The following is a 57,671-nucleotide window of genomic DNA, read 5'->3' as shown; positions in this document are numbered from 1 at the left end:
CCCATACTATCTTCCGCTTTCGCACCTGTTTTTACCTTTTCCCGTTCAATCAGATCCTTGTAAAATACTGCCATGGAAACCTGCACCCATGGGCCCACTACAAACAGTCCGATTCCAAGTGTAAGGACACCAAGAAGCATCCACGGAATAAAAGAAAGGTACAGGGAGATCAGTCTTGTATAATTATTTTTCATCAAGTCTGTGCCCTGCCACACTGCCTTCTTTGCTTCCTTCTCTTCACCTTCCATCAACAAATATATTGCAGGGAAATAACGAAGTTCGACTATGATCACTGACAATATACCGGAGATAAGAAGTGCGATACTGCTGTCAGCATCAATGGCTGAAGTGAATATTCCGATGAAGAAGCCAAATATTGCTGCATACACCTGAATCATAATACATTTTCTGAGGATTACCCATAAAACTGCTCTCGCCTTTTTTCGGAATGCATAAAAAGCATCCTCTATTCCTGGCTTCATACCCATGGAACTCATGTAACATGCATAAGTACTGCCCGCAAAAAAAACATACATTATAAACATTTCTAAAATCTGTATCAAAAATGTCAATATCCAGGAACCAGTCAGTCTTTGGAATGCATTAGCCCACACTGTAATTCCCATGGTGATAAGCACAATAATGATCTGAATCAGTATTAGAACCTTCAGATTTACTTTTAATTTTTCTTTGGCAAATGCTTTTATATCCTTTGCCCTCATTCTCTCTCTCATAATCTCTCTCCTCGTTTTCTACCACTCATAATGATGCAGCTGGCCTTCTCTCTGAAAATGATCGAACCCCTGCTGCCTCAGCACCTCATAGGCGACAACAGCCACAGAGTTGGACAGATTCAGGGAACGGATCGCAGGAAGCATCGGAATCCTGACTGCGGTATCTTTATAATCCAGCAGGATTTCTTCCGGAATCCCGGCGCTCTCTTTTCCAAACATCAGATAGACGTCCTGGTCTGCCCCCTCATAAGCGACATCCGCATAAGTCTGTCTGGACTTTGTAGTTGCCATATAAATTTTCGGATATCCATTTTTCTCAAGGAAATCCTCAAAATTTACATAAGTCCTCACATCCAAATGCTCCCAGTAGTCCAATCCTGCCCGTTTGATCATCTTTTCATTCAGTTTAAATCCAAGCGGCTCGATCAGATGCAGGACTGCCCCGCAGGCAACGCATGTCCTTCCGATATTTCCAGTGTTGGCCGGCATCTCCGGCTCATGCAGAACAATATGCAGCATGATTATCTCCTTAGTTTCTCAATAAATGTACCAAGCCTGCTCAGGGCTTCCTTCAGCTCATCGATAGAATATGCATAGGATACCCTTAAATATCCTTCCCCGCACGCTCCGAATGCAGTGCCGGGCACGATGGCTACTTTCTGTTCCTTTAACAGCTCTTCAGCAAACTTCTCTGAACTCATTCCAAATTCCTTGATCGACGGAAATGCATAAAACGCACCCTCCGGCTCAAAGCACTCCAGTCCCAGTTCTTTGAAACGGTGCAGCAAATACCGCCTTCTCTGGTTATAGGAATTCTTCATTTCCTCTACCTCATCATCACAGGCACGCAGGGCTTCCACCGCGGCATACTGGCTGGTAGTCGGCGCCGCCATGATACCATACTGATGTATTTTCACCATCTGCTCCATAATGATTTCCGGAGCCGCCGCATAACCAAGTCTCCATCCGGTCATGGCAAACGCCTTTGAAAATCCGTTGATCACAATGGTCCGCTCCTTCATATCGGGAAGTGCACCGATACTGACATGCTTATGGCCATAAGTAAGCTCAGAATAAATCTCATCAGAGATTACCAGCAGATCGTGTTCCTTTGCAAAATCCGCAATCGGTTCCAGATCCTTTTTGGTCATAATTGCCCCTGTCGGGTTATTCGGAAATGACATGATGATGGCTTTTGTTTTATCCGTAACTGCAGCTTCCAGCTGTTCCCTTGTGAGCTTAAATTTATGTTCTTCCTTCAGCTCCACAGTAACGGGCACCCCGTCCGCCATAATAACGCACGGTACATAGCAGACAAAGGACGGCTGGGGTACGATAACCTCATCTCCCGGATTGATGATGGCTCTAAGCGCCACATCGATCCCCTCACTTCCGCCTACAGACACAAGAATCTCGTCGTTTGTATAATGCATATGGTATTTTCTTTTTAAATATCTGCAGATCTCATCCCGCAGCTCTTTCAGTCCCGCATTGGACGTATAGAAGGTTCTGCCCTTCTCCAGAGAATAGATGCCCTCTTCCCTGATCCTCCAGGGAGTATCAAAATCCGGCTCTCCCACACCCAGGGAAATCGCTTCCGGCATCTCGCTCACGATATCGAAAAACTTCCGTATGCCGGATGGTTCCAGCATAACGGCCTTTTTTGACAGCATATCTTTCATTATGGAGTCACCGCCTGTCTCTTATCTACTTTTTTTGCCTCTAATACAGTTCCGTGGTCCTTATACTTCTTAAGCACAAAATGAGTAGCTGTGCTTAACACTGCTTCCAGCGGAGCAAGCTTGGATGAAGTAAACATAGAAATCTCTTTCATTGTCTTTCCTTCCAGCATAACCATAAAATCATAGGCTCCGGACATAAGGTACAGCGCCTTAACCTCAGGGAAATTGTAGATGCGCTCAGCAATCTTATCAAAGCCCTCTCCCCTCTGAGGTGTAACCTTGACTTCGATCATCGCTGTCAGCTGTTCTCTGCTCGTATGATCCCAGTTGATGAGTGTGTGATATCCGCAGATAATGTGTTCTTTTTCCATCTCAGCCACTTCATTTGCAATCTCAGCTTCTGTGGAATCCAGGAGAACAGCCAGTTCTTTCAGATCCAGACGGCTGTTCTTTTCTAATAATTTTAAAATCGACTCTCTCAGCTCTTGATTCATGATCTTTCTCCAATCTTATACAATTCGTCTTGTTTCGGAGCTTCCAGGCTTGCCGCTTTGCCTTCCCTGTAAATGATCTTGTCCTTAGAATCTGTGGTGCGGCCAATGACTGAAGCTTTGATGCCTTCCTGTTCCAATGCCCTCACAAGGGCATTTCCATGGTCTGTTGTGATCAGCATGGAACCGCTGGAGATCAGCTGGTATGGGTTCAAGTTAAAAAACTCACATAATTCCACTGTATGCTGTTTGACCGGAATGTCCTCAATCGAAACTTCCAGCCCCACACCGGAGGCCTGGGCTACTTCCCAGAGCGCCCCGTAAATGCCTCCCTCTGTAATGTCATGCATTGCAGAAGCATAGGTTCCCGCAATCTTTCCTTCCGGAACAACAGAGATATATTCAAGACAGGCCTTTGCCTCGTCAAGAAAATCTTCGGAAAAGCGTTCTTTCAGCAGATCTTCCTGTTCACTGGCTATGATCCCGGTACCCTCCAGCCCGATATATTTTGTCACAACAATATCCTGTCCTGGCCTGGCCCCTTTTGTGGATAAAAGCCGGTCTTCCTTAACCTTCCCAACGCCGGTAACCGAAATCAGGGGCTTTCTGACCGCATCCGTCACCTCTGTGTGTCCTCCGATAACTGCAATGCCCAGCTTTACGCACTCTTCCTGCATCTCTGCGGCCAGCTGTTTTAATTCCTTTTCTTTTGTCTCCGGCGGAAGCAGGACTGTCAGCATCAGGCCGACCGGTTCTGCACCGGAGGAAACCAGGTCATTGGCGGTAACATGCACCGCCAGCCGCCCTGCTTCTTTGTCTGCGCCTGTAATCGGGTCAGTGGAAAGCACAAACACTTCCCCCTCCCCAAGCTTTAACGCTGCACAGTCTTCTCCGATCCCCGGACCGATTAAAACCTCATCCCGCTTTGTGCCCAGCTGTTCCAATATAACTTTTTTTAAAGTGGATTCTGGAATTTTACCTATCTTCATGATTTTACCCTAATTAATTTTCTTTGGATTTTTTGGTGCCCTCGGTGCTCTTCTTTTCAGTTGCTTTCTTCTTTTCTGTCGTCTTTTTCTTCTCTGTCGTCTTTTCCGCAGATTTCTCTGTGGACTTTTTATCTTTTTCTTTCTTGTCTTTCTCTTTTTTCTTGTCTTTCTCTTTCTTCTTTGTTCCAACCCTTACGGTATTCGGAGTTGCCATGTAGCTGGACGTATTAAACAAAATCTTCTGTGTTTTCTTGCCCTTTTCTTTTACAATCTTCCAGAGTCTTGCTTCATATCCTGTATGACCGACCTGCTCTACCACACGTTTTCCTTCTTCCAGTGTGGGATCCTTGATGACTTTCTCCCCGGAACTGTTTCTGACAGAAGTTGTCTCAGAGACAAACTCCACGTGACGGTCCGGATTTGTTTTCTGTCCATAGACGCTGAATGTGATATTGGAGCCATCGGCAATTCCTTCTATATAAATAGGAAAGTCAAACTGGTTCTGAAACTTTAAGTCCTTATAAGTTCCTGCGATGGCCGCATCAGCGGATCTCGGCACATAGGATACCGTCATGGAGTGCGGATGCCGCTCTTTGATCTTAAGTTCTGCCCTGATCACTGCATTATACAGTGTTGTGGAAACCTGACAGATACCGCCCCCGTAGGTTTGGACAGTCTGGCCATTTTCATAGGAGCCTGCCAGGTAATATCCATTTTCACTTGTAAACGGAGAAACCGCTTTATATACTGAAAATGTCTCACCCGGGTAGACCACACTTCCGTTGATCATCTTGGCACCGTTTGCAACGTTGCCTTTTCTCCCCGGTGCAGAAGAACCGTAATAAGTTGTCTTGGTGCCCAGCTTATCCTTGATTTTAGCCATATCTTCGCTGGTATACTCTGCTTTTTTCCTTGTGACCTTTAGCGGCACCTTAAAGCTCTCTGCCTCAACCTGCTTCTTATATGCCTGGAATGTGCTTTTTTTGTTCAGCGCATATCCGGTTTTCTCTTTAATAATGACAAACTTGCCGTTTTTCCTTTTTAAAGATGCATTTTTAGGCTCTGATACGATCTTTTTCGCAGCAGCCTCAAGTTTCTTGTCAAATGTCTCCTGATCGTAGCTGCGTTCAATCTTTACCTCAACCTGATCCTTTTTCACCTGGGAATAACGGTTGATAATACTGCCTGATCTTCCCACGCTGTAGGCATCCCTGACTGTTTTCTCCACATCCCATGAAACGCCGGTCTCAGAAAGCTTGATTACCGCTTTCTTATCATCCACATAAAATGTAATATCCTTTGCTTTTTCTTTGTCTATATAATTTTCAATCTCTTTTTTTGCTTCTTCTTTTGTCATCCCTCCAAGGGACTTACCTTCAAATACTACCCCCTGGACAATCTTATTGTCCCTGGTAGCTCCTTTTACTGTCTGGCTGATATAAACAAATACGCCAATACAGATCACTGCTAAAACTCCGGCAGCGATACCGATCTTGATTTTTTTAGACATGCCTATCCTTCCTAAGTTGTTTCTGTGTACAAATGTTGTCCGTTTTACACCAGTAAATAACCGGCAACGGTTGTGCCGACCATTATGACCGCTAAAAGGACCGCAATAATTCCGGCAATCATTCTCTTCTTTTTCATCGCATCACCCCATATTTTGAAATAATCTCATCTATAGTTCTGGAAGCTTCACTCATTGTAAGTCCGTCAATGCTGCCGTTATCCTCTATTTTATGATATTTCCGCAGTTCATTCAAGTATCGTTTTTGCTTTGCAGAGATCATCTGGGCCTTTTTGGGACGGTACATAAGCGGCTCCGGTTCAAAGACCTTCTGTTCCGGCCCGAATTCCCTCTTCATAGATTCAAACACAACTGCTGTGGCCAGTGCATCATCATAAGCCCTGTGGGCCGCCTGATTGACATAATGATAATGCTCACAAAGACTCCCCAGCTTCTTGCTCTCGAGCTGCCGAAGCAGCTGCCGTGCGGCCTTCAGAGTATCCACACCTTCCTTTTCAAAAGAATAGGAAAACTTTTTGGCCGCTGTCTTCATAAAGCGGTAGTCAAACATCAGATTATGCCCCAGCACCGGGAACCCCTCACTGAAGGAGAGAAATCCTTCCACACCGTCCCTAAGCGGAAGACCCCCATCCAGCATTTCCCTGGAGATCCCGGTCAGCTTGATAATAAATTCTGATACCTCCCTTTCGGGATAAATAATACAATTATACTTTCCGGCGATCCTGCCGTTTTTGATCTTGACAGCTCCGATCTCAATTACCTGGTCATCATCTACAGAAAGTCCTGTGGTCTCCAGATCAAACGCAACATATTCCTTCATAGGCTACACCTCGCAGGATGGGCAGACCGTCTGCAGAGTACATTCCCCGCATTTCGGCCGTCTGGCAATACAGACATTCCTCCCATGGGTGATGATCTGGATATTGTAAAGGATCCACTGTTCTTTTGGCAGAACCTTCATCAGGTCATGTTCGATCTTAACCGGATCGTCATTTTTTGTCAGATATAGTTTCTTAGAAATCCTTTTTACATGGGTATCTACCACAATACTGGGCTCATGAAAAATATTGCCCCGTATTACATTGGCCGTTTTTCTTCCCACTCCGTCCAGAGCAGTCAGTTCTTCAATACTTTCCGGCACTTCCCCTCCGTGCCGCTCAAGAATCTGGCCTGCAGCCCCGATAATGTTCTTTGCTTTATTTTTATAAAATCCAGTGGAATAAATATCTCTCTCCAGTTCTTTAATATCTGCTTCTGCAAATGCACTGAGGCTTGTATACTTTTTAAACAGCTTCTCTGTAACAATATTCACTCTGGCATCCGTACACTGTGCGCTGAGCATTGTTGCAATCAGAAGCTGCCACGCATTTTCATGATTTAAATAACACTTATATTCTGTAGTATAAGTTTCATTTAAAATATCGCAGATCTTTCTTACACGTTCTTTTGTTACTCTTTTGGATACTTTCGCCATAGGTTCTGCTCCTTATGAGTTTTTCTCTGTCGTTTCTTCCTTGCGGTAGCGGTCATGCAGTGTCAAAATGGTTTTTCTCAGTTCACTGTTCAGCTGCTCTTTTGTCACTCTCCACTCCCAGTTTTCCCCCACAGTAGAAGGTGTATTGATTCTTGCGCTGCTGCCTAGACCAAGGTAGTCCTGAAGCGGAATGATTACAGTATCCCCCTTGCTCTCAAGAGCTAGGGAGATTAAATCCAGATTCATATGCCCGGTCGGAACAATCGTGCTGTGTTTCAGATAATGATGCAGAAAGTTCCTGTCCTGCTCCGACATATCCTCGTACCACCCAAGAGCTGTGTCATTATCATGAGTCCCTGTATATACCACACAGTTTTCCTCATACTTATGCGGCAGATATGCGCTGTCGTCCCAGGCCCCAAAAGCAAACTCAAGGATCTTCATTCCCGGATAACCGATCTCTCTCTGCAGTTCCCTGACGGAATCAGTCAGAAATCCCAGGTCCTCAGCAATGATCTTTACGTCCCCAAGTTTCTCTTTTAATGTGAGAAAGAAATCTAATCCGGGCCCTTTTTCCCACTTGCCTCCGGCCGCTGTTTCAGCTTCCGCCGGGATCACAAAATACTCATCAAATCCCCGGAAATGATCCAGACGCAGCACATCATATAAAAGGAAGTTATGGCTTAATCTCTTCATCCACCAGTCATACCCTGTGTTTTTGTGATATTCCCAGTTATATACAGGATTCGACCAAAGCTGCCCGTTCTCAGCAAAGGCATCCGGCGGACATCCGCCCTGTACTCTGGGCTTCCCGTCTTCATCCAGCTGAAACATTTCCGGGTGGGCCCAAAAATCAGCCCCCTCTTTTGCTACATAAAACGGAAGATCTCCAATGATCTGAATGCCGTTTGTATTGGCATACTGCTTAAGTTTGAGCCATTGGCCCAGGAACTTATACTGGACAAAGCAAAAATACTCTCTTCCCTTTCCGGGCTGTTTCAGATCCATGTACTGGCAGAAATCATCCAGCCACTCTTTATGGGTTTTCTTGAAATCTTCGTAATCTTTTCCCCCGCGGAAACGGCTGTAAGCAATCCACAGCAAAATCTCCCTGGACATAAATACTTTATCGTAGTCCACTTTTTCTTCGCTGTCAGAAAATTCCCAGCCGTCACACTCCTCCGGAGTCAGCAGTCCCTCTGCCTGGAGCTGTTCTAAATCTATATATAATACGCTTCCCGCAAAACTTGAATAGGATAAATACGGAGAATTTCCTTCCCCGATGGTTCCAAGAGGAAGAATCTGCCAGTAGGACTGGCCGGTTGATTTCAGAAAGTCTACAAATTGGTAGGCTTCTTTTGAAAAGCATCCGATACCGTAAGAAGACGGCAGGCTAAAGATAGGCAGCAAAATACCACAAGATTTCATTCATTACTCCTTATAACTACTGATGAGAGGCTCATCATTCTGATTAACAGTTTTCGCATCCCTCATTATAGCATGATTTCCTGTGGTTGTTTGCTCAAAAAACCGTACATTGTACTATTTTTGATGATTTTTTATAATACTTCGGATTGTTTTATACAAGAATGGCTTCAGCTGTTCTAATGTCACCGGCTGTTCAAATAAAATAGCATTATAACAGCTGGAGGAAATCAGCTCCACAATCAGATAGATCATAGTCTCCGGCTCCTCAAATTCTATGCCGGACTCTTTCATGAGATTCATATAAACCTCATATATGTTCTCATGGTCCCCTTCCATAGGTTCATTCATTGCATTTTTGAAGATTCCCCAGCCCAAATGCTTGGAAATCAGTTTCAAAAGTGTGGGGTTTTTATACAGCTGATCAATGATATTGTCTGCGAGAAACACAATTTTATCTTCAAACAGCCGGATATTGGTCTTTTTAAGATCCCTGTAAGCCTTTTTAAAAATCAGGCCTGCCCGGTGTGCAATCAGTTTATAGCGGATATCTGTCTTATCCTTAAAATAGAGATAAAATGTGCCCTTGGCAACACCTGCCTGGCTGACAATATCAGAAATAGACGTCTTTTGATAGCCATTCTGCGTAAACAGATGATACGCCGTATCAAGCAATGCTGTCTTCTTTCTCTTTTTATTTTCTTCCACTTTACTCATAGGCGTACATCCCCCTTTTGGCCTTAGTTTACTATCATTATACCTAAAAATGACTGCAAGTCAATATTTAATAAAATTCTCCGGAAACAAACAGATAATTATTGACTTTTAGTCATTTTTATAGTATACCATTAGTAAGAAAAATGACTTTTAGTCATTCATTTAGGAGGACTGATTATGATTAAATTTGGGAAATGGATAGCAAAACACCGTAAACTGATTGTTCTGCTCTCCTTCCTTCTGGTAATTCCATCCCTGATCGGAATTTCAAAAACCCGGATCAACTATGATATCCTGAGCTATCTTCCAAATTCTCTGGAGACAGTAAAGGGCCAGGACATCATGGTGGATGAGTTTGGAACCGGAGCATTTTCCATGGTCGTGGTTGAAAATGCCAAGCTGAAGGATGTACAGGAAATCAAGCACAAAATCGAAAAAGTGGACCATGTTGAAAAGGTACTCTGGTATGATGACATCGCAGACACCACCTTCCCAAAAGAAATGCTGCCTGCAAAAATCCGGAACGTATTTTTTAACAAAAATGCCACTATGATGATTGCACTGTTTGACAACACCACCTCATCTGATGAGACAATGGATGCCGTCAGCCAGATGCGCCATGTGGTAGGCAAACAGTGTTTCATCAGCGGCATGTCCGGTATCGTAACTGACATTAAAAACCTGGCATTGGAAGAGATGCCGATTTATGTTGTAATTGCTGCTGCCATGTCCCTGCTTGTTTTATGTCTTACCATGGAATCTGTTCTGACTCCGGTTTTATTTCTGGCAAGCATCGGCATTGCCATTCTCTATAACCTTGGGAGCAATATTTTTTTGGGAGAGATCTCATACATAACAAAGGCTCTGACTGCGATCCTGCAGCTGGGAGTTACTATGGATTACTCCATCTTTCTGCTCCACAGCTACGAGGACAACAAGGTTCGGTTTGATAATGACAAACAAAGAGCCATGGCTCATGCGGTCTCCAATACGTTTAAGTCCGTTGCAGGAAGTTCCGTCACCACCATTGCAGGGTTTGCGGCTCTGTGCTTTATGACCTTTGCCTTAGGTATGAACATTGGAATCGTTATGGCAAAGGGAGTTGTCATCGGCGTTATCTGCTGTGTGACCCTGCTGCCGTCCCTGATCCTGATTTTTGATAAGTGGATTGATAAAACTACACACAAATCCATTATCCCGGATCTTTCCAATGCTTCCCACTTTATCACCAAGCATTATAAAGCCACTATTCTGGTCTTTTTGATTCTGCTGTTTCCTGCAGTTTACGGAAACAACCATACGCAGATTTACTATAATATTGATAAATCCCTGCCCCAGTCTCTGCCCAGCAACGTTGCCAACAAGAAGCTGAGCAAAGACTTCCATATGAGCAACATCCATATGGTAATGCTGAAATCGGGCATGTCATCCAAGGATAAATCAGAGATGCAGAAAAAGATTGAAAAAGTAGACGGCGTCAAATGGGTTTTGGGTATGGACTCCGTCGTAGGTTCCGCCGTACCTTCTGATATGATCCCCGGCACTCTGAGCAGCAGCCTGATCAGCCCAAACTACGAGATGGAATTCATCTGCTCCGACTACAAGACCGCCACCGACCAGGTCAACCGCCAAATCGCCCAGATCAACAAGATTGTGAAAAGCTACAGCGAAGAGTCCATGGTCATCGGTGAAGCTCCGCTGACGAAGGATCTGGCAGATGTAACCAATGTGGATCTGCGGAATGTAAATATAGCCTCAATAGCGGCAATCTTTATTATTATCATGATTGTATTTAAATCGGCTTCCCTGCCGGTCATTCTGGTAGCAGTCATCGAGTTTGCAATCTGTGTCAACATGGCTGTCCCCTATTATACGGGAGAAGAACTTCCGTTTGTGGCCAGTATTGTCATCGGAACCATACAGCTTGGTGCTACGGTGGATTACGCCATCCTGATGACAAGCCGCTACCAAAAAGAGCGGATCAAAGGCAATACCAAGTGGAAATCCATCCGCATCGCACATGAGACTTCCATGCTTTCTATCATCACCAGCGGACTCAGCTTCTTCGCCGCAACGTTCGGAGTAGCGCTTTACTCCAAGATTGATATGATCAGTTCCATCTGTACTCTGCTTGCCAGAGGGGCTGTCATCAGTACGGTCAGCGTTGTATTTATTCTGCCGGCGATGTTTATGATATTTGATAAATTAATCTGTAAAACAACATTTGGCATGGGCCATATTCAGGAAATAAAGGAGGACTAGACATGAGAAAAAAGAAAATAAGCAGGGCTTTGGCCATGGCAGCTTCATTGGTGCTGTGTGCTTCGATGGCGGCAGTTCCGGTATATGCAGCTGATTCCCAGGAAAAAGAAGAGACTGTCTATGTAAAGGCAGATGCAGAAGGCAATACACAGACTGTCATTGTAAGCGACTGGCTCAAAAATAAAACCAAATCGTCAAAGATCAAAGACGTCAGTGACTTAAATGATATAGAAAATGTAAAAGGTGATGAAACATATCAGAAAGGCAAAAAGGACAGCATCACCTGGAATTCCAACGGCAATGACATTTATTATCAGGGAAAAACTGACAAAGAGCTTCCGGTTTCCATGCAGGTCACTTACTATCTGGACGGCAAAGAGATCAGCCCCAAAAATTTGGTCGGCAAGAGCGGAAAGGTAAAGATCCGCTATGAATTTACAAACCATGAGGTACACAACGGCATCTACACTCCGTTTACCATGATTACCGCTGTTGTGCTGCCGACGGAACATTTTTCAAATGTCAAAATGAAAAATGCAAAAGACATTTCAGACGGCAGCAAGCATATTCTTATGGGTGTTGCTTTCCCGGGACTTTCTGACAGTCTGAAGCTAAAAGACAGCGCAATCGGCCAAAAGTTTGACATCCCTGATTCATTTGAATTCACTGCGGATGTGAAAGACTTCCAGATGACAGTGACTGCAACCGTAGCTTCTGCCGATACTCTCTCAGAGTTCGGCCTGGATAAAGCAGATACGATTGACGAGCTGAACGATTCACTGACCACTCTTTCCAATGCCTCCGAAAAGCTGGTAAACGGTTCCGGAGAGCTGCTCTCAGGAGTAAAGGAATTACAGAATGCATCCAAAACTTTGAAGAGCGGTACTGCTGTTCTTAACAAAAAGACCAAAGAGCTGTCCAAAGGACTGAATACTCTGGATAACAAAAAAGATGACTTGATTTCCGGGGCTAAAAAGCTGAAAAAAGGGACAAAGGATCTAAAGGCAGGAACCAGCCAGCTGGAAAAGAAAACAAAATCTCTTCCGTCTATGATGAAAGAGCTTGCTTATGGACTGGAGAACATGAAATCCCTGACCGGCAGTCTCCCAAGCCAGCAAAAACTGCAGGAACTTTCATCCGGCCTGGATTCCATCTCCTCTTCCTTTGAAATGGTCAAAAACGCCAATACTCAATACGGCAGTGCTCTTCAGGAACAGATTGACAGTCTGACAACATTGCTGGGCAGAGGTACTGTGACAGATTCAGCTGATATTCAGGATATAAAGACTGCCATTGGAACTATGCAGGCAATCCAGAGCAAAATGAAGGATGAAAATGATACCATTGACCAGCAGAGCCGGGCTTTATCTTCTTCTTTAGCTCCCGCAAAAGCGCTGATCCAGAAATTAAGCGATCCGTCCACCCAGGCATCTTTTAAAAAGCTAAACAGTCTGGACACCAGGGAACTGACGGATGCCGCATCCAGCCTCCGTTCGGCAGCAGTAAAATTAAATAAGGGCGCCGGAGACCTTGCATCCGGTCAGAGTGAACTGGCAGCCGGAACAAGCCAGCTGGGACAGGGAATTCACACCGCAGCATCCGGCGGTAAAAAACTAAGCCTGGCAACCGGTACACTGGCATCCGGCGGCAGCAAACTTTCCTCTGGCACAGATGCTCTCTATGCCGGTGCTGACACTCTGAATTCAGGCCTTATCCAGTTTAATCAGGATGGCATTCAGCGTCTGGTAAACATTATGGACAATGACGTTCAAAATACATTGGACCGGATCAATGACACAATAGAACAGGGTGATAAATACCAGACTTTCACAAAGAAAGCAAAGGGTACAAAGGGCAGTGTCAAATTTATGATTGAGACAGAAGAAATCGAGAAATAATTTTAGTTTGCATTTGTGCACATCCTTCTGTATAAATTTCTTATGTAATAAAAAATACTCCATGGGATCGGTATAAAAACCGTTCCATGGAGCCTTTTTTATGCTTCTGCATTCTTTAATTCTAATTCTTTTTCTCTTTCTTTTAATTCTTTTGCTATCTTTATAAACAGCAGGAATGAAACACCCAAGGATGCCAGATCCGCCACAGGCTGGGCGAATACAATTCCCTCAAGTCCGAACAAATAATTTGTAATCAGCAGAACAGGGAAGAATACAAGACCCTGCCGGCTCAAGGAAAGGATCAGGGATGGAACTGCTTTTCCCATTGCCTGGAATCCAAACATGAATACAAACATAATGCCGATGACCGGTCCGGAGATCATTAAGACTCTCAGCATCCTCACACCGTGGGCTACCACTGATCCGTCGTTAATAAACGCCTGAATGATTGGTTGTGTAAACAGCAGGTAAAGCAGAGACAATACCGTCCCCATGATCACATTGCACGCCATGGAAAACTTCATAGTCTTTTTCATCTTCTCCAGATTGCCTGATCCGTAGCAGTATCCGATCAAAGGGGCAACACCTGACCCCAGTCCGATCTGTACCAGGATCACAAGCATATTTGCCTTCATTGCCACACCCATGGCCGCCACCGGAATGTCGCCGTAGGATGCAAGGAAATTGTTCAGTATAATATTCGCTGTACTCATAAGGATATTGTTAATAGAGGCAGGAATACCGATGGCAAATACTCCGGACATAATCTTTTCTTTTGCCGTAAAATGTTTCGGTGAAATCGAAAGTCCTGTTTTCATCTTTGCAAAGAAAAATAAATAAAAGACAACCGTACAAATATTCCCTATAATTGTAGCAATTGCTGCTCCTGCAACTCCCATGTTCATTCCGAGGATCATAACCGGGTCCAGCACGATATTAACGATAGTCCCGATCATCATTCCGATCATGGAGATCTTGGCAGCTCCCTCTCCTCTGACCACATTGTTAAAGGCCATGGAGATGACTACAAATACAGATCCCAGGCCGATATAGGTCAGATAGCTTCTGGCATACCCCTCTGTGTTGGCACTGCAGCCGATCAGCTTCAGGATAACCGGCATGCCTCCTAAAAAGACGATCATCATGATAATTCCTGCTATAATGCTTCCGTAAAAACAAAAGCTGCTGATCTTCTTTACTTTTTCTGTCTCTCCCTCTCCAAGCATTCTGGAAATATAGGAGCATCCTCCAATCCCAAAGATATTGCCCACTGCCATAAGCAGCATAAACACCGGCGTTGTCAGTGATACGGCAGCAACCTGGTTTGGATCTCCTGTCTGACCCACAAAAAAAGTGTCAGCCATATTATAAAAAATTGTTACAAGCATACTAAGTACCGTAGGCAAAGCCAGAGTGGCCACTGCTTTCGGCACCGGATATGACTCAAATACTTTATTATCCATTCGTTTTTCCTCCTTTTATCGTATATGCAGCCAGCTGCACAGCGGAATAAAAATGAAAGCGCCGCCAGGCACTTTCATTGACTGTTAATTATATCTCTACTCCAGGCTTTCAAGCACCTTGCCAAGCAATTCATAGAGTTTTTGGGATTCTTCCTCAGATAACACCTGCCTGATGCGCATTTCTTCTTCTCTCCGGTGGGCCTCCATCTTACTCTTTAAGTCCAGCCCTTTCTGTGTGAGAATCACATTGCGGCATCTCTTATTCTCTTCGTCCACAACACAGTACAAAAATCCTTTCATTTCCAGCCGCCTTAAAATACCAATGACTGTGGAATGCTTCACTTTCATGAATTCGCCGATATCTTTCTGTGTTATCTTCCGGTTCTGATGTTCTGCCAGGTACAGGAGCAATTCCATCTGTGAATACGTCACATCCAGACAGCGTAAGTTTTGATTCATATGCTGCGTGAACTTATCGTGGATATGCTTAAACCTGGCTCCAATTTCCCGTTCCTGGTTCATAATCCGCCTCCATATGTAGTGCACTACATATTCTACAGGAATCCTGCCGAAATTTCAACAGCTAATTTATTTCCGGCTTTCTGCCTTAACCGCATCTGCAACTGCACTGCACACACGCTTATCAAAAACTCCGGGAATAATATAGTCCTCTTGAAGCTCGTCATCTGTTATGATACCTGCGATAGCTCTGGCAGCTGCCATTTTCATCTCCTCTGTAATCTGAGAAGCCCGGGCATCCATGGCCCCCCTGAAGATTCCGGGGAACACCAGCACATTATTGATCTGGTTCGGGAAATCCGAACGGCCGGTAGCCACCACTTTTGCACCGCCCTTTTTTGCCTCCTCCGGCATGATCTCAGGCACCGGATTTGCCATTGCAAATACCACCGGATCCTCCGCCATAGATGAAACCATTTCGGATGTAACAATATTCGGTGCTGAAACACCGATAAATACATCTTTCCCCTTCATAATCTCAGAAAGTCCTCCGGTCTGCCGGTCCTTATTCGTTTTTTCCGCCATATCTTTTTGTGCTTCGTTCATCCACGCTTCTCCCGGACACAGAGCACCTTTCTGGTCCACAAGTACAGCGTCTTTTATGCCGAACTGCAGCAGAAGCTTACAGATAGAGATTCCGGCAGAACCCGCTCCATTGATAACCACCTTTGCGTCTTCCATCTTCTTCCCGGCAAATTTAAGTGCATTGATGAGACCTGCTGCCACCACGATAGCTGTCCCGTGCTGGTCATCATGAAATACGGGTATATCCAGCTCTTCTTTCAGCCGGCGCTCTATTTCAAAACATCTCGGCGCAGAAATATCTTCCAGATTAATCCCTCCAAAAGTCGGCGCCAAATATTTTACTGTCTTTATAATCTCCTCTGTATCTTTTGTATCCAGGCAGATCGGAAATGCGTCAATATCCGCAAACTCTTTAAATAAAATAGCTTTCCCTTCCATAACCGGCATCGCTGCCTCCGGTCCGATATCTCCAAGGCCGAGAACCGCTGTCCCGTCAGATACGACGGCTACCAGATTACCTTTTGCGGTGTAACGGTACACTTCCTCTTTACAATCCCTGATTTTACGGCACGGCTCTGCCACTCCAGGAGTATAGGCTGTACTCAGGTCTTCTCTTGTCTCCACCGTAACTTTAGACCTGACTGCCACTTTTCCTCTGTTCTCTTCGTGCATCTTCAACGCCAATTCATTGTAATCCATGAGCTTCTCCTTTATGAATCTTTATCATCTATGGTTTTCTTTATTATGTCGTGGGCAAAAAGTATTTTAGCCCTGATATCATTATATTACAGAGTAATGTAAAATAAAATAATGTCTTCATAACTGCCGTCTCCTAAATGGTAGCCTCCCGGCACCGTACCCAGCCTCTGAAATCCAAGCCTGTCGTACAGCCTGACTGCCCCTTTATTTGAAGCCACCACGGCATTAAACTGCAGCACCTTAAATCCCAGCTCCCCTGCCTGTTTTATACAGTCCTTCACCAGCTGCTCACCAATATGCCGGCCTCTTGCACTCTTACTGACCGCATAGGAGGCATTGCATAAATGTCCGCATCTGCCTACATTATTCGGATGCAGAATGTAAAGCCCTATAATCTCTCCGTCTGCTTCTGCCACCGCTGTATAGGACTGGAGTTTAAAAAAGCTCTCGGCTTCTTCTGCCGTAAACGGTTTTTCCTGCGGAAAAGCATTGGCTTCTTCCACAACCTGATTCCATATGTCCGTCATATATTTTACATCTTCTTTTTTAAATTGTCTCACAGTAAGTTCCATATCAAATATACTCCTTTTAACCGAGTCCTTCACTCTTTGAGGGGCTTGTGCGCATCCTGAACGCAGTGCTTTTTATTTCATGGGACGCACTTTCCTATGAAATAAGAAAGAATCCCACTTGCGGGATTCTCCGCCTGCGGCGGGTCGCTTTGGCGACATGATTCCTTATCGCCGCAGTGCGATCCTCGCGGAGCGTTTTTTATTTCATAGGGCGCATTTCCTATGAAATAAGAAAAAAACCGCTTTAGAGATAACTCTAAAACGGCTTGCTAAGCGGGTGATGGGAATCGAACCCACGTGATCAGCTTGGAAGGCTGGAGTTCTACCATTGAACTACACCCGCATATATGACAGAGTCTTTTCAATTCTCTGTAATGCCCAGAGCCGGAATCGAACCAGCGACACGAGGATTTTCAGTCCTCTGCTCTACCGACTGAGCTATCTGGGCATGTCTCATTTCTGCGACTTCTATACTTTACCATAACACAAAGCCCAAATCAAGAACTTTTTTTAATTTTTTGTCAGCTTTCGCAAAATATTTTTTCAAGATAATAAATCCCTGTTTTAGTCTTAAATATTTTATCTCTGACGTACTCCGCAGTTTCTCTGCTGCTCTTTTGTTCTTCCAAGTTCACAAGAAAATCGGCTTCCACCAGAATCTGGTAATCCATGCCTTCTATACAGCTGTACGTATGGTGATGTCCGATTAAATAGCAGATTCTCTCCACAGATTCCCGGCTGAGTCCAAACTGTTTTAATAGTTTTAAAGCTTCCTTCGGTCCCTCTGTCTCCTGATATTTGCCCGCACTGCTCTGATACTTTTCCTCACTTACTTTAATACCGATATCATGGGTTACCGCTGCGATCTCCAGCAGCTCCTGCTGTTTAGAATCAAGACCTTCCTGCTCACCAATAGCCCCTGCATATGCATAAACTTTCATGAAATGCTGAATCCTTCTGGCATCCCCCTGATAATATTCTATCATTTTAGTAATCACATCACTGATCTTCATATACTTCATCTCCGATCGTTATCCAGCTTTTTTCTACTGTTAAAATTCCTTCTGTCTGAAGCTTCTTTAACTCTACCATCATACCGCTTCGGTCAACACACAGGTAATCAGCCAGGTCCTTCTTTGAAAACGGCAGCTTAATCTTAGAACTTCTCTGTCTCTGCTTCTCCTGGTTTACATAAGCAAGAAGCTTCTCCCTTGTCGTTCTTTTCTCCAGACACTCCAGCTTCTGATTTAACTGAACATTTTTTGAAGCCAGAAGGGCTGCCATATTTTCAATTAGCTTTTGATGAAATACACAGCTTGCATCACATGTTGTCAAAACTTTATGATAATTCAAAAACAGAACGGAACATTCTCTGACACATTCCACTGACACCGGGATCTCCATTCCCGGCAGACATCCATAAGCTTCTCCAAATACGCCTCCCGGACCAATATGGGCAAGGATCGATCTCCTTCCTTCAAAATCATCCCGGACAATCTGTACTTCCCCTTCTGTGATGATCCCTACTTCTTCAATGGTATCTCCGTTCACATAAATCATCTGCCTGGGGGCAAAGGTTTCTTTTCTTGCAGAAAGACATCCAAGCATCCTCTCCAGATCTTTTTCCCCGATTCCATAAAACAGGGGACATCCGCATAATATATGATTCAATATTTTATAACTCCTTCTTTTGTTGAATTTTCAACAGACAATTTAAGTGTATTATAGTATGATGCAAATATAAAAATCAAGGAGGATTCATAATGATCAGACAATTAATCAAAATAGATGAAGAAAAATGCAACGGATGCGGACTCTGTGCTTCTGCCTGTCACGAGGGTGCCATTCAAATGATAGACAAAAAAGCAAAGCTCATTCGGGACGATTACTGCGACGGCCTCGGCAACTGTCTTCCAATGTGCCCGACAGGCGCTATAACCTTTGAAAACAGAGAGGCCCCTGACTACGACAAAGAAGCAGTTTTAGACAACCAGAGAAAAAACAACCAGAGTGCCCTGCGACAATGGCCTGTCCAGATCCAGCTGGTTCCTGTAAACGCACCTTATTTTCATCATGCACATCTTTTGGTGGCAGCAGACTGTACAGCGTTTGCCCATGGGAACTTTCATGAACAGTTTATGAAACAGAAGATCACACTGGTAGGATGTCCAAAACTGGACCCAGTGGATTATTCAGAGAAGCTGGCCCAGATCATCCGCGAAAACGACTTAAAGAGCATCACCGTCACACGTATGGAAGTCCCATGCTGCGGAGGCCTGGAATATGCGGTCCGCACTGCCCTGGAACAAAGCAGGAAAACAATTCCTCTGAATGTCATCACAATCTCAACAGAAGGAATTATTCTTGAATAACTCACTGATTCAGGATATTTACCGCCCTCTGTGCAAGCGTTCGGTTTAATCCGCCTTCCATAAAATCTGTGCGGACCCAATGATCACCCAATCCGTACTCTATCCAATCATAATCTGTATCATCAAGGATCACAAAAGACTGGATGTGTTTTCCGCGCATCCAGTCTTTCACTTCCAGAGAGCGGTTTCCTTTATGAAGATGCTTCGTCTTTGATATAATCTTCATTCCATAGACAGCCATAGCCTGATCCAGCGACCTACCGATTTTTATCATCGGCCCCTTTTCATGCCACGCATGGCGCCAGCTGGAAGACAGCACGATCTTCGCCCCCGTCTGCTCCACAATATACTTCAGCTGTTCCAGATTTTCTTCATCCACAGCAATCCCCATAAACGGTTCTGTCTTTCTCTCTTCCATTTTGTCGAACAGATCCATTGAATTCAGCACACCGTCAATATCCAGAAAAATAATTTTATCCGGCTTCCTCCGAAACCATCTCTTTGTAAAGGCCATCTAAAACTCCCCCTTTATTCCGTTCTCTGTCTTTCCTCTATTATATCAGGCAGTCCCGGCACTTTCATTAACTTTTCACTGATATTGACAGAATACACAGAGCAGTATTACCTCACTTTCACTCTTTTCCTCTGGCTGTAGGCACCGAAGTATTTTTTTCCGCCTGTCGTTTTATAGGCCCTCACCTTGACATAGTAATTTCTTCCGGACTTTAAACCTTTCAGCAGGCAGGATGGGTTTTTGACCAATCTGGTTTTCGCTTTGGAGAACTTTTTATTGGCGGCCCAGCAGATTTGATATCCGGAAGGTTTACCCGGACTCTTTTTCGCAAATACCTTTATTTTTTTCTTCCCCGCCCGGAGTTTTTTTATTGCAGCCTTCTTTGGAACTATCATAAAGTATCGGACTGCTTTTCCCGTATATCCGCCTTTCCCCGAAATCTCCATTCTGGCCCTGCCGCAGTTTTTATTAGAAGTATATTTTACTTGATAGTCCCTGTTTATCTTTAAGATCCTGGCACCGCTTTTTACTCTCACCGGCCTGACCACAGGTTTTCCGGTATATACACTGCCGGATGGCTGTGATACGGAGCTGATTTTAGACTTCTTCCCGTAAGGTACTTTTTCATTTTTGGGCTCCTCTTTTTTTAAAATTTGGAAATATGAAAAATTCTGTCCATAACAGGATCCGATTCCAGTAAGACATATACATCCCAGGCCGACGCCTGTGTTTGCCATATATTCAGTACGGTAATCCCTTCCCTCTTTAAGTCTCCTGCCATTCAGATCCACCGTGAATCCTGGCACTACAGGTTTTCCTTCATAATGGTAAAACTTCTGGGAAAACATAACCTCTGCTCTGGAAATATCATTTTCTCTGATCCGGATATCAAACTCTTTCTCCAGACTTCCCCTAAAACATCCTGTTCCATCGATCAGGACTTTTGCTGTCCCTGAAACGAGATTATTCCAATATCTTACTGTGTAATCAGTTCCAGGTTTCAGCACATCTCCATTCGCATTTCTAACCGTAGGTTTAGGCCTTACTTCCTTTCCCGTATAAAACTGCATAGGAATAGGATCTACACTGCCCAAAGGCCCATAGACAATGATTCTGCACTCTTTTTTTACATTTCCGGTCTGAACTATAACAGAAGCAGTCCCAGGAGAAACTGCGGTTATTTCTCCGCGGCCAGTCACTTTTACCACCTTTGGGTCTGAAGACGACAGCACAAGCTTATCGGTAGATGCCGGAGGAACCATGGATACACCCAGCAAATCAGTCACTGCCTTCCCATTTGTTTTCATTTCAATTGAAATAGAGTTTTTGTCCAACACGATATCTTCGGCAGACTGCTGCTCCATGGTCGACACGCTGATCTCTGCATCTTGGTCTTGGCTGTCGATATATTGATATTTTTGATTCTCGTTCTTAAACTGCTCCTGCAAAGCGTCATTCTTTAGATAGACAGTGCTGCCGGATCCCAGATCTGCAAAAGACGCTTTTTTCATTTCAGGCAGGCTGTCACTGCATAAATAAATACGAATGGCATTCTCTGCCCTTCCCTCATTGCCATAATTAAATGCAGAACCCTGAATCTTCTTCACACTTGCCGGCAAAAAAACCTGTTCCAGCCTGCACATGTTAAAGGCACTGTAATCTATCCGGCTTATACCGGCCGGCACGGCATAACTCTGTTCCTCTTTTGCTGATGGATAACAGATTAAGGATTTTCCGTCATCTGACTGCCCGTAGAGAATTCCATTCTCTGACCACAGTTTAGGATTTCCTTCCTCCACTGTGATGTTCTTCAATGAACTGTTTTCATAAAACTGCTCCTTACCTAAAAGAGTCTCTTTTCCAAGTTTAATTTCTTTTAAATCATGACAGAACGCAAAAGTTCCTCTGCCCGCATTTTTAACAGAGGTAAGATCTAATGTCTGGATATGGGATCCTGAAAATGTCCATGGTTCTAATTCTGTCACTGAATCAGCAGCTGACAACTCTTTAAGATTTTGATTGGAAGCAAATGCCTCTTTTTTAATGGTCCTGACCTCAGAAGGAATGCGGTAAGTGGTTCTTTCATCTCCGCTTGGGAAAGCAATCAGGTCTGTACCGTCCTTATTAAATAAAGCATTATCCACCACTTTATAATGTTTATTACTGTCCGGCAGTTTTATAGACTTTAAATTGGTCATAGTGAAAGAAAAACCAGGGTTGATGTATTCGAGAGAGTCTGGGAGGATGATTTCCTGTAGATTAGGGAACTTATAATCTGAGACTCCGTCTGGATTTATAATAACCTTCTTTACTCCACTTGGTATTATAATTTTCTTAACAATTACATCTGAGTGATCATAGTAAAACTGGGTTACTCTGTAGTTCTTTCCCTGATATTCTACATTGGGCAACACCTCTAAAATACCAGGATCTTGATGATTATATTTATAAACTGATACTTCATTGTCTGAAATAATTTCATAAGAATACCCACCGCTCTGAAATATTTTACCTACTAAATCATCTGCTCCTGCTTGCGTAATATTTATTGAGAAATACATCAGCATTATAAAAAAAGATACCAACATGTAGTTCATCAAATTTTTCATAATTTCTCCACTCTTTTTAATGTATTTTCTCTCTCCTAATAGTATTATAACAATAAAGTTAATATATTCCATACTTTCAATTAACAAACTTACAGGGAATAGATAATTCCATTCCCTGTAACGTTATTTTTTACTTCTAAATTTATAACTTATTACGGCATCATTACCTGTTTTCTCCAGTTGTGTTACAAGTTTATTATTTAGTTCCGGATCCTTTTTCCATTTACTGTTTTGATCCAACGTATAAAGATATTCTTTGTTTATAAACCTGACCCGATAAAAGTAAGAGTCTATATATGGACTATTTTGTGCAATATACACTTCGGATTCAAGCTTTGTCTCTTTCCCTAATGAATCCACAGCACGGTAAATAATTTTATGCTTTCCTGCGGATTTTATCTTTTCAATTTCTAAAGGGACAGGTTCGACTATAGAAACAGGGATGTTAAGTCCTTGCTTATCATCTTCTAAATCTTCAGCCTGACAGTTGTCTGTTATTTCTTTTAATACAGCCTTAGGCTTTATTTCTAGATCTTTCTGATAAAATGCAAGATTATAGGAATGCAGTTTTGGCGGATTATTATAAACGACACAGACCGCTCCCTCTTTCTCAGTAATGTTTCCAGCGCTGTCTTTTACTTGAAAGAATACTTTTATATTTACAGTCTCATTTTTATCAAGCATCATGAAATACGTATTCATCAAATCTGTACTCTTCATTCCATCCGAAAACTTTTGATTTTCAGGCTTCATTCCTTTTTTTGTCATTCCGTATTGAATTTCAGTAATTTTCACTCTTTGCATTAAATCCCCATCCTCAACATCATGACAACTTTCCACTAGTTCTAAAAGCTTTGTACGATCCACCTTTTCATTTTCTATAAATGATTTCTTATCCTTTAAAAGAATATCTGGCTTGAAGTCCCATTGCCCTTTCATCACAAAAATATCATCCGCATCCAATAAAGAGCCCTTTATATCCGATCTGCCAGCAAGATAGCTTTTTCGTACATTTTTTGAGAACTCATATATATAATTCTGTTCTTGCGTATTTCTTTCCGCCTTAAGGTCTATATATCCCGTCGCTTCCAACTCATTTCTTTTTCTGGCTTTATATGTATCCTGTTTCCAGCATATAAATTTCCCCTCAGATGACTGAAAACCATTTTTTCTCAGGAAAATATCTTCTGACTTATTCTGTTCCTGACTTTGTGTCGCTCCGCTGGTTCCCTGGATTCCAGGTAAATACTCCACCTTATAGCGGGGCCATAAAGCAAACAGTGTTGCATCTTCATTGGCTGTGTAAAGATTTCCTGGCTGATATCCGTTTCCTGTACCGTCAGGCTTTGTATTCCACGCCAGAAAGTTTCCTGACGCTTCGGACGGCGTTAATTCTGATAGCTTTAGATCTTCTTCCCAATATTTATCTGCTGATGCGGGCATATTCCTGACTTCCTCTTTAGAATTTTTATCATAGCAAATCTTATATACCCGGCTTAAAACAACGCTGTACGATACACAGCCTGCCGATGCTTTTTTGAAATTTCCCGGCCTTAGAGTATAACCGCTTCCTGTATAAACAAATCTGCCGTCTGCTGCCTGATTATGAAGCAATGTATCTCCTGTTTTATAACTGCTGTCACCAGTATTGGATATATCCCCTTTTACGGCGGCATATCCATTTCTAAGATTAGAATTCTCCATAGAAATTTTCATCGTTAGGGAATTTGCACTGGAAAAATATTTGCTGGATGCAGTAATAAATCTATCCTTGGCAAGATAAACTTCCTGTTTAATTTCTGTATATCCTTCCACAGAAAACAGGCTGCCTTCATGAAATACATTGTGCTCTGTTCCATTTTTACACTCATTCATTAATATATGGGCATTGTTATTAAGTACAGTTACATTTTTATTATAAATTCCTGCTCCGTTTTTTGCCGCACTGTTTCCCTCTATCTTTACGGCCTGATTCGCCTGAAATGTTGTAAATGTACCGCTGCCAACATAGACAGCCCCTCCGTCTCCATATGATTTGTTTCCTGTAAAATTGCTGCCGTTCACTTTACATGTCCCGTCTGCACTGATACCCCCTCCGCTGACTTTTGCAGTATTGCCGCTGACTGTCCCGCTCTTCATCTGCAGCCTGCCGACGGTGCTTATTGATAATCCGCCTCCGTTTTGGGCGGCTGTATTGTCGGTGACAGCTGCATTTGAGACCGTCAGCTGTCCATCCAGCTGAAGTCCTCCGCCGTTAACGGCTGCAGAATTATTTTTTATCTGTCCTCCGCTAATAGTACCTCCTGCACTTTTTATGATGGCACCTCCGCCGTATGTCTTTGCGCTGTTCGCTGAAATTTCCCCTCCGTTCATAACAAGCCTGCCTTTTGCGTACAAACCTCCGCCGGAGTTATTAGATCCATTATTTCTTATAGTTCCTCCGGATAAAAGGAATTCTCCTTCATGATAGACTCCCGCTCCGTATGATGCTGTATTTTCATAAACGGTTCCTCCGCTTATGGATCCCTTAACTGAATCGGCACAGTATATACCTCCGCCGTAGCCGCTGCTGACATTTCCATGGATTCCGGCTCCCTTCTTTATTTCCAAAGAAGCCCCTTTTTTATAACTGCCATTAGACAGACAGATCCCTGCACCGTTTCCGGTGCTGCTGTTGTCATAAATACTGCAGTCCTGTATTGTGCCTTTAGAACCGTTGTTTACACAGACCGCTCCGCCTGCATTTGCCCGGTTCTTTTTTAATGTGACACCTGCAGTAGATACCTGCTCATATCCATCTTTCCCATTAACTGACCAGGAACCGGATCTTGTATACTTCCATACTGCAAAGTCTCCTTTTACAGCAGTGATCTTTCCGTCTGTACTGAAGGCTCCCTGTACCTTTACTGCCCCTCCAAGAGCATCGTTCTTCTTGTTTACTGCCGCACAGTCTGAGATGACGCCGCCGTAAAGCCTGGCAGTGCCGTAAACCATAATTCCTCCTCCATGGACGGCTTTGCACCGTTCAATCGATCCGCTGAACATATAAAAGGAAGCCCCGTCATTAACCACAATGCCTCCTCCATGAGAAGACTTTGGTGAACTGGAAGATACATCCTTGCTGCTGGCTGCTGAACAGCCGTCAATCTTCCCTCCGAACATATAGCATGACGCTCCGGATTCCAGAGAGATACCTCCCCCTCCCGCAAAATCTGCCAAATAATATCCGTCTTTGATACAGCTGTATTTATTCAAATAAAGCTGCCCTGAAGAGACCTTAATCAGCGGTGCCGCTGCCGCAACATTTTTCCCATTTATATACAAAGTATTCTTAGCTCTTCCGTCACCGTCATACGCCCCCAGAGTTAAAGATCCTCCGTTTACCTCGATCATGGCTCCCTTGTATGATGCAGTTCTGTTCAGGTTATGGCCACTTGCACTGTCTGCATAGATCTTCACATGCCTTCCGTTTGTTTTAATAACCGAAGTCACGTTAAATCCTTTGTCAATGCGTACAGCAAGCTTTTCCCCTTTCTTCACAGAATCAACCGCATCCTTCATTTCCTTCACAGAACTGACAGATTTAAAATTAGAAAACCCATCTGAGACAGCTTTTGCCGCTGATTTCTGCTGTGCTGTATAAGATGACTTTGCTGCTGTCTTTCTGATGCTGCCTGCCTTTTCTTCTTCCTTAAGCCCAAGTTTTTCATACAGCTGATCTGCTGCCTTTGGGATATCCTGTTTACCTTCCCCCGCTTCTTTCAGGGCAAAATAAAATTCCATATAGCAAGTATCCTTCTCAGGGATTAACTGTTTCAGATACACATCTGCCGACGGATATTCTGTTTTTTCTATCTGATTGATACATTCCAGGACAACCGGCTCTTTTGCTTTTTCTTCATTTTCTCTTTTTAATAATTGAAAATACGGCTCCAGTTTTCGGAACAATTCATCTAGGCCTTTCTTTGAGGTCCCTGTTTTAACCAGCTGTTTTATAACCTGATAATTGGTTACTTCAATAAATACAGACCGTTCCTGAGCACTCAGGGAATCAAAAAACTGATTTTGTTCTTTTGCAGACCATGAGGTGAATACATCAATGTATTCACCTTCCAGTAATCTGCCCATGAAGCTTGTCTCAGTACCGGCCTGAACTATAGAAACCACTGCTTTTTCCCCCGGTTCCCGTCTTGATGCAGAAGCCGCTGCCAGCAGGCTTACTGCAATTATCCCGGAAACAATTCTTTTTCCCCATTTCTTCATCTGCGCTGCCTCCTCATGTTCCTTCCTGCTGCTGTTCCAGCACTGCTGTTTTTCTAACTTCAATGGTTTTTTTCTTTCCGTCTGAGGTATGGTATGTCTCCCGGACATTTACATCCAGAAGCCCGTTCACATGGTCAATTCCAATAATATCGACCTGCATATCAGCATCAGAAGTCATCTGTTCTTTCAGATCCTGTACAAACGCCTCGGCCATCTGTTCCCTGGACTCATACTTTGTTTCCTTCATACTGTCCAGTGTTTGTTCAACTGCATTGGAGACATCCATTGTTAGTTCTGTTTTTCTGGAAGTTGTTCCGGAAATATTTTGAGTTATGAAAACCGAGTAAATTAAAATCACAAGCAGGATAACTCCTGTAACTGCACCTTTCATAGATCTCCTTTCTTATCTGTTCATTCTTATCCAAGCCAGATAAATGAACTGCTTGCTCCTGATTTTTCAAAAAATGTATTAATGGTGTCTGTCAGTGCTTTCTGGAATTGAGTTACAAACGTACCTTTTGCAAATACACATAAAGCCAACACTATAATCACTGCAACAATAATCAATCCATAATCTTCAAGAAAACTTTTCATCTTTGACTCCTTCCTGTCATATTCCGTCTTCTGCGGAACAGTTTGCATAGCTTCTGACCTGGCACACTTTCTCTATGCCGAACAGCGGTATCTGAAGCTTGTATTTTAAAGTTACCCGGCAGCGGCTTCTGCTGCTTTCAGAATCTTCCCGTGAAACATCCAAAGACACGTATCCGTCTTCTGACGCCTCTTTTTTACACTGGTCCACTACTGCTTCCGAGAAATCTGCCGCATGCATCTTATGGACTGCGGCAGACTGGTACTGCTTTGCATTGGAAACCGCCTTTGTATTGACACAGTAGAGTACATTTAAAAACATCCCTGCAGCAATAATAAAACAGCACACAAATGTTTCTATCGCCAACTTCATTCCTTGTCCTCCTCATAATGCGTATCCTTCAATTTCCTGCCGGCTGGCGATTCCCAGCAGCTTGACCCGTAAATAGTATGTCAGAACCACCTTATACTTTGGCCTGTGCTCATATAATTTATCATCCTTTACCGAAAGCTCATAACCCTTTTCTGCGGCTTCCTTTTTGCATTCTTTTATAACCTCCGGATCAAAGCCGCTGTTTTCTATTTTTCCTATGAAAGTCTCATGAACTTCCCTTGCACCGGCTTCTTCCAGTGCCGCCCCATTATAAGAGGCCATAACAAATGCACCCAGGCAAAGCAGAATAATACTGATCACTAATTCAACAGGAACTTTCATAGACACTCCCCTTTCGTCCTTACTGTCAGACACACGATACAGACTGAAATCAATATAAAGCAGACCGAAACATATGGATTTGACAGGCACATGCGGAATATGGCTGTAAGAGACAGCAGATTGCTAATCATATGAACCAGCATGGAAACTTTTAAATTCTGGTATTTTTCATAGAGAAAACAGAACACCATCCCCCAAAGCGCTGAATAGATACTCTGAACCAGCTTCCCGTGGCATAGCCCAAATATAATACTGGACGACAGGACGGCTTTATTCCTGCCCATTGGCTTCAGGCCCTGGTACAAGAATCTCCGAAACAATATTTCTTCCGCAGCGGGGCTTATAACTCCTGCTACAGCTATCTTCACCCATAATGGACTTTGCTCCGCCGGCTGAGGCAAAATCAGGACACGGCCATAGAACAGCCGGTTTAAATAAAAGAAAAGATACTGTGTCACCAAAAAGAATGCAAATGTAAAAAGAATCAGTGTGCCGGTGATTTGAAGAGGCTGTCTTTTTTGCCCTTTTAAAATGGACCTTGAAAAAAGAAATAAGCAAATACCGCTGACAGCATTGGGATATAGTCCGCTAACTCCGCACAGACTGCAGGCCTGGCCGCACAGCACATAGAATAAATAATAAACAAGAAACTGTTTCACATTTTCATTCACTGTGGTTTTCTCCGTAATTTTTCACTAATACTTTTACTCTTCCCTCTGAGACCAGACCAAGAGAGTTTCTAACTATATACAATAATGTGAACTCTTTTTCCACGCTGGTATCTAAGTATTCAGACTCAAATAAACTTCTGATTTCTTTTCCTTCTTCCGTCCTGACTGTGTAAATTTTTATTTTTCCGGTCAGATCCCCGTCGTTTTTATCGCTGGCTGTCACAAGCAGTTTTGGATTCAGACGGTCCTCTTTTTTTATAACAATTCTTCTTGCCGTCCCGTCTTCCTCCCTTACTCCTGACAGCTCCGGTTTCCCCTGTCTCTGAAAAAACTCATTGGATGAGATATGCTTCGTATCCTTAATACTGCCGTTGGCTTTCATTTGTGAAAATACTGCATTTCTTATAAGCAAAACAGCTCCCAGGGCTATAATTATCACCATAATCACTCTGCCGTAGCTCTCAATTATCTGTTTCAATGATCCCTCCTAACAAAGAACAGAGCATATAGAATCAAAAAAGACTGTTCCGAACCGGCCAGCGGCGGCTATGACTGCCCAAAGAAACCCAAGGACCGCAATCCCCGCGATCACATGCAAAATCAAGTTCCCGTATTCATCAATTATCGTCTTCATAAAGCTCTCCTTTTTAATCTATAAGCTGTACAAAATGAATATACACTGCACAGATACCGATTCCGGTCAGCAGCAAAAACAATATCCCGCCCATTTCTTCAAAAAAGTCCTGCATATATTCTCCTTTCTATCCCGGCAGTTTTGTCCATAATGTAAAAAAACTGCCAAAGATCAATCCCAAATCTATTATCATCTTAAAAGTTGCCAGCACCATGGGCACAAAAGTCAAAACTCCGATTCCTGCTATCTCATTCTCATTCTGCAGCCACTCTGCTTTATCCATTAATACGTTATTCCGGTGGATCAGGGTATTAATCTGTGCCTCCGAATCATTCTTTCCGCTGTTCGTAAGCGAATAGAGCATTCTGGCTGCAGACTGTATTTCCGGCAGTTCAAACTCAGATAAAAAATCCTGATACGGCAGGACCGACTCTGGTTCCCGGTCAATATCCCTGAGCAGTTTTTCAATTTGTTCTTTCAGGACATATGGGGCATCCGGAAGGGAATCCCTGATTGCCACATACACATTTTCTGTCTGCAGGCTGAGAGCAATCCCTCTGAGCCAATAGGGAAACTTTTGTTTTACTTCTTTTACAAGTCTTCTTTCTGCATTCTTTTTCTTCAGGGCCGGTGTCTCCCATGCCGCCAGAATCAAGGCAGCCACAGCGCCTATAATATAAAGGTTCTGCCAGTCAAATCCCAGAAGCAATATAGGGAAACTGACAGCAGTAATGATCCATGGCTGTTTCCCGTCTTTCTCTTCTCTCATTTTTCTGAAGTCTTTCTCAATCTGCTTTTGATGTTCATCCGTTGTGTCTTTAAGCCATGTTCCGGTAAGAAGCTTTTGAGCCCCAAGTAACAGAAAAAGAAACATCAGCAGGAGTAAAAATGCAGAAACCTGATAAAACTGTCCTTCCAGTACCTTTTCCAGCATGTCATCGCTGGAAAGCATCATAACTGTTGTTCCTGCTACTCCAAGAGACGCCGCAAGAGAAAGTACAATTTTAAACTTCATGCTCTTTCGTTCCTTTTGAAAAAGGTATGTCCTTTCTGTCCACTCTTTGATATCGTCTAAGATGATGTTTAATGTGCTTTGATATTGACCGCCTAGATTTTCAACTTTCACTAAATAATCATGGAGCATTTTCATACGGTCACACTGATATTCCTGCTCAATGCAGGAAAGTGCACTGGGATACAAATCACCTTCTGTCCCTGGGTGGCTGATCGATACTTCCGCTTCATTGATAAGCTGTAAGATCCGTCCTTCACAAAGCTGCTTTGTCTCCTCCAGTGCCACAATAATTTTAGGCTGCTTTTTAAAAGAATAAATCATCTGTTCCAGATAGTTGACCACGTCCCGGAACCTCTGCTGTTCATACAAATATTGAAACTGCCGGATAATGATGATGGGGAAAAAGCAAAGATATATGATACCAAGTGCTGTAATATAAAAAATTTTCAGATGAAAGAATCTGCCTGCCAACAGGATTCCTGCAAAAGATAAGAATAAAGTAAAAAGATATTTTTTGAATGAGTAGGAGTACCCATAACCATGGATCTCCTTTTTTAGATTTGTATATTTCAGATATCGGAGAATCCTTGGAAATCTCCTGTTTCTATTAAATCTTGTCATGTTTCCCCTCCTAATCGGAACGGGTCTTTGACCAGAAATTTTGTCTTTAATTTCTCCGGAAGTGTTTTATTTACGATCCTCCTGTCCTTTAAGATTATCTGAATCTTTTTTTCTCCGTTTTCGTCCGTGTAAAAACAGGCAATCTGATCCAGATAACGCCGGATCCTTCCGTCCGGTTCCTGCTGTTTTCGTACCAGGATGCCAAGATCTACAAAGCCATACACATCCCGCTCAATACGTTCTGCTGCAATAGGATCGTCAGTCATGTTCTTCATCCTTTCCGGAATTCTCCGCACATCATCTGTATGAACAGTCGTAAGAGAATAATGTCCTGTCGTAAGGGACTGAATCAAATGCTGTACCTCCTCCCCTCTTGCCTCAGACAAAAGAATCCATGTCGGAAGCTGCCGCAGGGATGCCTTGATGGCATCTACATATCCGAATGTGTCTTCATTTACTTCAATAGCGACACAGTCTTTACCCGGATTAATCTCTCTGTAATGTATCTCCAGGCTGTCTTCGATGGTGATGACTCTTTCCATATCAGGAATGAATCTGGTCAGATATTTTAAAAGCTCTGTCTTGCCGCTCCCCACCTGCCCTGCTATCACAATGTTCATATGTCCGAGGATACTGTTTTTCAAAAAATTCAAAATCTCTCTGCTGCAGTAGTCATCCATTACAATACTGTCTTCACAAAGCCTTACAACAGCCGGTGACTTCCTGATAGAGATACTGCGTCCGGTGGCACATACATCTTCATGGATAATTGAAATCCTCAGACCATCCACCTCTGCTTCCACCAGCGGATCATATTTATTAAACGGCGCCGAAACCGCATTGGCAATCCTGGCAGTGAACTGATTGATAAAGCTCTCTGAAATGTTCATGTTTTCCACTATATGCCTGCCCCGGTTCAGATCGTCTACAATCAGTTCTTTTCCGTTCCAGTTAATGTCTGTGACCATGTAATCTTTGATAAACGGCAGCAGCGGACCGAAATATTTGTCTTCAACTGCATATTTCTGCATAACCCCTCCTGATCGATAGGAATTTATTGATTGATGTGAAAATAGATGTAATACCTAGATAATTAGAATTGTTTAGAATAAGATATCTTATTTCCATATTTTAACTTATCCTATTCAGAATGTCAATAATATATTCCATTATTTTCCTTTTCAAACAAAGAAGGATAGAAAAAATGAAAAAGATGGTTGACACAGACGCCTTAATATTGTAGAATAAATTTTGTTCTCAGCAAGAGATTTGATATGGATATGCGATAGTAGTACAGTTGGTAGTACGCAACCTTGCCAAGGTTGAGGTCGCGGGTTCGAGTCCCGTCTATCGCTTTTTTTAATGCCAGAAAATCTAGTATTTCTCAGGGTTTCAGCAGTTTAAACAGTAAATTCAACTGCTGTCAAAATTAAATTATTGATGTCAAAAAGTTTGGACACTTTTTAAATAAAAAAATGACGATAGTTTTTATAAAACTGCCGTCATTTTTTTCGTTTCTTTTCCGCTTCCGTTGAAATAATGTAGCATTGTTCCGTGGTTGCGATATCCGAATGACCGAGTATATCTGCAATATCTCTGGTACTCATTCCAGCTTCATATAATACAGTTGCAACGGTTATGAGTAGCAGTTTGCCTATCGCTTCTTTTTTAATAAAAGGATTTTCTACTTCTCAGCCCCACTGACTATAATTGCACATACTGGCTTCTTTCCAGTTCTTCTACCTGTTCCAAAGTAAGACCGAAATATTTTGCAATTTCTTTCTTTTCACTGTCAATCAAATCTTCTATTATCTTACACATGGCTGCCACCCCTTTCTCATCTCCCTTAAAATATCGTGTCTTATTCTAATTTTTTTCTTCTAACCACAGTAATTGGGGTTCATAATGGAAATACCGTGTCAGGAATGGATTCTTCTTGTACATAAGGCTATATAATTGTTTCCCATCTCCATTTTTTACTCTATCATACTCTTCCTTCGTACACCTGACTCTTTCTTTTGTTGGATTAATCTCCAAATAATACTTTTTTTCTTTTTTCACTGTCTGAATTTCGTTGGTAAAACAGGCTGCAGAAATTGTTCTTTCACTGTCACTAACTTTGAAATATAGAAAACCTATCACGACAACCAATATCAAAATCATCCACCTGTTTCTTTTCATATTAAAGCTCCTTTTTATATTCAAATTCCTTTTAAACGATTTCAACTATTTTTATAGATATATCATCATAAGCTGGATAAATAGTCAAAACATGTTAATTTAATTCCTGTCACCCTCTATTTCCCCACTTTTGAAACATTTGAATATTTTTCAGAATTGATTGACAATTAACTTTATCTATGCTATTGTAAAAAAGTATTTTGATAAGATTTTGATTTTCACATATTTTTTGTAAATCATTACTATTTCTTGATGATTTACAAAAAATATGTGATTTTTTTATTTTTGCTTCAAATACAATAAAAAATATTAGGAGGTACCACATGAATAACGGTACAGTAAAATGGTTTAACAGCACTAAAGGATTTGGATTTATCACAAACGAAAGCACAGGAGAAGATGTATTCGTACATTTTTCAGGAATTGCTGCTGAAGGTTTTAAATCTTTAGAAGACGGACAGAAAGTTACATTTGAGACAACTCAGGGTAACCGCGGATTACAGGCTGTCAACGTTTGTCTTGCATAATAGCTTAGATCATATAAAAGGCTGCTCAGTTTTACACCGGGCAGCTTTTTTTGTATCTTAAGCTAAATTTACAGTTTTACAATATCGATGATCTGGTCAAACTGAACGGCAAATCCCTCATCATCTCTGACCATGTGAAGTATATCATCTTCTTCACTGTAGCGTGCAAATTCCACAAGCATAAATGTACCGGTTATCGTTTCATCTGCAGTCGTCACTTTAATCTTGTCCCCCTGAGAGATAAAAACTTCTTCCTTTACTTCTCCGTCCTCTTTCACAATTTTCACGCCTGGCAGCAGACTTGTAATATCCATAATTCATTCCTCCATAAAATATATTATAATAGAGATATTATACCTTACCGCAGGAAGTGCGCCAAGTCTAAAGGACATAAAATACAGAATGCCGCGGGTCTATGATTTTTCCTCATCGTTCTTTGTCTTTTCCATCTTTCTGGCATCTTCAAATAGTTTCTTCATACGCATGTCCAATCTCTGAGACGTCTTGTCTTCCGGTATTAAAGCTGGATCCGGTACTCTCCGGCAATCAAATTCCTTCTTATCCTTTCCATTCGTTTGCCTATGTCCCATATTCTCCCTCCTTTTATATTTTCATTTTATCACTGTTACATCCTATGAGAGCTGGTAAATTATGGATAATTTGTCCCATATATTATTTTATTCTTTCATATAGTTGAATATGCAACTAATCTGTGTTATACTTTTTATAGTTAAATTAGTATTCGGATATCTCCGTATCTGAAATACTAATTTTTTTGTCCTAAAATAGTTGGATCTTCAACTATTTGTTTGAAAGGAGGTTCATATGAAAAAAATCAGCAGGATGATTTCTGTTATTCACCGCCAGGGTATGCGCTTTTTTGACTGTTCCCTGTCTAAAACAGAAATCGGGCCGGGACAGCAGTTTTTTCTAATCTGCATCCACGAAAATCCCGGCATCAGTATGCAGCAGCTGGCCCAGAAGGGACATTTCGATAAAGGTACTGTTACAAAAGCTGTGAGAAAAATGGAAGATCAGGGATATTTAAGAAGAGAACCGGATGACTGTGATAAAAGAATTCATCACCTCTTTACAACACAGGAAGCAGAGCCGGCTCTTCAGACCATCTATGACCTGCGCGAGAAATGGAACAAGATCTTGCTGAAAGATCTGACACAGGAAGAGATCCGCCAGGCAGAACTGCTTCTTACAAAAATCTCAGACAATGCATATTCTTATATAGAAAAAAGGAGGGTAAAATAACTTGGAAACTCAAATAAAGACAAAACAAAAAGAAAACCCGCTCGGCTATGAACCGGTAGGCAGGCTGCTGCTTCAATTTGCAGTGCCGTCTACGATCTCAGTCCTGGTGAATTCTGTCTATAATATCGTAGATCAGATTTTCATCGGACAGGGGGTGGGATATCTGGGAAATGCTGCTACGACAGTTACCTTTCCCATCATTACAATTATCATGGCATTCGCCACACTGCTCGGGTCCGGCGGAAGCGCATATGCAGCCATCAAGCTTGGACAGAAAAAAGAAAGGGAAGCTGAAAAGACGCTGAACAACAACTTTATGCTTTCCATCATTACAGGAATCGTGCTGGCCGTAGTCGGCTTTATTTTTATGGAGCCTCTTCTCCGTTTATTCGGAGCCACAGACAATATTATGCCTTACGCAAAAGACTATGCGTCCATTATTTTGATCGGCGTACCTTTCAGTGTGATCGGTCCATGTCTGTCAAACATGGCAAGAACTGACGGAAGTCCCCGGCTGTCCATGTACGGCATCCTGATCGGAGCTGTGCTGAACACAATACTGGATCCAATTTATATTTTTAAATTTCATTGGGGCGTCAAAGGCGCTGCCATTGCAACCATTACATCGCAGATCATTTCCGCGCTCATCCTGTTTCTTTATTTCTGCAAAAAGAGCCAGATGCGCCTGCACCTGAAGGAACTGAAGCTGGATCCTTCTGTCTGTAAAAATGTCATAGCACTGGGAACTTCCTCCGGAATCACTCAGCTGGTTGCCTGTATTATGCAGATCACAATGAACAATTCACTTGTATACTATGGAAATATGAGTAAAGTAGGAGGAGATGTAGCGCTGAGCGCTATGGGAATTGTCATGAAACTCGCTATGATCCTGGCATCCGTCTGTATCGGAATCGGTATCGGCTCACAGACAATCTTCGGATTCAACTTTGGAGCGGAAAAATATCATAGAATCAAACACTTATTTAAGAATGCTGTAGCCGCAGCTACTGTTTCCATACTTATCGGATGGCTGTTCTGCCAGCTGTTCCCGGGATTAGTTGTTCAGCTGTTCGGAGGCGGTAATCCTTCTTTTGTAAGCTTTGCTGAAAAATGTCTCAGAATCTATCTGTTTGGTATTTTCTGTTCCGGTTTCCAGATCGTTTCCACAAACTATTTTCAGGCTACAGGGCAGCCGCTGAAAGCATCGATTCTCTCCATGCTCCGCCAGCTTCTTCTTCTGGTTCCCCTGATCCTGATTCTTCCGCGATTTTTTGGTCTGTACGGAATTCTCTTTGCAGGACCTATCGCCGATATATCATCTGCTGTGATTGTTGCTCTCTTTATCATCCCGGAGATGAAAAAGCTGAACCGTCATATCAAAGAAAAAGATATGGAAAAATCAGACGTGGAAATCACCACTGCATGACAGTATTTTTCGCGATTTAGAACAAAGTGGGCAATCCCACATAGAATACTTTTTTATTGCATAGGGGATTCTTAAGGAATTTCCTATACAATAAAAAACAGGTATACACAAAATGTGTATACCTGTTTTTAGTTCTGCCCCAAACTTTCGATGTCTTTTATCTGTTAATATGCCGTTGACCGGAATCGAACCGGTACGGGAGTATAAGTCCCGCAGGATTTTAAGTCCTGTGCGTCTGCCAGTTCCGCCACAACGGCTGATGGTGGGAGAAGGATTCGAACCTTCGAAGGCGTTGCCAACAGATTTACAGTCTGCCCCCTTTGGCCACTCGGGAATCCCACCATGTCACCTGACAATTTAAAATTATACTGTATGAATTATGAAATTGCAAGTATTTTTTTAATAATTCCGGTTAATCCCATTGTTTTTCTCGCCCTTTTCCTTTAAAATATTTTGTGGTTACACTACAAATCTAGGAGAAAAAGAAAGTATGAATGAGAAAAAACAAAAAAAGAAATTATCATTGACCGTGATGATTCTCAGCGCCCTGTTTTTAGGAATCATTATGGGTCTGCTGCTTCAGGGCCACCCGAAAATAGCTGAGAATTACATCCAGCCGTTCGGAACCATATTCTTGAACCTAATCAAAATGATCGTTGTCCCGGTTGTCCTGTTTTCCATCATCCAGGGAGTTGTGTCCCTGCAGGATATTAAAAAAGTTGGTTCCATCGGAGGAAAGACCATCTGCTTTTACATCGTTACAACGGCGTTTGCTGTTACCTTCGGACTGCTGTTTGCAAACGTCCTGAATGTAGGCGGAGGCTACGTTATGAACAGTGCTTCCCTCAAAGCATATGAAGGAGCTACCCAGGCCCCGTCCCTGATTGATACGCTGGTCAATATCTTCCCCTCAAATGCCGTAGAACCCTTAGTCAGCGCCACAATGCTTCAGGTTATTGTCATTGCACTGTTTTTCGGCTTCGGCATCATCATTGCCGGAGATAAAGGAAAGCCTGCGGCTGACCTGGTGGAAAGCATGTCTGAAGTCTGCATCAATATCATGGGCATTATCATCCATCTGTCTCCGATCGGTGTATTTGCCTTGATCACACCTGTGGTAGCGACAAACGGACCATCGGTGCTTCTGCCTCTTCTGAAACTGATCGGAGTTGCATACCTGACCAGCATTGTTCATATGGTTGTTGTCTATTCCAGTGCAGTCAAAGGATTCAGCGGAATCAGCCCGCTTAGATTCTTTAAAGAACAAAGCCCTGCTATGCTGTTTGCTTTCTCCAGTGCCAGCAGTGTGGGAACTCTTCCTTTCAACTATGAGTGTACTGAAAAGCTTGGTGCCCGGAAAGAGGTGGCAAGTTTTGTCCTTCCTCTGGGAGCTACCATCAACATGGACGGAACTGCCATCTATCAGGGCGTCAGTGCCATTTTTATCGCCCAGATCTTCGGCGTACATCTGACCCTGAGCCAGCAGCTGATGGTTATCCTTACAACAACCCTGGCTTCTATCGGAACGGCAGGAGTTCCCGGTTCCGGTGTTATCATGCTTGCCATGGTGCTGCAGAGTGTGGGACTGCCTTTAGAGGGAATTGCCCTTGTGGCCGGTGTGGACCGTATTCTGGATATGGCAAGAACTACAGTCAACATCACAGGAGACGCAGCCTGCACCATTTGTGTTGATGCCATGGAAAAACGGAAAGAAGCACGGAGAAAAGTAAAGATTTCAAACAATCTGTAATTAAAGCAAAAAAGATTCCGCACGCATTTTATATGCAGTGCGGAATCTTTTTATATTTCTGTTCCTTCAAACAATGTTTCAAATTCACTCTGGTTGATCCGTTCTCTTTCCAGCAGCAGTTTAGCACAGCTGTGCAGAACTTCCATGTGATCTTCAATGATAGCTTTGGCCTTTTTATAGCAATCATCTACAATATCTTTTACTTCCTCATCAATGATCGTTGCCACACGTTCACCATACGGACGAGGCTGCCCGATTTCTTTTCCAAGAAAGACCTCATCTCCTTCATTGCTGTCATAATTAATCAGCCCGAGGCGGTCTGACATTCCATATTCAGTTACCATAGATCTGGCAAGCTGGGTCACCTGCTTGATGTCCTGGGAAGCACCTGTAGTAATGTCATCGAAAATCAGTTCTTCTGCAATCCTTCCGCCAAGACTTACCATGATATTGTGAATCATCTTTCCTTTGGTGTTAAATATATTGTCATTCTCCGGGAGAGGCATCGTATAACCTGCTGCTCCCACACCGGTCGGTATGATTGACACGGTATAAACCGGCCCCATATCCGGCAGTACATGAAACAGAATCGCGTGCCCCGCTTCATGGTATGCAGTAATCCTGCGTTCGCTTTCCGGAACGACCCGGCTTTTCTTCTCTGTACCGATCCCTACCTTGATAAAGGACTTGTCAATATCTTCTTTTACAATATATCCTCGGTTATTTTTAGCTGCCTGTATGGCTGCCTCATTCATCAGGTTTTCCAGATCTGCACCAACAAATCCTGCAGTGGTTCTGGCAATCTGCTGAAGGTCCACATCATCTCCTAACGGCTTCTTCTTGGCATGAATCTTTAAGATCTCTTCTCTTCCTTTGACATCCGGACGTCCCACGCCTACTTTCCGGTCAAAACGTCCCGGACGGAGGATCGCCGGGTCAAGGATATCCACCCGGTTGGTAGCTGCTATGACGATAATACCCTCGTTGACTCCGAAGCCGTCCATCTCAACCAGCATCTGGTTCAGTGTCTGCTCCCTTTCATCATGGCCGCCGCCCAGTCCGGAACCTCTCCGCCTTGCGACCGCATCAATCTCATCAATAAATATGATACACGGAGCATTCTTCTTTGCCTCTGCAAACAAATCCCTTACGCGGGCAGCTCCGACACCGACAAACATCTCTACAAAGTCAGACCCTGAGATGCTGAAAAACGGAACATTTGCTTCTCCTGCCACGGCTTTTGCGATCAATGTTTTACCGGTTCCCGGAGGTCCTACTAAGAGAACTCCCTTTGGAATCCTTGCTCCGATGCCGATAAACTTCTTCGGATTCTTAAGGAAGTCTACAACCTCTTCCAGCTCCTCTTTTTCCTCGGTCAGCCCTGCCACGTCATCAAAGGTGACTTTCGGTCCATCCGGATTTGCCATTTTAGCACGGCTTTTTCCGAAGTCCATCATCTTTCCTCCGCCGCCGTTCTGCTTCATCATCATGACAAGGAAAAAGATTAAAATACCTACCATCAAAAGATTCGGCAGCAGGGTGGTAATCCACTCGCCGCTGTGGTCAATCGGCTTAACCACCATCTTTTTATATAGGTCTGGATACTTGGTTTCAATTTCTTTTACCGCAGTATCCACATTTGTGACATTACAGTTCTTGTAAACTTCATTTTTCAATTCTACCGTCATAGTGCCGGTGGGAACCTCTTTATTTTGTTTCATTGTGATTCCGACTACCTGGCCCGCTTTTGCGTCCTGACGAAACTGTGAGTAATTATAATTGTCTTCCGTGCTGTTCATCATCCTGGAAAAATAAATAATCCCCAGACATAATATCACTGCAAGGAACAAAAAATTGCTGTTTCCTTTTCTTGGGTTCAAGTTACTGTCTCCTCTCTGCTACTCTTCTGCAACGCCAATGTATGGAAGATTCCTGTACTTTTGTGCAAAATCCAGTCCGTATCCCACTACAAATTCATCCGGCACATCAAATCCTGTGTATGCGACTTCCACGTCTACTTCCCTGCGCTCAGGTTTATTCAGCAGGGTACAGATCTGAATACTTTTAGGCTTCCTGCTCAGGAGCATCGGCTTCAGATGGTTCAAAGTCTTTCCTGAATCAATGATATCTTCCACAATCAATACTTCTTTATTTTCAATCGGCTCATCCAGATCCTTGGCAATCTTAACGATTCCTGATGATTCTCTGGAATCCCCATAGCTGGACACAGACATAAAATCAATTGTCACCGGGACTGTAATCCTTTTGGCCAGTTCACAGGCGAAAAACACACCGCCCTTTAAGATGGCAATCAAATGTACTTCCTTTCCTGCAAAGTCTCTGCTGATCTGAGCTCCCATCTCTTCGATCCTCTGGTCTACAGCTTTCTCCGAGATCAATTCTCTAATCCCTACTTGTTCCATCTTTCCGTTTTCCTCCTAATTGTATTCCAATTTTAAATATCTTTCCGTTTCTTCTGAAACCTTATACATTTCGCTCAGCCGGTACCCGATGATCCAGATGATCCGGCTTCCGTCTGCAGCCAGGGGAATTTTATCCCTCTCTTCTCTCGGAATCTTCTCATCAATGAAATACCGGTTTAAAGACTTTCTCTTTCCATCCTTTGAATAAATGAGATAATCTCCCGGTCTGCGGTACCGTAATTGGATGTCTTTGTCTATTTTATCATAATCAATGATTTTGGTAAAATCTTTTTGTCCCGTTTTTTCATCCCCGTCTGTCTCTGTCAGGCTCAAACATCCCATGTGTGTGGCTTCCTCAGAAACTTTGGCAGTTTCCACCATCAGCTCTTTGTATGTTTTAGCAGCTTTAAGCCCATACGGAAGGTCAATAGACTTCCCTGTCTCCTTATAAGCCAGCTCACATAAATTCTGAACATGAATCTTTTCAATATCTTTCTTTTTACCCGCTGCGTACTCTATGACCTGCTTTGCCAAAAGTCTGCGGACCGGCTCCGGTTCTTCCAAAAATCTCTCAAGGTCAATGCCGCATCCCCTTTCATGCTGTTTGACACAGGCACTCCAGGCCTTTGCCAGCAGCTGTTCCAGATACCGGTTCCACTCCTCTATCTCCTCTGTGAGGGAAAAAATATGTTCCACAGCTTTTGAGTTGACCTGGGTCAGCACAGGAATCACCTGATTGCGGATTTTGTTTCTTGCATACGTATTGTCTTCATTGCTTAGGTCTTCCATCCAGCTTTGGTTCTTTTCCTTTAAATAAGAAATAATCTCTGACTTGGAAAGACATAAAAGGGGCCGGATCACATCTCCCCGGACAGGTTCCATTCCCTTCAGCCCCCGGATGCCTGTTCCCCTGGCTATCCGGTAGAGAACCGTCTCTGCCTGGTCATTCTGGTGGTGAGCCACAGCAATCTTTCCTCCCCCATGCTGCTTTAGAACCTTTCTGAAACACTGGTAGCGGATCAGTCTGCCTGCTTCCTCCAAAGACATGGACTTTTTCTCAGCCGTTTTCTTTACGTCTTCCACAAAAGTTATCCACGGGACCTGAAGCTTTTGGCAGAGTTTTTCCACAAACTGCTGATCTTTTCCCGCCTCTTTGCGGATACTGTGGTTGACATGGACTGCTTTCAAAGTGAGATCATACTCCTGTCTGAGCCCGCATAAAAGCAGGAGCAGACATACGGAATCTGCTCCCCCGGAAACTCCCACAGCGATGAAGTCCCCCTGTTTAATCATATGATGCTCTTGAATGAAACTGTGTACTTTATCCATAGTAATACTTTATCATTCCCAATCCTCAGATTCAATACTTATCCCAAATTCCGAGTCCGATCATTGTCATGTCATCCTTTTTTTCATAACCGTCTGTATTCTCGATCATTTCCATCAGTTCATCCACAAATCCCTGCGGCCTTGCAGTGTGAATCCGGCTCATATATTCCATCAAAATCTCTACGCCATTTTCGCCCAGAGAATCAATGATGCCGTCACTGACCTGCAGGATAAAATCCTCTGCCTCCAGTTTCTTTCTGTGTATGGGAAGGTTTTTCTCTTTGAGGACCCCTACCGGCAGGCTGTCCAGCTGGATCATCTCCACCTGCCCCTTGCGTTTCAGGAAACAGGGGCATGCGCCTAATTTCAAGAAACTGCCGATCCCTGCGTGCAGGTCAATCTGAATATAATCTAATGTGGAATACCTTTCTTTTTCAGGCCAGAATACAAAAATAGACTGCAGCAGCTGGATGGCTCTCTTTTCATCCAGTCCCACTTCCAGCAGTTCCTCCAGTGTTTCAATAACTGCCTTGCTGTCTTTATTGGCCGCATTTCCGGTACCCATACCATCGGAGATCATGGAAACAAATCTGTGATTTCCAACGTTCCCCACAGAGAAATTATCCCCATTTTTCATATCTTCTTTCTCAGCCCTGGAAATAACTCCTGTCAGCACATGAAATTTTGTAGCAGCCTGGACACCCATCATTTCATAAGCTTCCCCAATGGCCTGTTTGCCGTTGGGAAGAGGCTGCAGCTTTTCCTGCAGTATAACTGACAGCCACCTTGCCACTTCTTTGGTGGTTCTCTCCCTTCCTTTCTGCGCCTTTAAAAACAAGTAGATCTGCTTTCCTCTCATGTCGTCTTCATAAATATATACTTTTTTTACTTTCAGATGGTGGGCCTTCAGCCCTTTTTCAATCTTTTCCTGTACAGGCTGCACTCCGGAAAGCCGGTATTTCTGTTCAGCAAAACTTCTGAACATTCTGCCCGCCTCTATGTACTGCTCTCCGATCATTCTGCGCATCTCCACAAATCTCTGCCCGCAGGCATACAAAAAAAGTTCTCTCTCATAAATAGTGTTAATCTCATCCACCCACTCCTTTTCTCTCTGGCACCTGCACACAGAGCGGATGTTTTGTACACTTAAGCCTCCCTGCTTTTCCAGCAGCTCACCCAGCTTGTCCCGGTCCTCCAGGGTAAGCTGGCATTTTTCTTTACCCTGGCACAGCATACATTCTTTCAGGATTGTACTCTCTATGATTGTTCTTCCATCTTTCTTTTCCGGACCGTCTCCCTGTTCCGAGCACATCCTTCTCCCAATGGTGGTAAGGCAATGTTCGATCTGTTTCATATTATATGATGTAATATCCTCCAGCTCATTGAAGAAAATTTCTTCCACTGGTTCTTTTTTCTTAATAATCGGCATCCTGGACCCTCCTTCAAATATTAATTATACAAGGGGCTTATGTCATAATTTGCTGAAATGGATCAAAGGGGCACAATTCCCTGTAAAGAGTTCTTGTTATTTTTCACTGGGACAGCTAAAATGATCTTAGAATATTTTTTAGGAGGTAATGAATGGAGTATGCAGACGAATTAATTCCTATTTTAAAATCGTCCCTTCCTTTCTGGGAACACCTGACCGAAACTGAAAAGAAAACTCTTTCCCAGTGGTCCCAACTGGTCCGCTATGAAAAAGGAGGCATCATCCGGTGCCAAAATTGTGAGTGCACCGGCGTACTGATCATTAAAAGCGGAAGTGTGCGTACCTTCATGCTCTCAGAGGAGGGAAAAGAAATCACACTGTACCGCCTGGACCAGGGAGATGTCTGTGTTCTTTCTGCATCCTGTGTCCTCTCCGCAATCACTTTTGAGGTACAGATGGAGGCCGTAACAGAAAGCGAGATCATACAGATCAGCGCCGGGGCCTATTCTGAAATCGTAGACCAGAATATTTATGCGGAAGCATTTACTTATAAACAGGCTACGGAACGCTTTTCTGACGTGATGTGGACCATGCAGCAGATCCTGTTTATGAGCTTTGACAAACGTCTGGCTATTTTCCTTTTAGATGAAAGCAGCAAAACCGGATCAGATACTATCAGCATGACCCAGGAACAGATTGCAAAATATACGGGAAGTGCAAGAGAAGTTGTCAGCCGGATGCTCAAATATTTTTCATCGGAGGGACTTGTAAAGCTGTCCCGGGGCGGAGTGACTCTTCTTGACAGGAAGCGGCTGAAGCATATGGTCTCCTGAACAAATAAAATACAGCGGAAAGTCCGAAGCCTTTCTGCTGTATTTTAATTTTGCTCATTTCATCATCTGGCATCATTAAATAAACAGATTTACATCTGAATTTTCTGCATCTCCAAGATAGGAGGCCACTCCTGCAAAATCGACTCCGTCAATGATCTCTTCTTTTCTGATGCCCATAACATCCATGGACATGGTGCATGCCACCAGCTTCACACCATTTTTCACAGCCTGCTTCATCAGATTTTCAAGAGTCTCTACATTTTTCTCTCTCATAACCCGCTTCATCATTTTGGTGCCCATACCGCCCATATTCATTTTGGAAAGCTTTAACTTGCTGCTTCCTCTCGGCATCATGGCTCCAAACATCTTCTCAACAAAAGATTTCTTTATTTTCTGCTTCTCAGGCTTTCTCAAAATGTTCAGTCCCCAGAATGTAAAGAACATGGTGACCGGTCTGCCCATAGCTGCCGCTCCGTTGGCAATGATAAAGGACGCCAGCGCCTTATCCATATCTCCGCTGAAAATGACCATAGTTTTCCCCTGTCCTGTGTTTTGTTCAGCTGAAGCTGCGGACAGATGCCCGTCTTTCGTTCCTTTCTGAACATAAACGATGTTCTGATTTCCTTCTCTCTGCCTGCGTACAAAAGTATTGCCTGTTCTTTGGCACCAGGATTCAATATCTCTCGGAAATCCCATGTCTGTCGCAGACACTTTCACCATTTCTCCCTCTTCCATCGACTGCAATGTCTCATGTACCTTCATGATCGGTCCCGGACATTGGAGACCGCAGCAGTCAACGATCCTTACTTCCTTTTCTTCTGCAGATGCTGCTTTAACGCTCTTTTCTTCCTGCAGAACAGAAGTCATCCTGTCCCTGTAGTGCATTGACTGATAAAAACTTGTTCCTCCTTCTAAAACCTTCACTTCCAAGAAACCATTCTGCATAAGAACCCTGGCTGCATTATAAGAACGGACGCCGACAGCGCAGTAAACCACAGTCAAGCGGTCCTTGGGCAGCTCATCTATTCTTTGCCTGAGCTGGCCCAGAGGGATATGCACAGAACCCGGTATATGGAATACCATACGTTCCATGTCCTCCGTCACATCCAAAATGGTCATCTTCTGCTGCCACTCTTCTTCCTTTGTGACCGCATCCAATTCTTCGCATCTCATAAAAGAAACCATCTTCTCCAAAACATTTTCCGCAGTAAAGCCAAGCATATTTACCGGATCCTTCGCCGAAGAATACGGCGGGGCATAAGCAAGTTCCAGTTCTTCCAGATCATAAATGGTATCTCCTGAACGCATGGCAGCAGCCAGCACATCCATCCTCTTATCCACACCTTCCTGGCCGACTGCCTGAGCGCCCAGGATTCTGCCTTCCAAATCAAACAGAAGCTTTAATGTGATAGGGACTGCTCCCGGATAATACCCGGCATGGGATTTCTGATTGATCAGCACAGTCTCAAAATCTTTCCCCCGTTTTTTGCCCATACTCACCAGAGTTTTTTCATTGACTCCTGCCGCCGCTGCTGTCAGATCAAATACCTGTGCTGCTGATGTTCCAAGAGTACCCTTATATGTCTTCTTTCCGCCTGCAATATTATCCGCACAGATTCTGCCCTGCTTGTTGGCCGGTCCGGCCAGGGGGATCATGGCAGGTTCTTTCAGTATATAATTCTCTACTTCGATCACATCTCCCACAGCAAATATATTGTCCACTGAGGTTCTCAGCATTTCGTCTACCAAAATACCGCCCTTTTTATTGAGCTTCAGTCCTGCTTCCCCCGCAAGTTCACTGTTAGGACGGACTCCAATAGAAAGCAGCACCATATCCGCCTGCAGTTCTTTTCCGCTGTTCAGGGAAATATACGTTTTCTCATCTCTGTTATGAAAAGCTGAAACACCATCACCCAATATCAGTTCAACACCGTTGGTTTCTATATTTTCATGAAGCAGCTGGGCCATTTCAAAATCTAAAGGCGCCATAACCTGATCCTGCATTTCTATAATACGAACCTGGATTCCGAGTTTCTGCAGGTTCTCTGCCATTTCAATCCCGATAAATCCGCCTCCGATCACAGCGGCTGTCTTTGGTTTTTTTACTTTAATCGCCTGTTTTATCCTGTCCGTATCCGGAACTGTCCACAAAGTATAAATATTCGGCCCGTCAATGCCCGGAATCGGAGGTACCACAGGAGATGAACCTGAAGCAATCACCAGGAAATCATATTCCTCCTCATACTCTCTGCCTGTTTTCCGGTCTTTTATTGTGACAGTCTGCTGATCCGCATTAATTTTCACAGCTTCATTCTGAACCCTGACATCCACACCAAACTTCTTTTTCATGGCCTCCGGTGTCTGTAAAAGCAGTGACTCCCGGCTTTTGATCACGTCCCCTACATGATAAGGAAGCCCGCAGTTGGCATAGGATATGTATTCCCCACGCTCCAGAAGAACAATTTCCATACTCTCATCTTTTCTCCTAAGACGGGCAGCTGCCGTTGCTCCCCCTGCAACCCCGCCGATAATGACTGTTTTTTTATTCATAGTGTCTCACCTCATATAATTTTATTTTATCTGAACTCATCATAGCTGAAAAACAGCCGCTGCTCCGTGACCTTATCACACTTCGTATGAAAGGCAGCTCTCATTTTATGTCAGATTCCGGCGAACATCTGCGGACATCCGGCATAACGTAATATTACAAGAAATATAAAGGAGAATTTTATGATTCAAAATATAGATGTTAAAGCCTCCAAGCCGGTATCACGTCCCTTTTTGATCTACAACGGAACCGACCTGACGGGTACGGCTGCAGGTGATGCAGAAGTCAGAAGCTACTGTGCACTTCCGGGTACTTCAGAATCCAGATACCACTTGGACAGACCCGATCATAACCAGATCTTTCAGTTCCGTTTGACACAAAACGGAGTTACACAATATACTTACTGTCTCGATAAATTTGCCGACGGTCCATATAATGATGTTCCTTATGAAAGCGCACCGTTTGAAACAATCTTTCCGTCCGCTGCAGAAAAACAAAAACAAATGCTTGCATGGATACTGGCAAACACTTTTCCTACAGTCAGTTCCGGCCAAACCTTCCAGCTTACCGGGACCGATGCAGCTTCCGCCCCACCCCTTGACGACAATGATGCCTACGCCGTTGTTCAAATTGCAATCTGGGTTCTTTTAGGCCAGATCGCCCCTGAGGAAGTAAATTTCCTGGACTGTACAACAGATGAGCAGCATCCAAAATCAGCACGGCTCCGCCAGGCTATACTCAGCCTTCTGTCAATGGCCGGCAGCTTTGCTGACTCTGTTTCTTCATCCACATCTACTCCTGTTGTAAACCCATCATGCTGCGGCAGCAAATCACCTGTCGACTGCTGCAATAAAGGAGAAGTCCCCGGCGGAGCAAACGAACCTTATCTTGTTTTTGCCGGGTGTCCGGATGAACTCCGCAGTGTATGCGGCCGCCCCTTAGTCGGCCCTTTTGTGCTGCAGTCCAACTTTTCCGGCAAACCTAATATAACCATTGAACCTTTCTGTGTATGCCAGGATGGATTTTCAGCTTCTTTTATGGATTTCTGCGGCAACAGTATAGAAGCGCCTTCCATCGGCCAGGAATTTTATATTTCCTTCCGCACTGCACGCAGTTACACTTGTTTTACCCTGACTGCCACTTATGAGGGAACTGTTACCAGAGTCATCACAATGCGGCCTACAAGCACTGAATTAAACTATCAGCCGATTGGCTCAGCCCTTCAGGATCAGAGAATAACTGTAACTGCTTCTATCTGCCTGTGTGCAGCCACACCTGAAAAAACAGAAAAGACATCCTGCGGTCAGACTGGAATCAATATTAATAATAATAATAACAACAACAGCAATAATATAAGCCACAGCGGAGGAGGATACCCGCCGCCTAATTTTGGATTATGCTGTCCCCCTTACTATTACCCGCCGTATTATCCCGGAATTCCTTATCCGCCGGGACTGCCTTACCCTCCGGAGCCTCCTTACCCGCCAAAACCGCCTTATCCTCCAGTACCTCCCTGCCCTCCAAAACCACCTTGTCCTCCGAAGCCGCCGTGTCCTCCAAAACCGCCTTGCCCTCCAAAGCCACCCTGCCCTCCAAAACCGGATTGCTGCTGCCCAGAAAAGCCCGACTGTCCAGAAAAAACTTCCAACCATCACGGTCTATTCGATTTTTAATGAATAGATTATAATATAAGGATATAAGAAAAACCCATAGCTTGGCCTTTAATGCCATGCTATGGGTTTCAAAGATTTATGGTCTGAAGTTTTGTTGATTTTTCTTATTGTTATTCGTGTCTGAAGTCATAGACGTCTTTATTGATATCCAAAATTTTTTCATTAATCTTTATCATAGAATCAGACATCCATTTCATATAAACGTCTTTACAGTGGTACTCAAAGTAAATATTCTTTCGCGTGTTTGACTGTTTATTTATGATCTCAACAATCACTGAAAAATCAGCTGTAGCATTATCTTGTCCATGATAAGCATTCGCAATGTGCCTGCCATCAGGAGATTTTACACTACGCAACAATTCCCCTTGTGGAACAGCCTGGGTATCCAGCGTAAAATGATATACCGCCCACCCTAAAAGAAATACTGCCAGTATAGAATATATCCATTTCTTATTTATCATTTGTTTCATACTCTCAATACTCCTCTAAAACCTCTAACTCACGGCTGAACCCTTTTCTTTTACAGTACTTAATCAAGGTAACTTCTCCTTTTAAATCAGGATCATTTTTGTCAAAACCTTTTATCTTAATATTTTTATCAGCTCCATGCTCTAAATAATATCTTAGAAGTTTTTCTTTTGGTACTTTAATATAACCGCCTTTATCATAAAGAATATAAAACAATATATTTGCCCCATGCTTATCCTGATAATTAACATCGGCTCCATATTTCATGAGCAGTTCTGACATTTTAAAAACATCTTCTGATTTAGGAAGCGTAGACGCCAGTTCCAATGGAGACCGCTCTACTGAATCAACAATTTGATTTTAATTCTGCCCTTTCTCCAAATGCTCCTTTACTCTGTCATAGTCACAGATCATAATGTCGTATACCAATGTGTGCTCCCTGCCCTCGTAACCAATCATAACATCACTTGCCTGGTCGTTATCTAAATAATCATCATAATTCTTCTGTAAATCTAGGTACATGAAAACACCTAGCCCAACCAGCACAGCCAGAATTATAAATACAAAGAGTAATAGTTTTTTCCATTTCTTTTTTTCTCTCATATGTATCTCCCCTACTCCGCCAAGTTCATAGAATAATTCCTGCCATGTTTTTCATTAGGAATTTTTTCTCTTTGAGATTTATGTATTCTTGTTCTTCCTCTTCTCCACAATATAATTTATAACTATACTTACCATTATAGATATTACCAGAATAACATTTAAAACTCCACCAATTAATTCAGGAAAGAATTCATTGAGTATTAAGAGGCCAATCCCCAAGAAAAACAAAATATACTTCATTTCTATCCCTTACCTCCAAACTGCTTCTAAAAATACGTCATTTTATGAATGACTTTTATCATATAATACAGCGTTTACTTCAAAATATACGTTCTTCCGGACTTCCGGTATATCCCCATAACTATATCCAATATATTAAAAAGAACGCCCTCCAATACAGATTGTAAATAGAATAAGCATATCAAAGAGAAGATCTCTATCAAACTTTACTAAATGAGTATTGTAAAATTTTAAAAAATAAAACATCTATTTTTCTGAACTTATGTTTCTGAATGTGAGTATGATGGTCTTCAGAGAAAAACTGGATATCCTGAGATCAGCCAGGCAGAAAACCCACTGCAGATGAGATCAAAAACCACCGCATCCATAGCAGCAAGCCGTCTCTGTATTGCCGCTGATGTCCGTTACCATCTGCCCTGGATGATTCGTTTCCCTTATTTCATTCTCCTATATTTTTAGGTTTCTTTCATCTCTATATTTATCTTTTTGTATTTATCTTTTATATAATTCATCATTTTCTCCTGTGTTTTACATTCGAATATAGATTTTTTATTTCTTTTATCAATACAATAATATTTCTGTTTACCTTTTTCATAAACGATGATAAATGTTCTATTACTATAATATTTTTGAATATTTCCTTCGACTATAATTACACCATCTTTATATTTACTTTCTGAATTTCCAGCATCGTAATAATATAATTGCCAGTCTTCTGAACTAAACGCTACTAATCTATATCCATCATTTAAATTATAGCAAGGATCCCTTCCTGTATCATCTGTTACTAAAACATAAAAAACCATGGCACCTAAAGCCAAAATAATTAAGAAAAACAATAGAACTATTATTTTTACTATTTTTTTCATATAATCCTTTCCTTACTCTAAATTAGAAATAGTTTATCCCTAATCTATTATTCATAGCCTTATATCAAAAATTAATTAATTTTGACATAAGGCTATTTTAATAATCACTATTTATGATAAAACTTTGTAGAAACCTTCCATCCTCCAGATTCTACTCAAGAGTATCCTGTAATGCATAACGTTTCACACTATGCAGACTACGTCTGTCAAAGTATAATACCGTTCATTCAGATAAAAAAGTCCTGTCAGATCATTATCTGAAAAGTTGTGAAATTAGAAGACATTAATTTCAAACCCATTTATGAAAAATACAAATATGCAATGTATTTAGGGACCCTGGGCAATCTAAATTGTAAAATAATAACATTCTCTTGAATAGTTATTTTTTTCTATTTTGTATTAGATTAATAATCGCCAATATCATTAATGTGGTAATTAAAATATCGTTTATAACTCCTCCTCCAAATTCAGGAAATAAGTGATTCATTATAAACATTAAAATTCCTAAAAAAAATAAAAGAATACTCATTCAAATTTCCTTTTTTACAAATATGTGTATTTGTTTCAACAGCTAAACTAATTTTTTCGAAAAATTTACTGTAATACTAGTCTGACAAAATACTATCATATGATTTTCAACGAATTTTAAATATAGAATAAGTAGGTTTCTTATCTGAACGGTATAATAATATATCATCGATAAGCTGCTTAGCCTCAGAGAAATCCTTTGGCAGATCCATCTTTCTTGTCCAGTTTTCAAATCATAAATTACTAAAATAAGTTTGTTTTTTTTAATATTTACTTTATGGTAAACAATTTTTTCTCCATTATAAACAGGATGAAACAGAGTTACACTGGCATCATATTTTTTTACATCTTTCCTATTTTCTTTATATAAATACAATTTGGACGGTGCAGCACCCTCAAATACCCACTTACCTTGGTAACAAGCATAGTATAGCTTCCCTTTGATTCTCATCACTCCTTGATAATAGACTATATCATCAGATTTCAGAAACTTTTTTGACCATTTTTGACCCCTCACCAGTTTTTTTTCAGATGTCTGCAAATCAATTTTATATATTGTAGTGGAATCAACATAATAAAAATTACCCTTATAAAATTCTCTTAACTCTACTTCTTTGGCTAATAACTGAAAGTTTTTTGTATCGAAATCAAACTTAACCATCACATTATTGCCTATCATCAAATACAGATTATTTTTATATATTTTTATTCCATTGACTGTACCTTGGATATTTGTATTCTTTGTAAATTCCAAAAGCTTTTGTTTAGAAACAAGCTGCTATACTTTTAAAGCTTAATATTTTCATTCTCATTAACAAGAATGGATTTTGCTTTAATTCTTATTAAAAAACAATCTTTAATCTCGATTTCCACATTATAACCTTTTGATTCTTTTCTATGAATAAATTTTGATTTTGACATTTCGTTAACTGTTATTATAATTTTTTGTTCATTTTCTAAACAACAATGACTATTTCTAAGTATCCGAATCTTTTTAATTCCACAGATTTCAAACTTCCTTTTATTCTCCTTCAAACTTATTTCTATTTTTCCATTAAATAAATTGTAATGAAAATAAGCAATGGTTCCAGAAAATACTCTTGGATTGTTTATTTTTTTTTGCATATTTTATTACCTCTTACCATTAATTCCTCACCATTTATTAACAGATTCCAAGCAACTATTTTACAAAATAACTCATTATCAAACTCAATTTCAATACTTAACTGTTCCTTGTCAGTTATAGAATTAATTTCAAAAGAGTATAATATCCAAACCCATTTCTTGTAATCAATACTCAGGCTACATTCATCATTATTACATTGGATTTCCACTCAATTGTCTTCATGAAATTGGTTCAACGGAGAGCTTTTCCAAACAATTTCTTCAATTTCACTTATTTCAACACATTTATTCTCTCCAGTTTCTGTTGACAACAAGGTAAAACTCAATTTACAATTCATCATACTATAATTAATACATGTTATATAATAATCAAAATCGCTTAATTCACAATAATCCATTAATACCTCACTTATTTATTAGATTTATTATATAGCATCTACTAACTGAATATAACAAATCAAGTAAATGCTATATAATAAAAAATTATAGTTATGATATATTTATTTTATTTTTTTTACTAATTTTATCATCTTCACTAAATTAGTAAATGTTATTTTGATATGTGTTGTTGCACGATTATTTGAATACTTCCCAGAGATATTCATTGCACCTCTTGTTATATGGCTAATTCGCATATAATTTTTTCTTCCTCCTCCGCTACTCATAACTCTCATGGTATATTTTCTAAATTTTAGAACCCATCCTTTTCCACTTTTAGCTTGTGATAATGATGCCCTTGCATATTTAGCAAAAGTCTTAGCAACACCTCTATTAATAATTACTGCTGCTTTACCGCCACTAGCATATAAAGATGTAATCGCCCCACCAACATAATTACCTACAGCTCCTCCTAAAATCGTTGTAATTCCGGTTCCAAGGCGTATAAACCACTTACGCTTTTTCCCTTTTAGGTGCATTCTATCTGCAATTTTAGGTAAAATCAATTTTCCTACGCCAAAACCAATTAGGCCTCCTACAATAATTCCCACTGGACCATGCCCGCTTGGATCAACATAGTTTATTGGGTTATTTGCACAATATACGTACAAATGATTGGTATCCGGCTCATTCACTTCCCCACGGTAAGTATCCTCAGATAAAAACCTTCCATCCTCTGGATTATAATACCGTGCATTCAGATAATAAAGCCCCGTCACCTCATCATATCGCCCGCCAGTATAACAAGTCTCGTTTTCAGATGTGTTCTCTCCAACCCTGGTTGTCTCTCCAAAGTCTTCATAACGGTAAGAGACATCAGCTGTACCATCAGCTTTTAAAAGATTCGTAGTACTTCCCTGCACATCTTTGTTATACACATAATATGCGGTATGATCGCCTGAATACCTTTGAGTTCCTATGATGTTTCCATCCGTTCCCAAAAGATCCTGAGAGATCTGTTCTCCTTCTGCATCAGTCGTATAGGAAACCATACCATCCTGATAATAGTAGTTGGTCGTCTGATCTCCTTCCACTCTCTGGATCCTCTGCCCATCTCCATTATAACGGTTCTGCTGTATCACAGCATTTTTTCCATCTTTGTTCACTGAAACTTCAGTCAGTCGGTTTTCCGCATCATAGCTGCGATATAGGATCTCTCCGGTTTTTCCATTAGTCTGCCCAATCTCGTTACCGTTCTTATCATAAGCATACTGCCTATTTTCCTGTGCTGTGCCATCTTTCCAAATCGTAGAAGTTGTCACCTGATCCAGGCCATTATAGTCATAGGTTGTCTTCGTATCCCCTTTGTCCTCAACCAGACGGTTTCCAACCTTGTCATAGGTATAGGACACGGTCTGTTTGCTGTCGTCTTTTCTGTGATCCGTTGTAACCGTCTTTACAAGTCTTCCCAATGCATCATAAGTATAATGTTTCGTCTCATTGACCTTTTCCTCATCCTTCTCTGGATAATTATTGATCTGTATTTTCTCAACAATATTAGAATTCTTATCATAAGAGTATGCATAAGACTCCATCACTATTTCCGGATGTTCCAGATCTGTGTAGACCATCTTTGCAACACGGTCAAAGGAATCGTAATTATAGGTCTTTTTGACTGCCTTATCCCCATCTGATAAGAGGTTTCTGTAATCCTTGATCTCGGTTATTTTTCCATAGTGGTCATAAGTATAGGCCCGGACAGTTGCTTCTTTCACGTTGCTTTCCTTATACACATCCGCTTTGATTACGGACAGCCAGCCGTCACTGGTATAATGATAGGAAAGGCTTCTCACCCCATCCTTTTTCGTCGGATAGGTAACTTTCGTAAGCTTTCCTTCTGCGTCATACGTATATTTGACCGCATGGCTCCTGATCTCATCCGCTGTTGGCTTTTCTGCCTGGCTCAGTTCTGCATAGGCTGTTTTTCTCTGCAGCCCGTCATACTCACACTCTGTATAGCGGTAGGCCGTTTCCGTATTGCCGCTGACTTGATAATCCACCATTTCGATGAGCTGGTCATTGCCATCATAACGATACGCTGTCTTCAAGGATCTGCTGCCTGTCTCGCTTCCTGCTTCCGGAGCCTCATAGGTGTTGGTCTCGGTCAAACGGTTTTTCTTATCATAATGATATGTCTTGTAAGCCCCATTTTCATAAGTTTCTTTTGTCTTATTACCGTTTGTATCATAGGTAAACTTGGTAGAAATACTCTCGCCCAGGTTTCCTTTGCTTGTCGTGGTTTCTGTAAGCCCGGCTGCATTGGTTACCTCGATGTTCTCATGGCCCATGGCGTCTGTGATGCTTGTTGTGTTTACCCCGTCAGCTCCCATTGTATAGGAGATGGAAGTACTGTTGTCCCCCTGAGATACTTTGGTCACCCGGTTCTGGTCATCATATGTATATGATATAGTATTGCCGTTTCCGTCTGTCTTGGCTGTCTCATTTCCTTTATCATCATAGGCTGTCTGATTTACTATGGATGTGTCCGGATCAATGGCGGCACCATCATCTGAAATCACAGGATTCTGTACCGTATGGGTTTGCTTTCCGTTGCTGTCGTACAGATTTAAAGTGATCTTTCCTTTTACATCTGCTCCGGATTTTGTTCCGAGAACAATAGTGGCAGTCTCTTTTCCGTCTTCTGTATAAACATGGTCTGTATAGATACCGCTGCTTTTCTCCCGGACCGTATTTCCGGAAGCATCTGTATACGCCTCACTTTGTACCTTTCCGTTTACAGTTGTCGTAACCACTGTAAGGTTCTGATAACTTTTCATTCCTGAGAGCGTATGAATTTCCTGATCTGCATATCCATAGTCTGTTTTTGTAGTTTTTGTGATACCATCTTTTGAAACTTCTGTGGCTTCTTTTACACGGTTTAACACATCATAGCTGTATGAAGTGGTAACTCCTGTATCTGAGACTTCTGACAACAGAGTACCGTTGGCATCATATTTCTTTTCCTCTGTCTTTGTGACGTCTCCCAGCTGTTTTTGTACTTTTATCTGCCGTCCAAGGAAATCATAGGTTGTAGAAGTTGTTTCTGTTGTGTTCTCATCCTGGCTTTTGATCTCTCTTCCCATAGCATCAAGGACTGTAGTGGATGCTTCCTGTACATTTCCCTGGGTGACAGTGCTGTCTTCCGTAATAATATGGTCCGTCTCATTATAGTCCGTCTCTTCCTTGGATGTAAGTTCGCCCTCTTCATAGTTTTCTTCTAATGTGACATCCCCGTCCTCATCATATTCACAGATGGTCTCCGTCTCTGCAACAGAATCCGTTTCTTTAATCGTATTTCCGCTTTTGTCGTAGGAATATGAAACATTAGAGACCGTTTTGTCTCCCTGCTTTGTAACCTCTGTTTTTGGAAGATTCGCTTCTGCCCCGGTTCCATATGTAGTCTGCGTTACCTGTCCAGTCTCATCCTTCTCCATCGTTACATTTTCATTGGCGTCGTACTGAGTCTTTGTAGTCACTTCCTTTGATGTAAAATTCACCTTGCCTGAATCTGTAACTGTCTGATAGTATACCTTTGCTGTGGTTCCCGTGCAGAGCAAATCATTGGACGTATCCTCATACTGATAAGAGGTTTTATTGCCTGCGGCATTGACGGAGGTCAGAACCTTTCCATTTGTCTTGTCATATGTAATGGAATCTTCTGATATTTTTTCATCTCCGGATTTATGGAAAGAAACAGTCGTTTTCCCATCCACATAGACAAGCTTCTGATATTCGCCGTTCGGTTTCTTTACCTTCACTGCCCGGTTGCTGTCATATGTAATTTCATATGAATTTCCCCTGGCATCCTTAATGTCATTTAAAAAGCCTTTTTCATCATATCCATATTCATATGATACAGATTCACTTCCATCGGAACTGCTGTGTACGGCTTTGGTTAAATTACTTCCGGAATAAGTGTACTCCATCTTGGTCCCGTCCGGCAGGACAATTTCTTTTAACAGGTCTGCTTTTTCTCCCTCACCGTCATAGTACTTCATGGTAAGTGTCTTGATTTTATCTGATGTAACAGTTTTAAGGCGCCCTTTGCTGTCATATTCATAGAGGATAAAGTTGTCATTTGGCTCTTTTACAGCAGTCAGCTGCCCATTGCTGTTAAATTGATATATAGTGTTATCCTTAGTCGTAATGGTACATGCATAAGAAATATTTTTTGTTACAGTCTTTTGTTCTGTCTGGCCTCCAGATGTGTCAGAAGATACGTTATGGCTGGCCTCAAAACTGACCTTTTTAGACGGCCCCTTTCCAAATACCCCGACAACGTTTCCTGCTGTTTGTTCCACATATTGTTTTACAGCCGGATTGCTGTCTGAACTATAAGAACTTCTCGTCTTTGGAGTTTCTTCATCAAAACTCAGCTTATAGTCCTTTGATTCCTTAGAAACATAAGAATCACCCTGTTTTTCAAATGTAACATAAGTACCATCACTGTCCTGGAAAATCAGGTTCTCTCCCACCTGGTATATTTCTTTGTGAAAGCTGTCATACCAACCGTTTCCAAGCATACCCCCTTTGTCAGACTGACTGTTATAAGTTCTGCTAAGTCCCATGCTGAGCTGTCCCGCAGGAATTGTAAAGTCTTCTGTCTGATAGGTCAGGTTGCCTCCTGCTTTGTCCACAGTTCCATTCCCGTTCGGAGTACCAAATTCCATGGTTTCTCTGTAATCTTTACAACCCAGCCACTGCTGATATTCTGATTTGGCATCCTGCTTTCCATGTCCTGCATTCACGTAATCACTTGTGCCGATCACATTTCCTTTTTTGGATAACTTTACAGATCTTACCTTATAGTAATAATCCTTTCCGTCACCGACTCTGGTATCTGCACAATAGGAATCCTTTACTGCTGCTATCACCAGGTTTGAGGCATCCGGCGTAAAATCAGAACTTTCTCCCCGGTATACTTCGTAATAAATACTTCCCGGAAGGCTTGCTTTTTTGTCCCAGGATACAATATTTTTCCCATAGGAACTGCTGATTTTCGCATTTGCCGGCTTATAGTCGGCTGCCTGTGAAT

The 57,671-nt window shown here is 42.2% G+C and carries 53 protein-coding genes and 5 tRNA genes (2 of these 58 running past the window's edge); 10 read left to right on the top strand and 48 right to left on the bottom strand.

From position 1 onward, the window contains the following. From KH180_RS01175 to KH180_RS01130, 10 genes are all read right to left on the bottom strand, one after another. On the bottom strand, positions 1-734 hold the 5' portion of the coding sequence (locus KH180_RS01175) for a DUF975 family protein (protein WP_290755585.1). It extends 4 nt beyond the left edge of the window; the window shows 734 of its 738 coding nt (coding positions 1-734); the start codon lies at positions 732-734; the stop codon falls past the left edge of the window. 18 nt (positions 735-752) lie between these two features. Continuing rightward, positions 753-1,253, bottom strand: a complete 501-nt coding sequence (locus KH180_RS01170; protein WP_290755583.1) for a tRNA (cytidine(34)-2'-O)-methyltransferase — start codon at positions 1,251-1,253, stop codon at positions 753-755. Between the two features lie 2 nt (positions 1,254-1,255). Beyond that, positions 1,256-2,416: an aminotransferase class I/II-fold pyridoxal phosphate-dependent enzyme gene (locus KH180_RS01165; protein ID WP_290755581.1), complete on the bottom strand. Its 1,161-nt coding sequence runs from the start codon at positions 2,414-2,416 to the stop codon at positions 1,256-1,258. Next, positions 2,416-2,898: an Lrp/AsnC family transcriptional regulator gene (locus KH180_RS01160; RefSeq protein ID WP_175403692.1), complete on the bottom strand. Its 483-nt coding sequence runs from the start codon at positions 2,896-2,898 to the stop codon at positions 2,416-2,418. The genes KH180_RS01165 and KH180_RS01160 overlap by 1 nt, the downstream gene beginning before the upstream one ends. Before the next feature lie 8 nt (positions 2,899-2,906). Continuing rightward, positions 2,907-3,896 (bottom strand): AIR synthase family protein, encoded by a 990-nt coding sequence (locus KH180_RS01155; RefSeq protein WP_290755580.1) that lies wholly within the window; start codon positions 3,894-3,896, stop codon positions 2,907-2,909. Positions 3,897-3,909: 13 nt separating this feature from the next. Further along, complete coding sequence (locus KH180_RS01150) at positions 3,910-5,406, bottom strand: VanW family protein (RefSeq protein WP_290755579.1); 1,497 nt, start codon at positions 5,404-5,406, stop codon at positions 3,910-3,912. A gap of 133 nt (positions 5,407-5,539) precedes the next feature. After that, positions 5,540-6,244 carry a 3'-5' exonuclease gene (locus KH180_RS01145; RefSeq protein ID WP_290755577.1) on the bottom strand — a complete coding sequence of 235 codons (705 nt, stop codon included), beginning with the start codon at positions 6,242-6,244 and terminating at the stop codon, positions 5,540-5,542. A gap of 3 nt (positions 6,245-6,247) precedes the next feature. Further along, positions 6,248-6,898 (bottom strand): endonuclease III, encoded by a 651-nt coding sequence (gene nth / locus KH180_RS01140; protein WP_290755575.1) that lies wholly within the window; start codon positions 6,896-6,898, stop codon positions 6,248-6,250. Positions 6,899-6,910: 12 nt separating this feature from the next. Continuing rightward, the gene (malQ, locus tag KH180_RS01135) at positions 6,911-8,326 is read right to left on the bottom strand and encodes a 4-alpha-glucanotransferase (protein ID WP_290755573.1); all 1,416 of its coding nucleotides are present in this window, start codon (positions 8,324-8,326) and stop codon (positions 6,911-6,913) included. A gap of 114 nt (positions 8,327-8,440) precedes the next feature. Beyond that, positions 8,441-9,040, bottom strand: a complete 600-nt coding sequence (locus KH180_RS01130) for a TetR/AcrR family transcriptional regulator (RefSeq protein ID WP_290755571.1) — start codon at positions 9,038-9,040, stop codon at positions 8,441-8,443. A 177-nt stretch (positions 9,041-9,217) separates the two neighbouring features. Here KH180_RS01130 and KH180_RS01125 point away from each other — a divergent pair, with 177 nt between their 5' ends. Together KH180_RS01125 and KH180_RS01120 are read left to right on the top strand one after the other, a co-directional pair. After that, entirely contained in the window at positions 9,218-11,302 is a 2,085-nt protein-coding gene (locus KH180_RS01125; RefSeq protein ID WP_290755569.1) for an efflux RND transporter permease subunit, read from the top strand. Positions 11,303-11,304: 2 nt separating this feature from the next. Continuing rightward, complete coding sequence (locus KH180_RS01120) at positions 11,305-13,200, top strand: X-X-X-Leu-X-X-Gly heptad (RefSeq protein WP_290755568.1); 1,896 nt, start codon at positions 11,305-11,307, stop codon at positions 13,198-13,200. A gap of 98 nt (positions 13,201-13,298) precedes the next feature. Here KH180_RS01120 and KH180_RS01115 read toward each other — a convergent pair whose 3' ends face one another. From KH180_RS01115 to KH180_RS01080, 8 genes are all read right to left on the bottom strand, one after another. Then, positions 13,299-14,663, bottom strand: a complete 1,365-nt coding sequence (locus KH180_RS01115) for an MATE family efflux transporter (RefSeq protein WP_290755567.1) — start codon at positions 14,661-14,663, stop codon at positions 13,299-13,301. Positions 14,664-14,759: 96 nt separating this feature from the next. Beyond that, positions 14,760-15,185 (bottom strand): MarR family winged helix-turn-helix transcriptional regulator, encoded by a 426-nt coding sequence (locus KH180_RS01110; RefSeq protein WP_290755565.1) that lies wholly within the window; start codon positions 15,183-15,185, stop codon positions 14,760-14,762. A 66-nt stretch (positions 15,186-15,251) separates the two neighbouring features. Continuing rightward, positions 15,252-16,406, bottom strand: a complete 1,155-nt coding sequence (locus KH180_RS01105; RefSeq protein ID WP_290755563.1) for an NAD(P)-dependent malic enzyme — start codon at positions 16,404-16,406, stop codon at positions 15,252-15,254. A gap of 86 nt (positions 16,407-16,492) precedes the next feature. Next, the gene (locus KH180_RS01100; protein WP_290755561.1) at positions 16,493-16,978 is read right to left on the bottom strand and encodes a GNAT family N-acetyltransferase; all 486 of its coding nucleotides are present in this window, start codon (positions 16,976-16,978) and stop codon (positions 16,493-16,495) included. Positions 16,979-17,250: 272 nt separating this feature from the next. Next, a tRNA-Gly gene (locus KH180_RS01095) sits at positions 17,251-17,321 on the bottom strand. 32 nt (positions 17,322-17,353) lie between these two features. Next, a tRNA-Phe gene (locus KH180_RS01090) sits at positions 17,354-17,426 on the bottom strand. A 73-nt stretch (positions 17,427-17,499) separates the two neighbouring features. Beyond that, positions 17,500-17,991, bottom strand: a complete 492-nt coding sequence (locus tag KH180_RS01085) for an HD domain-containing protein (RefSeq protein WP_290755559.1) — start codon at positions 17,989-17,991, stop codon at positions 17,500-17,502. Continuing rightward, complete coding sequence (locus tag KH180_RS01080; RefSeq protein WP_290755557.1) at positions 17,978-18,649, bottom strand: Crp/Fnr family transcriptional regulator; 672 nt, start codon at positions 18,647-18,649, stop codon at positions 17,978-17,980. The genes KH180_RS01085 and KH180_RS01080 overlap by 14 nt, the downstream gene beginning before the upstream one ends. A 92-nt stretch (positions 18,650-18,741) precedes the next feature. Here KH180_RS01080 and KH180_RS01075 point away from each other — a divergent pair, with 92 nt between their 5' ends. Then, a complete protein-coding gene (locus tag KH180_RS01075; protein ID WP_290755556.1) occupies positions 18,742-19,350 on the top strand; it encodes an ATP-binding protein in 609 nt (202 codons plus the stop codon). A 1-nt stretch (position 19,351) separates the two neighbouring features. Here KH180_RS01075 and KH180_RS01070 read toward each other — a convergent pair whose 3' ends face one another. The 12 genes from KH180_RS01070 to KH180_RS01015 all read right to left on the bottom strand — a co-directional run bounded on the left by KH180_RS01070 (position 19,352) and on the right by KH180_RS01015 (position 32,014). Beyond that, positions 19,352-19,864 carry an HAD domain-containing protein gene (locus KH180_RS01070; RefSeq protein ID WP_290755554.1) on the bottom strand — a complete coding sequence of 171 codons (513 nt, stop codon included), beginning with the start codon at positions 19,862-19,864 and terminating at the stop codon, positions 19,352-19,354. A gap of 107 nt (positions 19,865-19,971) precedes the next feature. Further along, positions 19,972-22,473: a leucine-rich repeat protein gene (locus KH180_RS01065; protein ID WP_290755552.1), complete on the bottom strand. Its 2,502-nt coding sequence runs from the start codon at positions 22,471-22,473 to the stop codon at positions 19,972-19,974. Between the two features lie 123 nt (positions 22,474-22,596). Beyond that, positions 22,597-26,736 carry a hypothetical protein gene (locus KH180_RS01060; RefSeq protein ID WP_290755550.1) on the bottom strand — a complete coding sequence of 1,380 codons (4,140 nt, stop codon included), beginning with the start codon at positions 26,734-26,736 and terminating at the stop codon, positions 22,597-22,599. Between the two features lie 13 nt (positions 26,737-26,749). Then, positions 26,750-27,127, bottom strand: a complete 378-nt coding sequence (locus KH180_RS01055; RefSeq protein ID WP_290755548.1) for an alpha trans-inducing protein — start codon at positions 27,125-27,127, stop codon at positions 26,750-26,752. A 26-nt stretch (positions 27,128-27,153) separates the two neighbouring features. Further along, on the bottom strand, positions 27,154-27,330 hold the full coding sequence (locus tag KH180_RS01050) for a hypothetical protein (protein WP_290755546.1): 177 nt from the start codon (positions 27,328-27,330) through the stop codon (positions 27,154-27,156). Positions 27,331-27,346: 16 nt separating this feature from the next. Continuing rightward, positions 27,347-27,700, bottom strand: coding sequence for a DNA methyltransferase (locus tag KH180_RS01045; protein WP_290755544.1), 354 nt, complete (start codon positions 27,698-27,700; stop codon positions 27,347-27,349). A 12-nt stretch (positions 27,701-27,712) separates the two neighbouring features. Further along, positions 27,713-28,042 carry a hypothetical protein gene (locus tag KH180_RS01040; RefSeq protein ID WP_290755542.1) on the bottom strand — a complete coding sequence of 110 codons (330 nt, stop codon included), beginning with the start codon at positions 28,040-28,042 and terminating at the stop codon, positions 27,713-27,715. After that, positions 28,039-28,713, bottom strand: coding sequence for a CPBP family intramembrane glutamic endopeptidase (locus tag KH180_RS01035; protein ID WP_290755541.1), 675 nt, complete (start codon positions 28,711-28,713; stop codon positions 28,039-28,041). The genes KH180_RS01040 and KH180_RS01035 overlap by 4 nt, the downstream gene beginning before the upstream one ends. Continuing rightward, positions 28,706-29,191, bottom strand: a complete 486-nt coding sequence (locus KH180_RS01030) for a hypothetical protein (protein WP_290755540.1) — start codon at positions 29,189-29,191, stop codon at positions 28,706-28,708. The genes KH180_RS01035 and KH180_RS01030 overlap by 8 nt, the downstream gene beginning before the upstream one ends. Positions 29,192-29,200: 9 nt before the next feature. Beyond that, a complete protein-coding gene (locus KH180_RS01025) occupies positions 29,201-29,347 on the bottom strand; it encodes a hypothetical protein (protein WP_290755538.1) in 147 nt (48 codons plus the stop codon). A 127-nt stretch (positions 29,348-29,474) separates the two neighbouring features. After that, positions 29,475-30,983, bottom strand: coding sequence for a hypothetical protein (locus tag KH180_RS01020; RefSeq protein WP_290755536.1), 1,509 nt, complete (start codon positions 30,981-30,983; stop codon positions 29,475-29,477). Further along, positions 30,980-32,014, bottom strand: a complete 1,035-nt coding sequence (locus KH180_RS01015) for an ATPase, T2SS/T4P/T4SS family (protein ID WP_290755533.1) — start codon at positions 32,012-32,014, stop codon at positions 30,980-30,982. The genes KH180_RS01020 and KH180_RS01015 overlap by 4 nt, the downstream gene beginning before the upstream one ends. Before the next feature lie 251 nt (positions 32,015-32,265). On the opposite strand from KH180_RS01015, the gene KH180_RS01010 reads away from it, so the two are divergent. Further along, positions 32,266-32,338: transfer RNA gene (locus KH180_RS01010), tRNA-Gly, on the top strand. 147 nt (positions 32,339-32,485) lie between these two features. On the opposite strand, the gene KH180_RS16920 is transcribed toward KH180_RS01010, so the two are convergent. Together KH180_RS16920 and KH180_RS01005 are read right to left on the bottom strand one after the other, a co-directional pair. Further along, the gene (locus KH180_RS16920) at positions 32,486-32,623 is read right to left on the bottom strand and encodes a tyrosine-type recombinase/integrase (RefSeq protein WP_442859900.1); all 138 of its coding nucleotides are present in this window, start codon (positions 32,621-32,623) and stop codon (positions 32,486-32,488) included. A gap of 226 nt (positions 32,624-32,849) precedes the next feature. Then, complete coding sequence (locus tag KH180_RS01005) at positions 32,850-33,164, bottom strand: hypothetical protein (protein ID WP_290755532.1); 315 nt, start codon at positions 33,162-33,164, stop codon at positions 32,850-32,852. 323 nt (positions 33,165-33,487) lie between these two features. Here KH180_RS01005 and KH180_RS01000 point away from each other — a divergent pair, with 323 nt between their 5' ends. Further along, on the top strand, positions 33,488-33,691 hold the full coding sequence (locus KH180_RS01000; protein ID WP_022260655.1) for a cold-shock protein: 204 nt from the start codon (positions 33,488-33,490) through the stop codon (positions 33,689-33,691). A gap of 68 nt (positions 33,692-33,759) precedes the next feature. Here KH180_RS01000 and KH180_RS00995 read toward each other — a convergent pair whose 3' ends face one another. Continuing rightward, complete coding sequence (locus KH180_RS00995) at positions 33,760-34,005, bottom strand: hypothetical protein (RefSeq protein WP_290755529.1); 246 nt, start codon at positions 34,003-34,005, stop codon at positions 33,760-33,762. Between the two features lie 99 nt (positions 34,006-34,104). Next, the gene (locus KH180_RS00990; protein ID WP_290755527.1) at positions 34,105-34,281 is read right to left on the bottom strand and encodes a hypothetical protein; all 177 of its coding nucleotides are present in this window, start codon (positions 34,279-34,281) and stop codon (positions 34,105-34,107) included. Between the two features lie 235 nt (positions 34,282-34,516). On the opposite strand from KH180_RS00990, the gene KH180_RS00985 reads away from it, so the two are divergent. Together KH180_RS00985 and KH180_RS00980 are read left to right on the top strand one after the other, a co-directional pair. Beyond that, on the top strand, positions 34,517-34,954 hold the full coding sequence (locus KH180_RS00985) for a MarR family winged helix-turn-helix transcriptional regulator (protein WP_290755525.1): 438 nt from the start codon (positions 34,517-34,519) through the stop codon (positions 34,952-34,954). A gap of 1 nt (position 34,955) precedes the next feature. Continuing rightward, positions 34,956-36,380 carry an MATE family efflux transporter gene (locus tag KH180_RS00980; protein ID WP_290755523.1) on the top strand — a complete coding sequence of 475 codons (1,425 nt, stop codon included), beginning with the start codon at positions 34,956-34,958 and terminating at the stop codon, positions 36,378-36,380. Positions 36,381-36,550: 170 nt separating this feature from the next. On the opposite strand, the gene KH180_RS00975 is transcribed toward KH180_RS00980, so the two are convergent. Next, a tRNA-Leu gene (locus KH180_RS00975) sits at positions 36,551-36,637 on the bottom strand. A 3-nt stretch (positions 36,638-36,640) separates the two neighbouring features. Next, positions 36,641-36,722 (bottom strand) — tRNA-Tyr (locus KH180_RS00970). Between the two features lie 148 nt (positions 36,723-36,870). Between KH180_RS00970 and KH180_RS00965 the strand changes: the two genes are divergently transcribed. Continuing rightward, on the top strand, positions 36,871-38,130 hold the full coding sequence (locus KH180_RS00965; protein ID WP_290755521.1) for a dicarboxylate/amino acid:cation symporter: 1,260 nt from the start codon (positions 36,871-36,873) through the stop codon (positions 38,128-38,130). A 50-nt stretch (positions 38,131-38,180) separates the two neighbouring features. Here the strand turns inward: KH180_RS00965 and ftsH are convergent, their stop codons facing one another. The 4 genes from ftsH to KH180_RS00945 form a co-directional block, all read right to left on the bottom strand. Further along, the gene (gene ftsH, locus KH180_RS00960) at positions 38,181-40,010 is read right to left on the bottom strand and encodes an ATP-dependent zinc metalloprotease FtsH (RefSeq protein WP_290755519.1); all 1,830 of its coding nucleotides are present in this window, start codon (positions 40,008-40,010) and stop codon (positions 38,181-38,183) included. Between the two features lie 18 nt (positions 40,011-40,028). Then, complete coding sequence (gene hpt, locus KH180_RS00955) at positions 40,029-40,553, bottom strand: hypoxanthine phosphoribosyltransferase (RefSeq protein ID WP_290755517.1); 525 nt, start codon at positions 40,551-40,553, stop codon at positions 40,029-40,031. A 15-nt stretch (positions 40,554-40,568) separates the two neighbouring features. After that, the gene (gene tilS, locus KH180_RS00950) at positions 40,569-41,846 is read right to left on the bottom strand and encodes a tRNA lysidine(34) synthetase TilS (RefSeq protein ID WP_290755515.1); all 1,278 of its coding nucleotides are present in this window, start codon (positions 41,844-41,846) and stop codon (positions 40,569-40,571) included. A gap of 67 nt (positions 41,847-41,913) precedes the next feature. Beyond that, complete coding sequence (locus tag KH180_RS00945) at positions 41,914-43,311, bottom strand: SpoIIE family protein phosphatase (protein WP_290755513.1); 1,398 nt, start codon at positions 43,309-43,311, stop codon at positions 41,914-41,916. A gap of 152 nt (positions 43,312-43,463) precedes the next feature. On the opposite strand from KH180_RS00945, the gene KH180_RS00940 reads away from it, so the two are divergent. After that, a complete protein-coding gene (locus KH180_RS00940; protein WP_290755511.1) occupies positions 43,464-44,144 on the top strand; it encodes a Crp/Fnr family transcriptional regulator in 681 nt (226 codons plus the stop codon). A 75-nt stretch (positions 44,145-44,219) separates the two neighbouring features. Here KH180_RS00940 and KH180_RS00935 read toward each other — a convergent pair whose 3' ends face one another. Next, complete coding sequence (locus tag KH180_RS00935) at positions 44,220-46,694, bottom strand: DsrE/DsrF/DrsH-like family protein (protein ID WP_290755510.1); 2,475 nt, start codon at positions 46,692-46,694, stop codon at positions 44,220-44,222. Positions 46,695-46,874: 180 nt separating this feature from the next. On the opposite strand from KH180_RS00935, the gene KH180_RS00930 reads away from it, so the two are divergent. Further along, positions 46,875-48,365 carry a thioester domain-containing protein gene (locus KH180_RS00930; protein WP_290755509.1) on the top strand — a complete coding sequence of 497 codons (1,491 nt, stop codon included), beginning with the start codon at positions 46,875-46,877 and terminating at the stop codon, positions 48,363-48,365. Positions 48,366-48,475: 110 nt separating this feature from the next. Here the strand turns inward: KH180_RS00930 and KH180_RS00925 are convergent, their stop codons facing one another. The 7 genes from KH180_RS00925 to KH180_RS00895 all read right to left on the bottom strand — a co-directional run. Continuing rightward, a complete protein-coding gene (locus KH180_RS00925) occupies positions 48,476-48,835 on the bottom strand; it encodes a DUF5412 family protein (protein ID WP_290755508.1) in 360 nt (119 codons plus the stop codon). A gap of 4 nt (positions 48,836-48,839) precedes the next feature. After that, the gene (locus KH180_RS00920) at positions 48,840-49,115 is read right to left on the bottom strand and encodes a hypothetical protein (protein WP_290755506.1); all 276 of its coding nucleotides are present in this window, start codon (positions 49,113-49,115) and stop codon (positions 48,840-48,842) included. A 78-nt stretch (positions 49,116-49,193) separates the two neighbouring features. Continuing rightward, complete coding sequence (locus KH180_RS00915) at positions 49,194-49,355, bottom strand: hypothetical protein (protein WP_290755504.1); 162 nt, start codon at positions 49,353-49,355, stop codon at positions 49,194-49,196. 776 nt (positions 49,356-50,131) lie between these two features. Then, positions 50,132-50,545, bottom strand: coding sequence for a hypothetical protein (locus KH180_RS00910; RefSeq protein ID WP_290755503.1), 414 nt, complete (start codon positions 50,543-50,545; stop codon positions 50,132-50,134). 571 nt (positions 50,546-51,116) lie between these two features. Beyond that, positions 51,117-51,734, bottom strand: coding sequence for a hypothetical protein (locus tag KH180_RS00905; RefSeq protein ID WP_290755501.1), 618 nt, complete (start codon positions 51,732-51,734; stop codon positions 51,117-51,119). 125 nt (positions 51,735-51,859) lie between these two features. After that, positions 51,860-52,198 carry a hypothetical protein gene (locus tag KH180_RS00900; protein WP_290755499.1) on the bottom strand — a complete coding sequence of 113 codons (339 nt, stop codon included), beginning with the start codon at positions 52,196-52,198 and terminating at the stop codon, positions 51,860-51,862. Between the two features lie 500 nt (positions 52,199-52,698). Then, on the bottom strand, positions 52,699-57,671 hold the 3' portion of the coding sequence (locus tag KH180_RS00895; protein ID WP_290755497.1) for a DNRLRE domain-containing protein. 2,119 nt of this gene lie beyond the right edge of the window; 4,973 of the gene's 7,092 nt are visible here — the last part of the coding sequence; the start codon falls outside the window, past its right edge; it ends in the stop codon at positions 52,699-52,701.

Origin of the sequence: Anaerostipes sp. (assembly GCF_018381315.1) — a bacterium.
In the GTDB taxonomy this organism is placed as follows: Bacteria; Bacillota; Clostridia; order Lachnospirales; family Lachnospiraceae; genus Anaerostipes.
Note: the sequence above shows the minus strand (reverse complement) of the source record. Positions and strands in the feature narration are given on the sequence as shown.

Coding starts and splice junctions, on each gene's coding strand:
- KH180_RS01120 (WP_290755568.1), top strand. CDS start 11,305: ATGAGAAAAAAGAAAATAAGCAGGGCTTTGGCCATGGCAGCTTCATTG.
- KH180_RS00920 (WP_290755506.1), bottom strand. CDS start 49,115: ATGTCAGAACTGCTCATGAAATATGGAGCCGATGTTAATTATCAGGAT.
- KH180_RS01115 (WP_290755567.1), bottom strand. CDS start 14,663: ATGGATAATAAAGTATTTGAGTCATATCCGGTGCCGAAAGCAGTGGCC.
- KH180_RS01100 (WP_290755561.1), bottom strand. CDS start 16,978: ATGGAACTTACTGTGAGACAATTTAAAAAAGAAGATGTAAAATATATG.
- KH180_RS01050 (WP_290755546.1), bottom strand. CDS start 27,330: ATGAAAAGTTTTCTTGAAGATTATGGATTGATTATTGTTGCAGTGATT.
- KH180_RS00985 (WP_290755525.1), top strand. CDS start 34,517: ATGAAAAAAATCAGCAGGATGATTTCTGTTATTCACCGCCAGGGTATG.
- KH180_RS01170 (WP_290755583.1), bottom strand. CDS start 1,253: ATGCTGCATATTGTTCTGCATGAGCCGGAGATGCCGGCCAACACTGGA.
- KH180_RS00995 (WP_290755529.1), bottom strand. CDS start 34,005: ATGGATATTACAAGTCTGCTGCCAGGCGTGAAAATTGTGAAAGAGGAC.
- KH180_RS01085 (WP_290755559.1), bottom strand. CDS start 17,991: ATGAAGATCAGTGATGTGATTACTAAAATGATAGAATATTATCAGGGG.
- KH180_RS01070 (WP_290755554.1), bottom strand. CDS start 19,864: ATGGCCTTTACAAAGAGATGGTTTCGGAGGAAGCCGGATAAAATTATT.
- KH180_RS01125 (WP_290755569.1), top strand. CDS start 9,218: ATGATTAAATTTGGGAAATGGATAGCAAAACACCGTAAACTGATTGTT.
- KH180_RS00930 (WP_290755509.1), top strand. CDS start 46,875: ATGATTCAAAATATAGATGTTAAAGCCTCCAAGCCGGTATCACGTCCC.
- KH180_RS01005 (WP_290755532.1), bottom strand. CDS start 33,164: ATGAAAAGAAACAGGTGGATGATTTTGATATTGGTTGTCGTGATAGGT.
- KH180_RS00900 (WP_290755499.1), bottom strand. CDS start 52,198: ATGCAAAAAAAAATAAACAATCCAAGAGTATTTTCTGGAACCATTGCT.
- KH180_RS01025 (WP_290755538.1), bottom strand. CDS start 29,347: ATGAAGACGATAATTGATGAATACGGGAACTTGATTTTGCATGTGATC.
- tilS (WP_290755515.1), bottom strand. CDS start 41,846: ATGATTAAACAGGGGGACTTCATCGCTGTGGGAGTTTCCGGGGGAGCA.
- KH180_RS01065 (WP_290755552.1), bottom strand. CDS start 22,473: ATGAAAAATTTGATGAACTACATGTTGGTATCTTTTTTTATAATGCTG.
- KH180_RS01015 (WP_290755533.1), bottom strand. CDS start 32,014: ATGCAGAAATATGCAGTTGAAGACAAATATTTCGGTCCGCTGCTGCCG.
- KH180_RS01165 (WP_290755581.1), bottom strand. CDS start 2,416: ATGAAAGATATGCTGTCAAAAAAGGCCGTTATGCTGGAACCATCCGGC.
- KH180_RS00965 (WP_290755521.1), top strand. CDS start 36,871: ATGAATGAGAAAAAACAAAAAAAGAAATTATCATTGACCGTGATGATT.
- KH180_RS01150 (WP_290755579.1), bottom strand. CDS start 5,406: ATGTCTAAAAAAATCAAGATCGGTATCGCTGCCGGAGTTTTAGCAGTG.
- KH180_RS00935 (WP_290755510.1), bottom strand. CDS start 46,694: ATGAATAAAAAAACAGTCATTATCGGCGGGGTTGCAGGGGGAGCAACG.
- KH180_RS01045 (WP_290755544.1), bottom strand. CDS start 27,700: ATGAAGTTGGCGATAGAAACATTTGTGTGCTGTTTTATTATTGCTGCA.
- nth (WP_290755575.1), bottom strand. CDS start 6,898: ATGGCGAAAGTATCCAAAAGAGTAACAAAAGAACGTGTAAGAAAGATC.
- KH180_RS00990 (WP_290755527.1), bottom strand. CDS start 34,281: ATGGGACATAGGCAAACGAATGGAAAGGATAAGAAGGAATTTGATTGC.
- KH180_RS00940 (WP_290755511.1), top strand. CDS start 43,464: ATGGAGTATGCAGACGAATTAATTCCTATTTTAAAATCGTCCCTTCCT.
- KH180_RS00915 (WP_290755504.1), bottom strand. CDS start 49,355: ATGTACCTAGATTTACAGAAGAATTATGATGATTATTTAGATAACGAC.
- KH180_RS01155 (WP_290755580.1), bottom strand. CDS start 3,896: ATGAAGATAGGTAAAATTCCAGAATCCACTTTAAAAAAAGTTATATTG.
- KH180_RS00905 (WP_290755501.1), bottom strand. CDS start 51,734: ATGGTTAAGTTTGATTTCGATACAAAAAACTTTCAGTTATTAGCCAAA.
- KH180_RS01055 (WP_290755548.1), bottom strand. CDS start 27,127: ATGAAAGGTGCAGTTACAGGAGTTATCCTGCTTGTGATTTTAATTTAC.
- KH180_RS01040 (WP_290755542.1), bottom strand. CDS start 28,042: ATGAAAGTTCCTGTTGAATTAGTGATCAGTATTATTCTGCTTTGCCTG.
- KH180_RS00910 (WP_290755503.1), bottom strand. CDS start 50,545: ATGAAAAAAATAGTAAAAATAATAGTTCTATTGTTTTTCTTAATTATT.
- hpt (WP_290755517.1), bottom strand. CDS start 40,553: ATGGAACAAGTAGGGATTAGAGAATTGATCTCGGAGAAAGCTGTAGAC.
- KH180_RS01130 (WP_290755571.1), bottom strand. CDS start 9,040: ATGAGTAAAGTGGAAGAAAATAAAAAGAGAAAGAAGACAGCATTGCTT.
- malQ (WP_290755573.1), bottom strand. CDS start 8,326: ATGAAATCTTGTGGTATTTTGCTGCCTATCTTTAGCCTGCCGTCTTCT.
- KH180_RS01105 (WP_290755563.1), bottom strand. CDS start 16,406: ATGGATTACAATGAATTGGCGTTGAAGATGCACGAAGAGAACAGAGGA.
- KH180_RS01110 (WP_290755565.1), bottom strand. CDS start 15,185: ATGAACCAGGAACGGGAAATTGGAGCCAGGTTTAAGCATATCCACGAT.
- KH180_RS01000 (WP_022260655.1), top strand. CDS start 33,488: ATGAATAACGGTACAGTAAAATGGTTTAACAGCACTAAAGGATTTGGA.
- KH180_RS01145 (WP_290755577.1), bottom strand. CDS start 6,244: ATGAAGGAATATGTTGCGTTTGATCTGGAGACCACAGGACTTTCTGTA.
- KH180_RS01020 (WP_290755536.1), bottom strand. CDS start 30,983: ATGACAAGATTTAATAGAAACAGGAGATTTCCAAGGATTCTCCGATAT.
- KH180_RS01075 (WP_290755556.1), top strand. CDS start 18,742: ATGATCAGACAATTAATCAAAATAGATGAAGAAAAATGCAACGGATGC.
- KH180_RS00945 (WP_290755513.1), bottom strand. CDS start 43,311: ATGCCGATTATTAAGAAAAAAGAACCAGTGGAAGAAATTTTCTTCAAT.
- KH180_RS01060 (WP_290755550.1), bottom strand. CDS start 26,736: ATGAAGAAATGGGGAAAAAGAATTGTTTCCGGGATAATTGCAGTAAGC.
- KH180_RS00925 (WP_290755508.1), bottom strand. CDS start 48,835: ATGAAACAAATGATAAATAAGAAATGGATATATTCTATACTGGCAGTA.